The following is a 57,671-nucleotide window of genomic DNA, read 5'->3' as shown; positions in this document are numbered from 1 at the left end:
TACTCCTTTAAACTGAACAGCTGTTGCATAGTTGCCTCCGCATTGTCCATTCCATTCATTGTTTCAAAAAGCGGTACAATATCAAAGGTAATTTCCTTGTCTGCCCATCCGCACCATCTAAAAAGCGCATAAACGTACAACATACTAAACACATCTTCTGAATTACTAATAATGTACCTATTACAGCCTTGTTCTCCATTCTTTGCTTGAATATCGGCCAGTTGTGAAACGTTCTTTATAGTGTCTTTTACGATTTCCTCGTCGTAATCATTGGCATTAAGAACGATATTTTTATGCATCAGGATATCAATCAATTCGGCCTCGGATAACTCGTTCACATCAGCCTTGATAAAACCGTTCTTAAGCAAAACGGCGTTCATCACCTTGGTATGCATGCTATGGTCCTGACGGATATCAATCGTAGCAAAATGCGTTTTAAAGATTTTTACCTTATCGATATACAAATCTAGCTCCTTTAAATACAAGTTATGGTACTTATGGACCAAAGCCTCGCGTATTTGGTTTAAGGGGCCAATGATATCTTCGTACCCAACGTCTTTACTAGGATCAAACATGGCCATATATAGGTTACCACGTAATTTATTTATGGGTTCTTGCACCTCTCTAAACGTTAATTTATTCTGCAGCCCTTTTAAATCGTTATAGTAGCACTTCATAAGCGTAACGCGTAGCTCGTTCACCACATCTTTAGTAATATCTGCAGTTACGAACGGATTCCCGTCCCTATCGCCTCCGGGCCAAAAACCAAGTTTAACGATATCGTGATTCTCAAATTTCTGGTTACCAGCACTGCCTTTGATATAGGCATACATATCGCCGATAGCGTCATAATATACATGCCGTAAGGTGTAGATAATATTCTTGGCTTCGTCCAACGGAGTAGGCTTTTTGGCATTGACCAAAGAAGTAAGTCCCAATTGCTGTAATACCACGTCTATTTCGTCTATTCTGTCCTCCAGAATCAATGTTCTTAAATTCGTGATGATATCTAATACAGCTGGAGTATAGAATTGTGTTGGGTGTGCGGTTAGGACAATACGGGCACTAAAGCTATTGAGCTTATCCAAAATAGAATCCCAATCATTATTGTTATCTATCAATTGAAAATAGTCCTTTAAGGATAATGAACTACTGTGCTTGTGCAATTTAGGGAAAGCCGCATCTTCTACACTATCATATAAAACCACTTGCCGTTCTACATACTGTATAATACGAAACATAAAATCTATTCGCTCTTTCTCAGTTTCTATCTCCGCAAAATTCTCAAAAAAAGCTTCTAAGATTTCTTTGGGGTTTAGACCTGCCTTTAACCCTTTTTGGGATTGATCCATAAGCAAGGGAATAAGCATCCCCACGTTATCTATATTTCTATAGGGTAAATTAAGGAACAGGCTATTATAAACATTAAATTTATTGTTTACCGATTTCTTAAATTCTGCCAATCTTTCTAACTGCTGCATAGGGTACTATAGTTTACGATCCTAATTAATATGATACTATTTTGATAGAGTGTCATTCTGCCATAAATATCGCTATTCTATAAGAATCTTGCGGTTAATTTAAAGGTAAATAACAAAAATGAAGCGGCACACCACAAAAACAACAGCATTGACAACAATAACTATACAGGACCCTAAAGGAGTAATATATTTACTTTATAATTAGCTACATAATTTTTTTCATTTTCATATAGTGTTCTCGTAAAAGAGTCCAGTCCAAAAGGCTGGACTCTTTTTGGTTTTGAGGTTTTTCTACCTTCCCCATAACCAGGAACGCTTATCTCCCGGTATTTTTAGTTCGATTCTTTCTATTTGCTTTTGTATCTTGGAATACAAAATAGAAATATACCTACAGGCACGAATATTCCTCTTATTTGGAGTATCAACATACCAAGGTATATTTATACAAATGTTAACGGTTAATTTAGAAGTGTCTGCTCATGAATAAACAGAGACAAAATATGAATCAATTCCGTTCTTTTCACTGCCAAACGTTAAAGATGATAGGAGTAGGCAAAATAATAGAATGCGAATAAGAGGTAAGACCCTTCTACTATTTTTTTGTGATGGCAACTATATCATCAATTGCAGAATGAAAGCTTAAGCCCTATTATTGCGTACACAATATTTCAAATTAGATATTTAAAGAAAATTAAAACTATGAGAATACTGTTTTTAGTACTTACAGCTTTTCTTACTTTCTCGTGTGGAAATAAGTCATCGCAAAAACAAAATAAGAAAGAAAATGCAATCCAAATAAAAGTGGCTGCATATAATGTGGAATTTAGTAAAAATGCATCGGCCATCGAAATTGGTAAAGCATTGAAAGGCTATGATTTTGATGTTGTTTGTTTTTCGGAAGCACCTGGCGGTGGCTGGACAAAAGAAGTTGGTTCAGTTATGGGTCTGAATCATATTTTGATAGGTAAATATTCAACTGCCGGTCACAAAGACAAATATAAAACCATCGCCAGCCGCATACCTTTATACAATTATGAAGAGGTTTTAATGGCAGATACTCTTCATTCGGCAACCCGTGCAAAAATGAAGGTTAATCATACGGAGTTTGTAATTTATTCGGTTCATTTTCCTTTTGCTACAAGAGGTCAGGCCCATTTTGATGAAACAAATAACAAAATCCAGACCTTTGTAGATTATCTAAAAGAAAGACAAAACAAAGAGCTATCAGTTGTTGCGGGCGATTTTAATTTTATACCAACAAATACCAACGCCGTAAACCAGTATCATAAAATGTTTATAGATATTGGGCTAGATGTAAGCTGGACGGAGTTGGGTATTGATTGTACAAAACTAAATACACACAATGCTCTAAAACCTGAAGAAAATGGGAGTGGAAAAGTCATTGATCACATTATGTACAATACCGCTAAAATCAGAGCCATGGATGGTAATATCGTTGAAATGAAAAAAAACCTTTCCGATCATAAGCCGGTTTGGGCATTACTAGCGTTAAAATAAGGCATACGAGTATTAAACAGAAGGGGGGGGATATAACGAATCAAAATAAGCCTCTAATGGAAATAGATATAAAGTGTTCAGAAAAAAACCCGCTAACAATGTGTTTGATAACATACTAGCTTTCGCTTCTTATATTATAAAACACCTAAGGTTAGCTTCAATAAACGATTCAATAAAACTAGTTTTCTTTATGGTTTAACTAGCTCTCTTCTTACTTATATTCTCTACAATAGTTAAAAAGCCTTCTCTATAATCACTACGAATAGAAACCGCAACCCCATCTATGACCACGCCATATTTTTTTTACTGTTTGCACAAGTAGTAGTGCCGTAAAACAAGTGAAACAGTTTTGTGTTTTGCGAATGCAATGAGCATTCAAAACTTCGAAGGACTTGCTGATTATGGACATGCTGATATGACAGGTTTTTTAAGGTCAAAAGAAGGTGTAAATCAGCTAAAAAAAATGCGGGGTTATTAGAAAAAAGGGTCTGGAAAATTCAAATCTGATACTATTTATAAAACTGAAGGAGAAATAGGCAATAAGATGGTACATATTAGATTTCATTTTGAGAAAAACGACATGGGATTAATCTTAGGAATTAACGCTAAGATTCAAATTCAAGGAATGTTTAAGGCTAATATCATTAGAATAAGCCCTATTCCGATAGTAAAATTAACACCTATAATTGAAAATGAATTTTTTATCAATGGACACCAAAATGACAGCATGCAGGAACTAAAACAACAATATGTAACGAAGGATTGATTTTAATAGACGGTAACATAAATTTTAAAGCAATAATTAAGCCTTCTTTTTAATCAAGAAAAAAGCCAACAGATAACACTGTATAACTGCAATAGCAGTTTGAACATTTACGCAAACCGTTTTTGTTTTACTTTGAGTATATTACTATCCTAAAAGGAATTGTATTTGAATAAGATACTACTTTTATACTAAACGTGATAAGTAATTAAAAAGAAGATACATGAAAATAAAAGTACTCCTTTGGTCGCTCCTATTTTCATTGCTCTTTATTGCTTGTGACGCTACAAAAAAAAATACAGTAGAAAAACCCAATATTTTATTTTTCCTAATTGATGACCAAAGAAATGATATGATGTCATGTGCAGGTCATCCGATTATACAAACTCCAACGATAGATAATCTCGCTAAAAACGGCATTCGATTTACAAATGCTTTTGTCACCACTTCCATTTGTGCCGCAAGTAGAGCCTCTATCCTTACAGGCTTATATGAAAGTAAGCATACGTATACATTTGGCAAGAATCCCATTAAGACTGAATTCATGGATAATTCCTATCCATTTTTGCTTAAAAAGTCAGGATACGAAACGGGTTTTATTGGAAAATTCGGTGTTTCAATTGAAGAAACGGATAGTATGCTTATACAAATGTTTGACATTTATAAACCTTCGCCAAAATCTGGGCCACATTTTGTGCAGCTTACGAATGGTAGTAAACGACACTCTACCGAGATTAAAGGAGATGAAGCAGTCCAATTTATTAAAAATCAATCCAAAGAAAAACCGTTTTGCCTATCAGTTAGCTTTAACGCTGTACATGCTGTAGATTCTAATTTAACCCCAGGTAGTAAAGGACACTATCCTTATCCGCAAGCAGTTTCTCATCTGTACGAGAATATTAAAATACCAAAGCCTGACTTGTTTGATTCTGCTATTTATGAAAATCATCCTGAATTTTTTAAAAATTCCCTTAATAGGGATCGGTTTTTTTGGCGTTGGGATACCGAAGAAAAATATCAAGAGAATATGCGAGCTTATTATCGCATGATTAGTGGGTATGACCATGTAATGAAGCGCGTAATAAATGCACTTAAAGAAAATGGACTTGATAAGAATACTATTATTATTTTTTCTGCTGATAATGGTTATTATATGGGAAATAGAGGTTTTGCTGGTAAATGGTCTCATTACGAAGAATCTCTCCGAATCCCTATGGTTATTTATGACCCAAGAGTGTCCTTAAATACTACCGAACGCACTAATGATGAAATTGCCCTAAATATTGATATTCCCGCAACTATCCTGGACCTAGCTGGAATCTTACAACCTAAACTTTACCAAGGAAAAAGTCTTGTGCCTTTTTTAAATAGTACACAAATTGAAACTTGGCGCACCAATTTTCTTTGTGAACATAGAATGGAACATGATAAAATTCCAAAGTATGTAGGCATTCGAGGACAGCGATATGTGTATGCAAACTATTATGAACAAAATCCGCCGTATGAGTATTTACACGATTTGCAAAAAGACCCAAAGCAATTGGAAAATCTAGTACATAATTCTGAATACAATGCAGTACTACAAGATATGAGAAACAAATGTGATAGCTTAGAAAATAAAATTACAAAATGAATAAGTCCTATACTTGTGCATAATCAATACGGGTTTTAGGTTATATCTAAAAATATTGCTGATACTGCATTACCCTAAAATCCAAGGTATTAAACTCAGGATTCTCGGCTTTCATTTGCTTATAGAAATCAAGCCTACCAACAGCCCTATTTGCAGCTCCTGAAGGAGCCGTTAAGGAAACTGTTTGTATGTTATCTCCTGTCTTTGGATGCACAAAGGTATGGATACGGGGAACTACATTGGAGACCACTTCAAAAGCTACCTTATTTTTCTTTAAATGTTTTCTAAAGAAATATTCAGGTCCGTTTTTGCTGTTACCACCCGTAAATAGTAGGGTGTCTACATTCCTATACCTAGCTAAATAACCCAGTACATTTCGCAATTGTATGTTCTGCATTCCCAGGTCCGAAGCGTCTATTTTTTCCCGTTCCGCAGATGCAACAATATCACAAATACCAATATTTCTACTTTTTAAGAATCCCTTACGTTCTAAGATAGCCTCTTCTGTGGTCTCAAACTTTAGGTTTAAGTCAAAGATTCGGTCTAAAATAGGCCAAAGCTGTCCGTCTCTACTCCCATAACTAAAGTGAACATCGCCCTCTTTTAAATCGCCTTGCGTAAATCTAGGCGGTGGTAACGTGCCTACTATAAGTTTTGTAGCTTCTTCAAATAAAAAAGGTTCGTACGGATGGCGATGTGAAAACAAACAATTGGGATATTGACAAGTACAATTAAAAAAGCGCTGGTACTTAATTTAAAATCTAATTTATTAACTTTAATTGAAACGATAAGAAATGTAGTGTAACTTCTAAATTATAAGTACTTATGGGTAAGGGAGATAAAAAATCAAAAAAAGGAAAAATATCTAATAATAGCTATGGAGCCAGAAGACCAAGGAAGATTAAAAAACGTCCCACAGTAGAGGAAAAAATAAAGGTGGGTAAAAAGAAGTAAGGCTTAGTCTATTTTAAAATTCAAATCGAGCTCATTGGCCTCATCCAGTGTCAATTCATAGGTGTAAAATCCTATTGGTAAAGAATCTGTAAAAACTGATTCAGGATTGTAGGTCAAGGTAGTAGAATCTGCTACTACTGTCAGGGCGATTTCTTGAAATGCTGCTGCATACTCCAAATATTTGGAATATTCCCCTGTTGCAATAGCCCTATAAACGGTATCCTTGCCTACCACACGAACTTCGGAAAAAAAAGTCTCGGTACTATTTTGGATTCGTATGTTTACCATAGTCACGTCATCGTCCCTATCGGTACAAGCTACTAAAACACCCACTGCCAAAATTATTAGAAAAAAATACCTTTTCATACCTATTCTTTATTACCGTTCTTACTAGGTATATAACGGTAATACCAAAAGAATATTTTACCGAATAAAGACCGGTTCGTTATCTTTCAAGGTATGCTCTTTGCTGAACTGATACTCATCCAAATTAAAACCTCTGATATCATCCAAGGTCTGTGCATCTGAATCTATGATGTAGCGCACCATAGAACCTCTTGCTTTTTTTGCGTAAAAGCTAATTATCTTTAGTTTGTCGTTTTTCCAATCCTTAAAAATTGGAGATATTACCGGTACTTTTAAAGTTTTTTTATCTACCGCGCTAAAATATTCGTTACTGGCCAAGTTAACGAACAACTCGTTTTCCTCTAGTTCAGAATTTAGATGCTCTGTGATACTTTTTTTCCAAAACTCATACAAGTTTTTAGTTTTACCAACAACTAAGGAAGTTCCCATTTCCAGTCGGTAAGGCTGCATAAGATCCAAAGGCCTAAGCACGCCATAAAGACCGGAAATAATTCGTAAGGTACCTTGAAGTTTGTCAAGCTTATCCTCCCCTATTGTGTAAGCATCCAATCCTCGGTACACATCTCCGTTAAATGCATAAACTGCTGGCCTGGCATTCTCCTTGGTAAACGGTACACTAAAATTTTGGTTACGCTCCCAGTTTAATTGTGCTAGATTATCCGAGATAGACATAAGGTTGGATAAATCCTCTGGTTTTTTCTTTACAAGTACCGTATTCAATTTCTTTGCAGACGCTACAAATAATGGCTCTGTGTATTTTGTAGTAGGCAAAGTTGTTTCATAATCCAAGGACTTCGCAGGGGATATTACAATCTTCATAGCATCGTTTTTTAATCAGATTATAAAAATAAAAAGGAATGAAGACATTACCTATATCTATAGGAAAAGAGTTTTGATACTACTATTGTCCTAACCTATGCTTGCGTACTGCTGTGGCTATAACTACGCCATTTTTCAATACATTGGTGCATATCCTCAGGAATTTCTGAATCAAAACGCATTGCTTTTCCAGTTACCGGATGTACAAATCCCAAAGTTTTGGCATGTAAGGCCTGTCTTGGTAAGACCTTAAACGCATTATCTACAAACTGTTTGTATTTGGTAAATGTAGTTCCTTTGAGGATACGCTCACCACCATAACGTTCATCATTGAACAAAGTATGCCCGATGTATTTCATATGTACCCGTATTTGATGTGTCCTCCCTGTTTCCAATTTGCAGGAAATTAAAGTAACATACCCTAATCGCTCTATCACTTTATAATGAGTAACCGCTTCTTTCCCGTCTTCCCCTTCAGGAAAAACGGTCATTTGAAGTCTATTCTTCGGATGCCTACCTACATTACCTGTTACGGTACCGGCATCATCTTCCATATTCCCCCAGGCCAAAGCAACATACTCACGCTCCGATGTTTTATCAAAAAACTGTTTGGACAAATGGGTCATGGCCGCTTCGGTCTTTGCAACAACCAAGAGTCCGGACGTATCCTTATCTATTCTATGCACCAGACCAGGGCGTTCATTGCTGTTAGCCGGCAGATTATCCGTGTGATGTATAAGCGCATTTATTAGGGTACCTGAGTAATTCCCGTGACCGGGATGCACTACCATTCCTGCTGGTTTGTTGACTACAAGCAGTACATCGTCCTCATAGACAATATCTAATGGTATATCTTCCGCGACCAATAAAAATTCGTGCGGCGGATGTTCAAACATAACCCGTATCTCATCGTCTGCCTTAACCTTATAGTTCGATTTCACAGTGGTACCATTCACCCAGACATGGCCGTTTTTAGCTGCTTGCTGTATTTTGTTACGTGTTGCATTTTCGATAAAATTCATAAGAAATTTATCTACCCGCAACGGTTCTTGACCCTTTGAGGCTATTACCCGGTGGTGTTCAAAAAGTTCATTGTCTTCCGGTTCCTGATCTGTATTCACTTGCATATTTATTCGGAATCTGCCTTAATTATAGCTCTACTGGTAATGGAACCGTTCCCGCAGATGAGCTCTACTTTAGAAGTCTTAGGTAGCTTATCGCCTGGTTTTACATATTTTCCCTTATACTTAATTTCGTATACCATGTCCTTACCTAACTCATCTATATAGGTTACACGCTGCACATCTAAACCGACAGCTTTTAGCATAGAAGTCGCATTTCGTTTAGTTACCTGCTTTATATTGGGCACAGTCACCTTTTTATAACCAGAAGGGTTAACCGTTAAGTATATTTTTCGATTCGTTTTGACTTTGGTCCCAGCAGCGGGATTTTGTTCTATTATTGAGAATCTAGGATAATCTGCATTGTAATTAGCAGAATCTAACACCTCGTATCTAAGGCCAGCGTCCTCTACCGATTTGCGCATGTCCATTACTGATTGCTTTGAAAAATCAGGAACTTCTACAAACTCACCATGATTGGTTAAACCTTTTAACCAAGACAGGGTAACAAAAACCAAAACAACGATTAAGACCAGGGCCAGACCCAACTGAATCAAAAAAGATTTACTTTTTAAAAAATTGAAAAAATTTCTCATGCCATTTATTAATGAGACAAAGATAATAAATGCGTGTGTACTAAAATGATTCCATTTTATTTCTTCTTACCACCCCACAAAACCCAATTACCCAGCTTTGATCATCTTAGCCCTTTTTTCTTTCTTCGGAATAGTACATCTTTGTACATGTATTAATCTCTTTAGTTTTTAAAATGAAAAAGAAGATAGCTATTGTCATGGGAGGCTATTCCAGTGAATACAAAATTTCTTTAAAGAGCGGGAACGTAGTGTATTCATATTTGAATAAAGCGAAGTTTGATTTGTTTCGCATTCATATTTTTAAAGATAAATGGGTTTACATAGACGACAACACTAGTGAGTTTCCAGTAAATCGGGGTGACTTCTCGATACTTCAAGACGGGGAGAAAATACATTTTGATTGTGTGTTTAACGCCATTCATGGTACCCCGGGAGAAGACGGGTTAATGCATGCGTATTTTGAACTGTTAAACATTCCACAAACATCTTGTGGCTTTTACCAAGCCGCACTCACCTTTAATAAAAGAGATTTATTAAGTGTTCTAAAACCGTATGGAATAAAATCTGCAGCGTCCTTTTACTTGAATAAAGGAGATGCTGTTAACGAGGATACTATTATAGAAAAAGTAAAGCTACCCTGTTTTGTAAAGGCCAATAAGTCTGGAAGCAGCTATGGTATAACCAAAGTCTACAAAAAGGAGGAATTAAAAAATGCCATTGAAGTAGCCTATAAGGAAGATGATGAAATTATTATAGAAGAATTCTTAGAAGGCACAGAAGTATCTGTAGGTGTACTGAAATATAAGGGAGAAACAACCGTATTACCAATTACAGAAATCGTAACCGAAAATGACTTTTTTGATTACGAGGCCAAGTACGAAGGAAAATCCCAGGAAATTACACCGGCCCGAATATCAAAAGTACAGGAAGAAAAAGTGACTTATGTGGCAAAAAATATCTACGATGTGCTAAAAATGACAGGGTTTTCTCGAAGTGAGTTCATCTTTATCGGCGAGGAACCTTTTTTATTGGAATTGAACACTTCACCCGGCCTAACAGCAGAAAGTATTTTACCGCAACAAGCTCAAGCGGCAGGTCTTGATTTATCCATGCTTTTTGAAAACGCTATCAATGAGGCATCGCGCTAAAATTACTTATCTTTAATCATAATACAATCGCTTATGAAACGTGCTATTTTCCCAGGATCTTTTGACCCATTAACCTTAGGGCATTATGATATTATAATGCGGGGAATTACAGTGTTCGATGAGCTCATCATCGCTATTGGTAAAAATGCAGATAAAAAGTATATGTTTTCTCTGGAAGAACGAATGCGTTTTATTTCGGAAGCATTCAAAGACCAAAAACAGATAAAGGTGCTCACCTATGAAGGTCTTACCGTTGATTTCTGCAAGAAAGTGGACGCCGCTTACATTTTGAGAGGACTGCGAAACCCAGGGGACTTTGAATTTGAAAAAGCCATTGCCCATACCAATCGTAAGTTATCAGAAATAGAGACTGTTTTTTTATTAACTTCATCAGGAAAATCCTACATTAGCTCCTCGATTGTTAGAGATGTGATACGTAACGGTGGTGATTATACCGGTTTGGTGCCAGATTCTGTAAGAGTATCAAAATAATTCTACTCCACTACTTTTATTTTATTAAACACTATATCTTCTAACTAATTTTAATTCTTATACTTTGTTATTTTTATCTGTATATTTCTGTAGGAAAATATCTGTGTTTAATTTTTAAGGATACAATATTTTCAGTTGCATATAAACAGCATATTAGTAAACAACTTTGAGATAAATGGCTGAAAATATCGATTTCATTGGAATTAGCTTGGTTTAACTGGAATTTAGTTGCTTAAGTGATATAGTATAAGGTCTCAACACTATTTTCGGAAACAGAAACCACAAGTAATCAAAGAAGAAATTAGCAAAAGCACTAAGGCAATCGAATACATATTTTTAATGAAATAGCTAACAAAAAAGAAGGTAACACGGGTAGTTACCACAACTATCAGATAGTTCACAACAAAAATTTACAATATTGAAAAATCCGAATAATATTGTAAGAAAATACAACATAATGCTGAAGGAAAAAAAAACTATATCAACTTCTTTTTTGGTAAAACAACTACCAACAGCTACGCTATTTGTAGATATGAAGCTTAATATAGTTTATGCATCTGATAAGTTAACATCTTTATTCTGCGACAACAGGATAAATTTTGTGGGGCAATCCTTGTTTACCCTTTTCCCACAACTAAATCTAAAATGGAAAGACGTTTTAATAGAATGCCTAAAAGGAACATCCAACTACATGGGCATTCAAGGTTTTAAAGATCTATCAGGTAATGAGAAATTCCATGAGTGGTCCAACGCTACTTGGTACGATTCTGAAGAAAACATTATAGGTGCAATTATTCAAATTAATGATGTCAGCTCTGCCATAGAAAGCGATATGGCGTTGGAAAAAGCCAACATATTATTGAAGCAGCAATCCGAACTTTCTAAAATAGGTGTTTGGGAATATGACTTGCAGAATAGCACTGTTAGTTGGTGTCCTATGACCAAAACAATACACGAAGTACCTCTAGATTACGAGCCAACTATAGATACTGCAATTCAGTATTACAAGGAAGGCCATAGCAGAAATACTATCTCCATGGCTGTTTTTGAAGCTACCGACAAAGGTATACCATGGAGTCTAAAACTACAGATTATCACAGCCAAAGGAAACGAAAAATGGATAATGGCAGCTGGGAAACCCATATTTGAAAAAGGAAAAATTGCTAGGGTAATGGGGACCTTTCAAGACATAAATGAGCAGGTTCTCTCGGAAACTAAAACAAAGGGGGACGCCAAACTCCTTAAAACTTTAATTGATAATTTACCTTTAAATGTTTTTATAAAGGATAGGGATTCTAAAAAAATACTGGTAAATAAATCAGAATGCGAGTATCTGGGAGTAACAGATGCTAATGAACTGTTAGACAAAACAGATTTTGACCTGTATCCTTTTGAAACGGCAAAACTATCAAGAGACGAAGATTTAAAGGTGATGGAAACTTTAAAACCAATCCTAGGCCAGGAAAGCATTAGTATTAAAAACGATGGTACGGAAACCGCTTTTTTAAGTTCAAAAATTCCGCTACTGGATGAAAACGGTTGTGCAACAGGTCTTGTTGGTATTAGCTTGGATATTACCAACTTAAAACAAAAAGAGCAAGAACTAAGAAGCCTAATCAACGTAACTTCCTTACAGAACAAAAAGCTCATAAATTTTGCACATATTGTTTCGCACAACCTCAGATCTCATAGCGCAAACTTTTCTATGCTTCTGGACTTTTTGGTCAATGAAAAAAATGAAAAAGAAAAAGACAAAATAGTAGACATGCTTACCCAAGCGTCGAATAATTTATTAAAAACCTTGGAAAATCTTAATGAAGTAGTAACCCTTAGCACCAATACTCAGGCTAAAAAAGAGAGTGTAAACCTCAGAAGTAAAATAGCAAGCATTCAAGAAAATTTATCTAATTTAATAGCTACTAATAAATTAAACATCATCAACGATGTTTCTAAAGACATACACATTCAAATAGTACCGGCCTACTTGGATAGTATCCTAATGAATTTTATAACCAATGGGGTAAAGTACAAACACCCAGATAGGGAACCGATACTTAAATTTAATACAGAAAAAAAAGGAGAGTATACCCTTTTAAATATAGAGGATAATGGACTAGGCATAGATTTGGAAAAATATGGCAGCAAGCTATTTGGAATGTATAAGACCTTTCATACCAATAAAGATTCTAGAGGCATGGGTTTGTACATCACCAAAAACCAAGTGGAAGCCATGCGTGGTAAGATTGAAGTAGAAAGTAAGCTTGGCGAAGGAACAAAATTTAAAGTATTCTTTAAATGAGAAAAATTAATTTCATCAGTATAGTAGATGATGACCCTATTATGGTATTCGGCATTAAGAAAATGTTGAATTCTACGGTGGAATGTAAGGTGGTAGAATCTTATAATAATGGAAACCTAGCTTTGGAAAATATCAAGCATAGCATCACAAAAAACAAGCCTCTCCCTGAAATTATTTTCCTAGATATAAATATGCCCATTATGGACGGTTGGCAATTCTTAACAGAATTTATCACTTTACCCATAAAAACAAAAGTGAAGGTAAACATAGTCACCTCTTCTATAGACCCGTATGACTTAACGCAGTGGGAATTTTTTAAGAATAGAACCCATCACATCATCACTTTTAACAACAAACCTATAAAAAAACAAAAGATGGATGATATTACGAAAATAGCATAGTAAACTGCCGGTATTCAGTTTTTAAAGTATTTTTACCCTTGATATGTATTGAACGAGCGAACATAAAAACCTTACCCATTCAACTACTTATACTACTGATTATTATCTGTTTTCTCATGTGACAACCAAACTGAAAATAGTCCATAGAATCTTAACACCTTTTGAAACCTCCAAGGGTATGTAAACAACTACGTATCAACTAGTAATAGCCTTCTATATAAAACTAGTAAAAGAATTCCCTGGGATTAATATACAGACCATAGGAAGCACCGATAGCCATAAACCATTACACATTGTAACCTATAATACGGATGGTGATTTCAATTTTAAAAATATCCAAAAAGACAAGACCATAATTCTTATAAATAATGGTATTCACCCAGGCGAAAGCGATGGTATTGATGCTACCATGCTACTTTACAGAGGCCTAGCAAGTGAGAAAATAAATTCGCCAAAAGATACCGTTCTAGTAACCATACCTATTTACAATATTGGTGGCTCCTTGAACAGAAATAAGGCCAGAAAGGCAAATCAAAATGGACCAGAATCTTATGGTTTTAGGGGAAATGTACGGAATTATGACTTGAATAGAGATTTTATAAAGTGTGATACTAAGAATGTGAGAACCTTTGCGGAAATCTATCATTTGGCACAACCAGACCTATTTATAAACAACCATGTAAGCAATGGAGCTCATTATCAATAAACGCCTACGCATTTATTTACCCGGCACAATACACTGGGAGGCGAACTAGGTAGCTACATTCATGAGGCTCTTATGACAGCGTTACAAGATTCACTTGCAACTGCCAATTGGTACATAACGCCCTATTTAAATGTATTTAATCGCAAACCAGCAAGAGGGTTTAAGTAATTTATGGATTATCCAAGATACTCTACCGGCTACACAACCTTTTGGAATACCCTTGGAATGATGGCAGAAACACACATGCTAAAACCATATAAAGACCGTGCAGAAGGCACCTATATGTTGATGAAAAAGATAATCAGCATTGCAGAAAAAGACGGAGAGCGTATTGCCGTACTCAGAAAAAATGCTCTAGAAAGACATTTAACGTGGAAGTACTATCCCATAGCCTGGCAAGTAGATACGACAAGAAGCTCCAACCTTAATTTCAAAGGATATAAACCAGAAACCACTACAAGCGAAATAACTGGTTTTAATAGGCTCCAGTACAATCGCAATATATCCTTCACCAAGAAGGTAGTGTATCAAGATTATTTTATTCCCTCAGATTCTGTTCAAATACCAGAAGCTTATATAATTGGAAAGCAGTGGACATAAGGAATAGATTTACTTTGTTTGAACAAAATCGATTTCAAACCGTTTAAAAAAGATACTATAATTTATGTAGAATTTTATAAAATAGATAGTTACGAAACTGTGAACACTCCTTATGAAGGTCATTATTTACATTACAATACGCAAACCAACACTACCATAAGCCAACAAAAAGTGTATGCGGGAAATATCTTAGTTCCAACGAACCAACCAGGTTTTAGATACCTCTTGGAAACGCTTGAGCTAAGGGCCGTGGACTCTTTTTTAACTGGAATTTCTTTGACACTATCTTACGACAGAAAGAGGGTTGTTCGCCATTTGTATTTGAGAATACTAGTTTAGCATTGTTACAAAACAACTCCGTTCTTAGAAATGAATTTAATACCAAAAAACAGGGTGAAAAGGAATTTTCGAAGAATTGGTATGCGCAACTGAATTGGTTATTCAAGGGCTCCCAACATTACGAGAAGGCTCACATGCAGTAACCCGTATTTCGAATACTTAAATCTAAATAATAGCTTAAACTAATCCCCCTCGAATAAAATTTTAATATTGGCATAGGAATTTTGAAGTGCTTTTTTAATTTTATTCGGGCCCTTCCACTTCACTTTTTCAATACCTTCCTTTTTTTCAGGCTTCAGTTTACCATTGTATTCGGTTTTCATCGCATACCAGTGTACCTGCTTTAATGTAGGTATCCCGTTATGATTAAAAATGTGATAGGTTGTTTTTAAAAAGTTTTCTATGCGCAATCCCTCTACTCCCGTTTCCTCCATAACCTCACGGATAGCGCAGTGTTCAACAGATTCTCCCTTATCGAGTTTTCCCTTTGGCAAATCCCACTTATCGTTTCTATAAATAAACAATACCTTACCCTCATTGTTGGTGACAACTCCGCCTGCGGCAACGATTAGAGGAATTTCTTTTGTAAATTTCTTAAGAATTTCCTCATGATTGGGATGATAAATGTACGCCTCAGTTAGTTTTTTTTTCTTTAAAGCCTTTATAGCACCGTGTATAGCCTCTTTGTTCAATGGGAAATACTCACCATTAGCCATTTCCGATAGCTTATTTGTTAAAATCAAGGGCAGTTCATTAACAAAAACTTTATACATTTGCGTTATGGTTTTAGACAAGAATACCGCAAAAAAAACAGCAGCGCTTCTGTTGCAAATTAATGCAATTAAATTGAAACCGGAAAATCCTTTTACATGGGCTTCTGGTTGGAAATCGCCTATTTATTGCGATAATAGAATCCTGTTATCCTATCCTCCGATACGAAATTTTATAAAGGACGAAATGGCAAGGCAAGTGGAGGTGTCTTATGGTAAACCTGATGTTATTGCCGGCGTGGCCACAGGAGCAATTGGTATTGGCGCATTGGTGGCGGACGTACTTGGGTTACCTTTTATTTATGTAAGGCCCGAACCAAAATCACATGGAAGAAAGAATCAAGTGGAAGGTCATCTGGAAAAAAACCAGACCGTCGTAGTCATAGAAGACTTAATAAGTACGGGCAAAAGCAGTCTTAATGCTGTGGATGCATTACGGCAAGAGGGAGCCAAGGTTGAGGGAATGCTGGCTGTTTTTACCTATGGATTTGAGACCGCAACACTTAATTTTAAAGAAAAACAGCTAAAACTGAATACCCTAAGTAGCTACGAATATCTAATAGAGCAAGCTTCTGAAACGGGCTACATTAAAGAAGAGCAACTGAGAACATTAAAGGAATGGAGGGTAGCACCTTCAAAATGGTTACAAGAATAAAGATATGTTTATAGAAACACCCAAGACTACTGTATCTAAAAGTGATAAAGAGACTTTTGAATTTTTAAATGAACTGGCCAATTTTGAACAACTGATGCCAGACAATATTGATAAATTTGAAGTACTTAGCGAAAATAGATTTCTTTTCGCTTTAAAAGGAATGCCTGAAATTGTTTTAGAGAAAAAGGAACAAACGCCACCGAATAAGTTAGTGCTAGGCGCAGCCAGTGAAAAACTACCCTTTATACTTACTGCAGATATTACTGCGATAAACGAAAACCAGAGTGAGGTATTGTTAAGTTTTTCTGGAGAATTCAACGCCATGATGGCCATGATGATAAAAAATCCTATTACAAACTTCATGAACACACTATCCACTAATTTAGCGAACATCTAATAATGTAGCTTAATTTCTTTTAAACTATACTCCTTAACACTTTCGTCTTGCAAGGAGACTTTTAGTTTGCCCTCTTTTGTGATTCCTCTGATGATACCGTTAAATAACGGGCCATGAGGTTCTTGGAAGGTTGCTGTACTATTTTTCTTAAAAAGTATATTTTCGTATTGACTTAATATACTATCCCATGTCGATAAACGTATATCGTTCAAATACCGTTGGAGGGTATCGAGTAAGGCTTGCAACAAATTATCTAAATTTATTTCTCTACCTAATAGCAATTTCAAAGATGATGCTTTAGCTTGATTTGAAAACAGAACCTGATTCACGTTTAAGCCAATTCCGATTACAGAAGTTTTAATCTCTTGGCCGGCAATACTATTTTCTATCAATATGCCACATATCTTAGATGTTCCTGACAGAATGTCGTTAGGCCATTTTACCCGAAGTCGAGGCAAACCGAGGTTCAAGAGCACTTCATAAACCGCACAGGACACGCACATACTAATCAAAAAATGATTATCCAAATACAAAGTATCATGCCGCTTTAAAACACTAAAAGTCAAGTTTTTACCCGGTTCAGATTCCCACGAAGCACTTACTTGCCCCCTACCCTTAGTTTGTGTGTGTGTTGTAACAACCGTAAAGTTGGGTGGACTTTTTAGGGTCATGAGCTCCTTTAAGTAGTCGTTTGTAGACTCCGTGGCACTAAGTTTGATTATTTTCATTTCTCTTTCATTTCTCTTTGCTTTTATCAATCTATAATGTATTGTTAAAAACTAGGGCTAAAAGAACAAAAAAATAATAACTTTGTAAAAATAAAATTTTGAATGCAGAATAGGAAAAATAATGCGGATGAGTTAATTGCATTAATTTTACAAGGAATAGAGGAGGTAAAAGGACAACACATAAATTTACTTGACCTTAGAGATATCGAAAACACTGTTTGTGACTACTTTATTGTATGCAACGGTACCTCTAACACGCATGTAAATGCAATCGTGGGTTCTATCCAAAAAATAGTTAGCAAAGCAATACAAGACAAACCTTGGCACATAGAGGGCGAAGCCAATGCCGAATGGGTACTGTTAGATTATATTAACGTCGTAGTTCATGTATTCCAGAAACAGATTCGGGAGTTCTACGACATAGAAGGCCTTTGGGGCGACGCGAAGTTTACAACAATAGAAAGTAGCATTAATAATTAAAAAAATAAAATGGCTAAAGAAAATAGTACGAATCCAAAAAAACCTAAATTCAGTACGTGGTGGATATACGGTTTGGTAGCAGTATTACTAATTGGTTTTCAATTTTTGAACAGTGATAATCTTGCTAGCACCGAAAAGACTACTACTTCCGAATTACAGGAATACTTGCGTAACGGTGATATAGAAAAAATACTTATTATTACCAATACGAATCAGGCAAAAGTATTCCTTACAAACGAGGCCCTTACCAAAGAAGTACATAAAAACGTTACTGAAAAACCCTTTTTACCATCAGCAGGTCAGATTCCTCAATATACATTAGACTATGGAGACCTTCAGATATTTCAGAATGAAATTACCGAAATTAAGAAAGAAAACAACTTAGATACAATTGTGGAATTTGGTAAGGAATCTACTGCTATGTTGGATTTTCTTTTATCGTTATTGCCATTTGTTTTAATCATCGGTATTTGGATTTATCTCATGCGACGAATGTCTGGCGGTGGTGCCGGTGGGGCAGGAGGTCAAATCTTTAATATTGGCAAGTCAAAGGCAAAACTTTTTGATGAAAAAACGGATACGAGAACATCTTTTAAAGATGTAGCCGGTCTAGAAGGTGCAAAAGAAGAGGTAGAGGAAATTGTAGATTTTTTAAGAAATCCAGACAAATACACTTCACTTGGTGGAAAAATACCAAAAGGAGCATTATTGGTAGGACCCCCTGGAACAGGTAAGACTCTTTTGGCAAAAGCAGTAGCCGGAGAGGCAAAAGTTCCATTCTTCTCGCTGTCAGGATCAGATTTTGTTGAAATGTTCGTGGGTGTAGGTGCATCAAGAGTTCGAGATCTTTTTAAACAAGCAAAAGACAAATCTCCAGCCATTATTTTTATAGATGAAATAGATGCAATAGGAAGAGCTAGAGGTAAAAATAACTTTACCGGTTCTAATGATGAAAGAGAAAACACGTTGAACCAATTATTGACCGAGATGGATGGTTTCGGAACCAATACTAACGTTATTGTACTAGCAGCCACAAACCGTGCGGATGTTCTAGATAAAGCTTTAATGCGAGCAGGAAGATTTGATAGACAGATTTATGTGGATTTACCGGATATAAGAGAACGGAAGGAAATTTTTGAAGTACATTTAAGGCCTATCAAAACAGCAGAAACACTTGATTTGGATTTCTTAGCCAGACAAACACCAGGGTTCTCAGGCGCTGATATTGCCAATGTTTGTAATGAAGCGGCATTAATTGCAGCAAGAAAAGAACAAAAAGCAGTAAAAAAACAAGATTTTTTAGATGCTGTTGATAGAATTGTTGGAGGACTTGAGAAGAAAAATAAAATTATTACACCAGGCGAAAAAGAAACCATCGCCTATCATGAAGCGGGTCATGCGACAACCAGTTGGATGTTAGAACACGCATCACCATTAGTGAAGGTTACTATTGTACCAAGAGGTCAGTCCTTAGGTGCTGCATGGTATCTTCCAGAAGAGCGTTTAATTGTAAGACCTGAACAGATGTTGGATGAAATGTGCGCTACTATGGGTGGTCGTGCAGCGGAAAAGGTGATTTTTAATAAAATTTCTACTGGGGCACTAAGCGACCTAGAAAAAGTAACCAAACAAGCTAGAGCTATGGTTACCATTTATGGTTTAAACGATAAAATAGGTAATATTACGTATTATGATTCCTCAGGTCAGGACTCTTACGGATTTTCAAAACCGTACAGTGAAGAAACGGCTAAGACTATTGACGAAGAGATTTCGAAAATCATAGAAGAACAATACCAACGTGCCATAAAAGTACTAACCGCTAATAAAGACAAACTCACTACCTTAGCAGAAAGGCTATTAGAAAAAGAAGTTATCTTTAAAGAAGATTTAGAAAAAATATTTGGCAAAAGACCCTTTGAAAAAGATATTTTAGCGGAAAAAGAGAGAAATGTTGAAGATTTGGCCAGAGTAGAAAAAGCTAGGGAGGATAAAAAAGAAAAAGCGAAAGAAGACAAAGCAAAGGAAGACAAAGCAAAGGAAGACAAAGCAGAGGAAGAAAAAGCAAAGGAAGACAAAGCAGAGGAAGAAAAAGCAAAGGAAGAAAAAGCAAAGGAAGCATAGGAAGATTAATAGCTTAAAATATACACGCACAGTATTTTAAAGGATTAAATGGGGCTCTTAGATATTTTATTTGGTGGTGGCAAAAAAAGGCTTTCGAAAGAAACTGCTGAAACGCGCGGCCAACATATGCCCGATTTGAATCTTCCGGTAGACGAAAAATTTACCATCCATTTTAAAAAGAATGGTGGTAAATTTCTTTATTGTATTTCCTTAAAAGAAGTATCGTTTGCAATTAAAAATATTGTAGCTGAAAATAGTTGGCAGGAGCATCCATTTTTTGTGATGGACAATAGATTAGCATCTAAATTTGAAAAAGAAAATATAATTTTCACGGATAAGTTAAAAAATAGTGACGTCTTTTTTACGACCTGTGAGCATCTTATAGCGCAGAATGGAAGTATTTTAGTTTGCTCAAATCAACTTAATGAAAGAAAGGTAAATGAACTACCTAGCAACGTTGTAGTTTTTGCTACAACTAGCCAATTAGTAGAATCTATAGGAGAAGGTTTAAAGACCATAAAGAAAAAATATGGTCCTAAAATACCTGCGAATATTACCACATTAAAACACTTTAAAGCAACCGAAGAAAACTCTGATGATTTCCTAACGTACGGCAGTAGCACTAAAAATCTGTATCTTTTACTTTTGGAAGATTTATAGTATGAGCGAAATTTTACGTAGGTCATTAACAGGAGCAGTATATATAATCTTGCTCTTGTCTGCTGTTTTTTTAAATTCAGACGCTTTTGATTTTCTCTTTATGACTTTTGGACTAGCCTGTCTCTATGAGTATAAAAAGCTAGTAAACCTTAAAGGCTATCACATCTTTGCTGCATATTTAGGGCTATGGTGGGCTTTTATATATTTAGTGAATGATCAAAGATTAATTAACTTATTGATGTTAATCACGATTACTGTTGACATTTACCTTCTTTTTTATCTTTTTTCTAAAAAACAAAAGACGTTCAATACTTTTCAAAAATTCATTGTAGGACTTTTTTACATAGGTGGAGGCTGCATATTTTTGACGATGATACCCTATAAGAACGATGCATTTGCAAAACTCCTAATCATGGGAATCTTTATATTGATATGGGTCAATGATTCCTTTGCCTATCTGGTAGGTAAAAGTATAGGTAGGACCAAACTTTTTCCTGCAGTATCCCCAAAAAAAACAATTGAAGGAACAGTTGGAGGTTTTATATTTGCCCTATTTGCAGCATATATTATGGGAACCCAAGAAAAATTGATAACACCTTGGCAATGGATGTTACTTGCTTGTGTCATCGTTGTAGCAGGAAGCCTTGGAGACCTTATAGAATCGAAACTAAAAAGAGCCGCAGGCGTTAAGGATAGCGGTGCTATTTTACCTGGTCATGGGGGAATGCTGGACCGACTAGATAGTTTGGTTTTTGCAGCTCCATTTACCTATTTAACCTTAAATTTATTTAGTTATGTTTCATAGAGAGGGTCAATCCATTATTTTGACAACCTTTTTCATCGTTGGAATAGGAGTGCTTTTAGCTCATTTTTTTATTGATATAATCTGGCTTAAGTGGTTTGTTCAGTTGTTTTTACTAGTGGTATTGATACTTATTCTCCAATTCTTTAGAAACCCTAAAAGAAGGGCGAATAAAAATTTTGACGAAATCCTTTCTCCTGTTGACGGAAAAGTTGTGGTCATAGAAGAGGTTATGGAGACTGAATACTTTAACGAAATGCGCAAACAGGTGTCTATTTTTATGTCCCCAATCAATGTACATGTTACGCGATATCCTGCTAGCGGTACTATCAAATATTCTAAATACCATCCTGGAAAATACCTCGTTGCATGGCATCCTAAATCTAGTGAAGAAAACGAAAGGACTTCGGTAGTAGTTCGAACGCCAAAGTTTGGCGATATCCTGTTCCGCCAAGTTGCAGGTGCATTGGCGCGCCGTATTATTAACTATGCCGAAAAAGGAGAAAGCGCACAACAAGGAGATGACTCCGGGTTTATTAAGTTTGGTTCCCGGGTAGACCTTTACCTACCTTTAGATTGCAAGATTAACGTTTCCTTAAACCAAAAAGTAAAGGGAGCCCATACCTGTATTGCCACTTTTGTGAATCCGAATGAAAAAGAAAAAGCTACATACTAATTTTAAAACTGCGGTGGCATTTGTAAATGCCTATAGCACTCCCATACCAGCTGATGTGCTTCTAAAACTATACGCGTACTACAAAATCGCCAACGAAAATTTTGATAACCCGGGTAGCAAAACCCCATTAATAAACGCCTTTAAGGCAAATGCTTTAATACAGGCTAAAAATATGAACGGTGAAGAAGCTATGAAATCATATATAAATCTCGTGAACTCCGAATTAAAATAAGTCCTCATTATTCATATAAATTATCAGTGTCGGCATTACAAAGTTCTATAAATAGTGAAGCCGCCTTATTGCAAATAGCATTAAAAAAACGTTCCCCTTTTTCTGCCGATGCGAATTCAGGATTACCTATTCAAGTATCTTTACTGACTTTAGACCACTGTCGTTCTGCCCACACCCATCCTTCTGAGAATGCTTTTATTTTAAACTTTTTAGCACCTCCACTACCCCACTACATTTTAGAAAGAATCAAATCAGATTTTAGATACAGCATTAAACTAGTTTCCATTACATCTGCATGGTCTCCCTCTTCCTTAAAAAATACTATCTTATCGAACATCTGAGGAAAAAAGCAAAAACTAATGAACATGTTAGGAAATTGCAACCCTAACTCTCTTACCAACGGTTTAAAGTTATTTCCACCATGACCATTAAAAATAAGTAGCTTATAAATACCTTGTGAGTTAAGTACGGTAACAATGTCCTTTAAAATAGCCAACTGTGTGCTAGGATTTAGGTTTATATCCAAATAAATATCTTTTTAACCCGTATTCACCCCCAAACAAAATTGTAGGCAGGACCACTACTTTACTTCCCTTCTCCCAAGCAATTTTCGCAGCCTCCATAGCCACTGCTTCTGCTTGAAAATTATCAGTAGCATAAGGCAAGTGATAGTTATGGACTTCAGTAGCTCCCCAAAGAAGTACCGCCAAATCAAAATTTTCAACTTTTAAATGCTTCCAGTTCGTTTCCGCTAGTATGTAAGGTCTTATCATTATATTGCTTTAAAAAGTATGTTGACTTTTTGTCTTTATAGGTTTCCTGAAATTAAAATAGCGCACTACGGCAAGTATAAATAAAAAATACAGAAAAATAGTTACGCTTCCCCATGCTATTAACTCTGTTGTTACAAGCCAATTATCACTAAGCAGCAGGAATAACATCCCAAAGACACTTCTAGTTAGTTCTATCCAAAAACCATAGGAAACACCATCCATAATATTGGTGTAGCCATAGATACCTAAAAAGATAAAACCTCCATATACCAAGGGTTCAAAAGTATCCATTGCACTAAAATTATAAAATAATAACAGTAACACGAATGTTGTACTTAACAACTGAAAAACTATATATACATTAAACAACCCCGATGTAGATGTTTCGTATTTCTTAAAGGAGTATACATCTTTTATAATACCAGAAATAGGATATCTAGCGACAACATCTGTTGGTCTCCAGCCGGTTGGCTTAAACCAAATTCGTAATTTATCCCAATAACTTTTAGTCCGCCACGCGTCTTTTAGTAATCTCCAAAAGTGCTGAAAATTAATATGAACCGGATTCCAAGTTTACGCAGGTTTTAAAACTCCGTATTGGGGTGGGACATCATCCAGCTCTTCTTGGAACCTACCAAACCATCTATCCCAAATACATAGTAGCTGACCCAAATTTTTATCAATATACTCTGGGTTTATAGCATGGTGAACCCTATGTTCAGAAAGGGTCACAATAATATGTTGCAACCATCCCATTTTACCGACATGCTGGGTATGGCACCAAAACTGTGCAAACAAATGAACAGGGGCCAAAACGGCTATTACTTCGTTAGGCACCCCTAGTAGTGCAGCCGGAAACAATAAAAAGGAAAAATAACCAAACAGATTAGAAATTAGATGCCGCAAAGCACAGGCTAAATTAAACTCCTCGCTACTGTGATGAATAACATGTTGGCTCCAAAAAATATTAACCTTATGGCTAAGTCTATGGTTCCAATAACCTGCAAAATCTATAGCTATAAAGGCAATCAGCCATATAACCCAAGTATTCTGTAGCTCAAATAATGCCAAATATTCCAATAGGAAAAGGTAGGAAACTAAAACCAAACCAATCCCAATCGAGTTCTTAATTATATTGGTAAGAACCGAACTAATACTGGAGATAGAATCTATAAGTTTATTTTTCTGATTTTTCACAATATACCCATAGGTCATCTCAAAAATCAAAAGCAACATAAAAAAAGGAATAGCATACAACAATGCCTTTGCATAGGTTTCCATAAACGATACCCTTTAATTGAAAGGCCCTACCATAATATGTGCCCTAAAAGTTCCAGGATCCATAAGCCATGGCATTCCTTTGGCATGTGGCTTAGCAGGAAGGCCAGTAGATTCGGTGGTAGCAAAAGGTGTATAAATCACATACCTAAACTGACCACCTGTCAATTCTCCAGTTTCTGTGTTATAGCCCTCATCGGTTCCGTAATAGATATAGGTCATACTTGGTTCTTTTGGCATTTCTAGTAAACCTTTGGCAACCTCCATACCTCGTATTTCCCGCTTTTCATTAAAATCCTTTCCTTCTTCACTCAATTCTCTACCTCTTTTCATAAAGGGTTCCAATTTCTTTGAATAACAGGAAACGCTAACCCCTTTTTTTGATGGATCATCTGCTAAACAAATCAGATTATTCTTACCCTCTCTTAATAAGACGAAATCACCTTGTTTATTATAACCATACACCTTAGCATCATCCTTCTCGGATTCAGGAACAGGCAATACTGCGGTACTTATTTGGACTGCCTCTGGTAGTATGATTACAGACATTTCTTGGGCATTACTTAAAACACCAAGAAATAATACGCTTAAAAAAAATAAGTTCTTCATCGCTTCTATTTTAATATGTACCATAAGTTATACAATTTATCGAGAAGGTAATATATATTTTAACAACAAGCTCTCTAACCAAGTGCATACCGTACCAAGGTAACATCAATTTAAACTCTTTATAATACGTAAAGAACTTTACGCATTAAGCAAACACCTAAAACGTGCAGAAATAGAAGAACAAGGCACTAATACTTCAATCACACCTAAAACTGCTAGCGTAAAATAGCAAATGCTGCGTTCAACAAAATAACCTCCTAAATTCAACAAAGGAATCTCGATTCAAATTAGCTAAGAATGAAATTCAAGCTTATACCAAGAGTAAAATAATAACCAGCGCCATACCTGCAGCAGAAAAATATAATCCTTTTTTAAAAATAGAAGTACCCGGCAAAAACATCCAAAACGAAGAAAGAACGAAGAACAATAATGCCAAGCCAAAGAATATATTTAATACATAAAGCGGGTCTGCAGATTTTGCTTTGTGCAGATGCGTCATTTTATCTAACACTAAAGGCAAGGCCTTGGTCGTATAAGTTACCTCACCTGTCTCCAAGTTGTAACTACCCTGATTAAAAGTTGCGATGGCACCATCCAAGGCCTGAAATTCAAGCTTTCTAATCTTAATTTCTTTTCCTACCGTTTCCGCATTTAGCCCCGGGTCAAGTTTTTTTTCGTGGCGTGTTTCTTTCTTTAAAAAATCTGTATCTCTAAAAATAAGAACAATACCGCTTATTGAATACATAGCCATGATACCAGCCAAAAAGAATCCTAAATACCTATGGTAGGTTCTCATTTTATTAGAAAATTCCCGCTGTTTTGTCATTATCTAGAATAATCTTAAATAAAGAAAAGTATACTTTTTAAAACCTACTAACCTCAACCTCATTTTTTCACCTTCATTACATCTATTTATTTCAAACTTGCCAAACTCTTTTCCAAGGTCTCAATTTTAGCTTCGGCATCTGCGGCTTTTTTCTTTTCTATGGCAACCACCTGTTCAGGTGCTTTGTTTACAAAGCGCTCATTGGAAAGCTTCTTTTGTACCGATATTAAGAATCCTTTTATGTACCCTAGTTCCTCTGTAATCTTTTGAATTTCTGCCACAATATCTATAGCGCCTGAGATAGGAACAAAATATTCGTTACTTTTTACTCTAAAGGTCAAAGCACCATCTAGAGGTGCATCCACATACGAAATTTCTGAAATATTGGTGAGCTTTGCTATAATAACATCCCATCTGGACGCTATCTTTTCTTTATTCAATAAGGAAAGTTCCAAAGCCTCTTTCATTGGGATGTTCTTTTCCTTTCGGATGGTACGCACTCCCGCAATAACTTCCGAAGCAAATTGGAATTCAGTGATGATGCACATATCCACATTACCAGCTTTAGGCCATTGCGAAACGACCAAGGCCTCTGTTGCATCTCGTTTAGAAATGTATTGCCAAACTTCCTCCGTTAAAAATGGCATAAAGGGATGAAGCAATTTCAAATTCTTCTCGAACAATTGAATTACAGCATCAAAAGTTGTTTTATCTATCGGCTGTTGGTAGGCTGGTTTTACAATTTCCAATAACCAAGAACTATAATCGTCCCAAACCAACTTATAGATACTCATAAGCGCATCTGAAATACGGTATTTACTAAAATGATCTTCAATTTCTAACAGGGTTTCATTAAATTTAGAATCATACCATTCCAATGCCAGTTTTGACGCTTCAGGCTGCGGTAAATCGGTCACTTCCCAACCCTCTAAAAGTCGAAAACCATTCCATATCTTGTTAGCAAAGTTTTTGCCCTGTTGGCATAAATCCTCATCAAACATTAAATCATTCCCTGCAGCAGAACTTAAAAGCAATCCTACACGAACACCATCCGCACCATAATCGGATATTAGTTTTAGGGCATCGGGCGAATTTCCAAGCGACTTAGACATTTTTCTACGCTGCTTGTCGCGCACCAATCCTGTAAAATAGACATTCTCAAAAGGTCGTTCCCCTCTAAACTCGTATCCAGCAACAATCATCCGAGCAACCCAAAAGAATAAAATATCCGGACCAGTAACTAGGTCATTGGTAGGGTAGTAATAATTTACCTCCTCATTTTCTGGTTCCAGAATACCGCCAAATACACTAATTGGCCATAACCAAGAAGAAAACCATGTATCCAATACATCTGCATCTTGTCTTAAATTTTCTGAAGTCAATGTGCGTTGCTCTCCATTAGTTAAACTAGCAGCCTGAGCTTTGATTAAAGCCTCTTCTTTTGTTTCGGCAACCACAAAATCATTCTCGCCATCGCCATAGTAAAAAGCAGGAATCTGTTGTCCCCACCATAGCTGGCGGGAAATATTCCAATCGCGTACATTTTCCATCCAATGCCTATATGTATTTTCAAACTTTTTAGGGTATAGTTTTACATCCCCGGTCTTCATAACAGCCTCTAAGGCGGGTTTTGCTAAATCCTCCATTTTAAGAAACCACTGATCAGACAACTTAGGCTCAATAACCGCTTTGGTGCGTTCGGAAGTTCCAACTTTATTAATATGCGTTTCGGTCTTTACCATAAAACCCTTTTTCTCTAGTTCTTTGGAAATCTCCTTGCGAACAACAAACCTATCCTTTCCTTGGTAATGCAGTCCAAAACTATTGAGGCTTGCATCATCATTAAAAATATCTATGGTTTCTAATTTATGTTTTTCTCCTAAAGCCTTATCGTTTATGTCATGGGCAGGAGTAACTTTTAGACAACCCGTTCCAAATTCCATATCTACATATGTATCTTCTATGATAGGGATGACCCTCCCACAGATAGGAACAATCACCTTCTTGCCTTTAAGGTGATGAAAACGGTCATCCTTTGGATTGATACAAATAGCAGTATCACCCAAAATTGTTTCTGGTCTGGTGGTGGCAATGGTTACTTTTTCTTCAGAACCTTCGATTTGATATGCGAGATAGTATAACAACCCTTGTTTTTCTTCATAAATCACCTCTTCGTCTGATAAAGTGGTTTTTGCCTCAGGGTCCCAATTTACCATTCGGTGACCCCTGTAAATAAGTCCTTTTTCAAAAAGATTTACAAAAACCTTTATCACGGAGGCTGACATATCGTCATCCATCGTAAATTTTGTACGATCCCAATCACATGAACAACCCAACTTCTTAAGCTGCTCTAAAATCACGCCACCATATTCGTCTGTCCAGTCCCAAGCATGTTTTAAGAACTCATCCCTACTTAAATCGGCCTTATTGATACCGTCAGCCTTTAGTTTGGCGACCACCTTTGCCTCTGTAGCGATAGAAGCGTGGTCCATACCAGGCACCCAACAAGCATTTTTTCCCATTAAACGTGCTCTTCGAATCAAAACGTCTTGTATGGTGTTATTGAGCATATGCCCCATATGCAATATCCCTGTAACATTTGGTGGTGGAATTACAATGGTATAAGGCTCTCTATTATCTGGTGTGGAATGAAAAAACTCATTTTTCATCCAGTAATCGTACCACTTGCCTTCTACGCTTTTTGGGTCATATTTAGACGGAATTTCCATAATTGGAACAGTTTTTGGTCTTGTTAGTTGATGGGATTAAAAAACAAAGCCGAAAAGATATGTTAAATCATCTAATCGAGCCTTTTTCTTCCCTATTATAAATACGAAACAAAAATAAGTAACGTTAGAGTATAACAAAAGGATTTTGAGGTTGTTCTGAAAAGAATAAGCCTTACTTTCCCTTAAATTTCAAAACGATGAAAAAACTAGTACTATTCTTATTTGTAGGATTATTAGGTTTTAGCCTTGCAGCACAGGATGTTGCGGCCAAGATAGAGTTTAAAACCGAAACGGTGGACTATGGAGAAATCACCAAAGGTTCAGATGGTATTCGTGTATTTGAATTCACCAATACAGGAAAGGCTCCACTCATAATTAGTGATGTGCGCTCTAGCTGCGGATGTACAATTCCTAAAAAGCCCAAAGATCCAATTATGCCTGGTAAAACAGGTGAGATTCAGGTGAAATATGATACCAACCGTGTTGGCCCTATTAGAAAGGCAATTACAGTAATATCAAACGCGGATACGCCAACAAAAGTCCTAAAGATTAAAGGAGAAGTTAAAGGAACAGGCACTAAATAAGATTACAACATATTAGAATTAAAAAAAGGCCCGATGTATCGGGTCTTTTTTTAATTAAATAAATCCTTTAAAATAAAACTAAAGAGCAAATCCCGATTAGACCTACTTACTAGAATTTTCACTCTCTTGTCTTTATCTTTATTGAGCATCTGTAGTATTTCTTGCAACTTGTATCTATGTATCCGCTTTCCGTTGACCGCCAAAATCACATCTCCCTCTTTTAACCCTGAAGAATACGCAGGACTCCCAGCCCTAATCCCAGAAACTATAATCTCAGGAACCAAACTTAATCTTGTTGCTCCTGCTAACATTATTTGCACATTACCGTACGTTGTCTTTTCTGTACTGTTTAAAATACGTTCCGAGACATAACGCACACCTGCATGTTGCAAGTTTATACCACTCGTATTATAATAAAAAGGCAACTTAAAATTACTATTCTTTTTTAATGAAATTTTTTTATTTTGATAATCAAAAACGATATTAAAACGTTTCAACAAAGCCCCTCCAAGAGTGCCGTTACGATCTCCTAAATCCGAAATAGCCCCAAAAACAGACATATTTGGAAAAGAAGCTTGTGCGTTGTTTAGTATAAAATCACCTATTTGAATATGAGATATCCTTGTGCGTTTCCCGTACACATCACCAGATAGCCCTTTTCCCAAAAAATCATCATAATGGTTTCGAGGCAACACAATACTGTCGTTCTCAAAAAGCCAAATAGCATCACTGCTTCCTGTATCCAAAAGCATTTTAACAGCAACCATTTTATCATTTTCCAAGCCTACTTTAGCATTCAAATAAGCCTTATTGCGAACCAAGGATATGTCAAATGATTCTCTTTTTGCTCTTTTCTTGCATTGATATGTTTTAGGGTCATGCAATTTAAGGAACTGTTTACTATAATTTATTTCCACAACAAAGTCCCGAAACAGATCGAAGCCTATAATACCGTGAACGGGAATTCCTAAACTTGGTGAAAAATTAATCGCTGCATTTATCACCACATATAGTTCTTGCGACAGATTTTTTATAGCTCCTAAGCTAAATTTATTACCATGAGACCTCAAGGCGTTGATAGCTTCGCCGTCCCCAAGCCCATTTATAATCACTTCAGAAACATTATTCAACTGGATAGAATCCTGATCAGCCAAATTAAAAAGAATAGGCTTGTTCACCCCAGAATCCAATACAAACGAAAGTGCCACTCCGTTAACTTCTAACGGAACTATAATCAAGTTATTTAGTAACTCAAATTTGATTTTCGCGACGTTCTTACCATCTGGCAATCGGTACGTCTGTCCATGCAAATAACCTTGCGAACAGAAACACATGAATAACATTAAAAGCACCACCCTTTTCAAACCACTCATAATTAATACCTTAAACCTTTTTAAGGTACTAATAATTTATCTTAAAATGATTATTTAACACCAATAAGGTATTGAAATAAAGGGGACTTCCTTTGTAATATCGGTTATGATTTATCACTTTTGTAAAAAAAAGATTGTATGCCATCAGTATCTAGAAAAGGGCTTTCCATGCCACAATCCCCAATAAGAAAACTAGTTCCTTTTGCAGAAAACGCAAAGAAAAAAGGTGCAAAGGTAATCCATCTTAATATTGGTCAACCAGACATAAAAACACCACAACTAGCTCTGGATGCTGTAAAGAACAACAACCTTACAGTGTTGGAATATAGCCGTACGGAAGGTTCAGAAGGCTTTAGGGAGAAAGTTGCTGGCTATTACGAAAAACACCAAATTCACGTTACTGCAAGCGACATCATCGTAACCACAGGTGGTTCAGAAGCACTAGCTTTCGCGATGAGCACCATTGCAGATAACGATGACGAAATCATAATACCAGAACCTTTTTACGCCAATTATAACGGTTTTGCCACTGCTTGCGGAGTAAAGGTAGTCCCTGTTATTTCTAAACTTGAGGATAACTTTGCACTACCTCCTATAGAAGATTTTGAAAAACTAATTACAGCTAAGACCAGAGCAATACTCATTTGTAACCCTGGAAATCCAACAGGTTATCTATACAGTAAAGAAGAAATTCAAAAATTAGCTGTGATTGTCAAAAAACACGACCTGTATCTAATTGCAGATGAAGTTTATAGGGAATTTACGTATAACGAGGAGGGACATTATTCTATTTTACAAGAGGAAGGTTTGGATGAGCATGCAATCATCATAGATTCGGTTTCTAAAAGATACAGTATGTGTGGAGCCAGAATTGGATTTTTGGTTTCCAAGAACAAAGAAGTTATTTCAACTGCCTTAAAATTTGGACAGGCACGCCTCTCCCCCCCTACCTATGCACAAATAGCAGCAGAAGCTGCACTGGATACCCCACAAAGCTATTTTGACGATGTAAAAACTGAATACCTCCAAAGAAGGAATCTACTTATTTCTGAACTTGAAAAAATTGAAGGTATAGAAGTAGCCAAACCCCAAGGAGCCTTTTACTGTATTGTAGAATTACCGATAACAGATGCGGATGACTTTGCACAATGGTTGTTAGAAGACTTTAGGGTAGACAATGAAACGGTGATGGTAGCTCCAGCAAGTGGATTCTACGCAACTCCGGGCCTAGGAAAAAACCAGATAAGAATTGCCTACGTACTAGACCAAACCAGCTTAAAACGAGCGGTCCATATTCTTGGAGAGGCACTTAAAAGCTATATAGGTTGATGAAAATCAAAAAAGATTTTTCCCTTAAAGCCTACAATACTTTCGGAATAGATGCGAAAGCCAAATTTTTCGTAGAGGTACAAACGGTAGATGAATTAAGGCAAATCTTAAAGCGGGATGAATTTCTACCCAAATTTATTTTAGGCGGTGGCAGTAATATGCTACTGACCAAAGATATTAATGGGGTGGTTATCCATATCGCAATCAAAGGAATTTCAGTTGTTTCAGAGGACAATAACTACGTGACCTTAACCGTAATGGCTGGAGAAAACTGGCACGAAACCGTATTATGGACCTTAACTCATGGGTATGGTGGCTTAGAAAACATGTCCCTTATCCCAGGAAACATGGGCACAGCACCCATACAAAATATTGGTGCATACGGGACAGAACTAAAAGATTGTTTCGTTAGTTGTGAGGCTATGGAGAGAACCACACATAAATTAGTGACCTTCTCCAAAGAGGATTGCAGGTTTGGATACCGGGAATCGTTTTTCAAAAACGAGGGTAAAGACCAGTATATTATTACCTCGGTAACGCTTAAACTAACAAGAAAAAACCATAATCTTAACACCAGCTACGGCGCCATAGAGGACGAATTAATAAATAATAATATCACAAGACCCAACATAAAAGAGGTTTCTAATGCTGTCATAAACATCAGAAACAGGAGGTTACCCGACCCAAAGGAGCTAGGAAACAGTGGTAGCTTCTTTAAGAATCCAGTTGTTGACCAAAACACGTTTGAACGGTTTAGCCAAGAAAACCCAGAGGCCCCATTTTATAAAATTTCCGATACACAGTTTAAAATACCAGCAGGATGGCTCATTGAACAATGTGGTTTTAAAGGAAAACGATTTGGGGACGCCGGCGTGCATAAAAACCAAGCCTTGGTCTTGGTGAATTATGGAAATGCCACAGGAAAAGAAATACTGAATCTAGCGGATACTATAATTAATGCCGTAGAAAAAAAGTTCCAAATTAAGATTACACCAGAAGTAAATCTAATAAAATAGCCCTCACAATTAATATTCCTAAGGCAATAACATGCTTACCAAAAAATAAATAGCAGTTACCAGCCGCATACTTAAAAAGTATATATATTTTCAGATAACACTGCTTTAACAATCAATTTTATAAATTAGCGTTTAAAGAATAAACGGATTAACCAGCTATTTAGATGTTTAAACCTAAAAAGTTCAGCACCTCTTTATGAGCACACTACTGGAAAAACATATTGTTGAATTATTACAGGAACGAAATGATAAAGCCATATCACTTTTGTATGACAATTATGGCGACACCCTACTTGGGGTGGCCAAGAAAGTGGTCCGTAGTGATGATCTTGCCCAAGATGTGCTGCAGGAAAGCTTTGTTAAAATCTGGAAGAAATCAGACACCTACGACCCCTCAAAAGCAAAATTATTTACCTGGCTCTTTCGAATTACAAGGAATACAGCTATTGATAAGCTAAGAAGTGTAAACGCAAAAACCGACAAGGAAATCCAAATAGACGTTTCTGACGTATATAACATAGGTGTAGAAAGTACCAAGCCTGAACTTATGGACATGCAGGAGCATTTGAATAAGATAGAGGACAAGTATCAAATCGTATTGGACGCCCTCTTTTTTCAAGGAATGACCCAACAAGAAGCTAGTGAAGAACTGGATATCCCTTTGGGAACCATCAAATCCAGACTTAAAATTGGCCTTCGTGAACTCCGTAAGATATATGGCCCGCCAACTGTAGCACTGTTGTTAAATTTATTATGATGGTAGAAAAAATAAAAACATTTTTAGAATCGGACATTTTGGAACGCTACCTCTTGGGTAACACCACCGAAATGGAAACCTTACAAGCAGAAAGATATATTGCCATGTACCCTGAAGTAAGAAAGGTGTACAACGAGCTTCAGGAAAATTTGGAGACCTACGCTAAACTTCATGCGGTACAGACACCTGACGGACTCAAAGAAAAAATAATAGCTAGAATCCGTTCCGAAAGAGCAGGAAGACGAAAGTTCTTTAGATATGCAATGGCCGCAAGCGTTGCAGCATGTATGTTCGCGAGTGCTTCTTATTTCTTCTGGAATCAGAATCAGAGTCTACAAGAAGAAAACAACATGGTAAGTAACAAGATAAAATTGTTGGAGCAGGATATGAAACAACAATTAGAGGATGTTAGAAACCAATTCATTGTACTCAATAATCCACAAACCAAAAAGTATAACGTAAGAGGAAATAACAATGCTAAGGAGCTAAAAGCCGTAGCATATATAAATCCAGTTAAAAAACTCTCCTACATAAATGTAAAAAAATTACCTCATCTTCCAGAAGATCAATGTTTTCAAATGTGGGCCGAAGTAAACGGAGAAATGTTAAATCTTGGTATTATAGAAGAAGCAACGAAAAGCGACAACCTTTTAGCCTTGCCTTATGCTAAGAATGCTGTTGGGTATATCACCATTGAGCCAAAGGGTGGTAATCAAAACCCTACGGTAGAAAATATAGTAGCCAATATTGCCTACTAAACTTCGCTATTAAAGTAATTGTAAAGCCCTGTATCGGGGCTTTATTTTTATATCTTTGTATCAGTTTAGAAGTGAATCCTATCAATATATCTTCGTACTGACTATTGCTAGTATCGGCTGCTATATCTAACATTATATTAACTGGTTTTTGAATTTATATACGGATGAAACTTCTATTTCTTACTATTGGACTTTTGGGACTTGCCTTCTTAGGCATCGCTATTAAAATATGGGCAAAAAAAGATGGCGAATTTGCAGGAACATGCGCCAGTCAAAGTCCGTTTCTTAATCAAGATGGCGAAGCATGTGGCATGTGTGGCAAACTACCAAGTGAACAAGATTGTGAAAACGACAGTATTGTTTAAGGCGTGAAATTTTTTAGTGTTGTCAGAATCATGATACAAAATGAACATTGAATAAAACTGAGGATATAGCAGAGACCATCAACAAAGCCAAAATGGGCAATCAGATTGCTTTTAGCAATTTATTGAATACGTTTTGGAACGATGTTTACGGTTTTCAACTGAAGCGTACGGAAAATGAAAATGATGCAGAAGACATTACGATTCAGACCTTCTCCAAAGCATTTGACAAAATAAACACATACAAAGATACCTACGTTTTTAAAACCTGGCTCATTACCATCTCCAAGAACATACACATAGACCTTGTTCGTAAAAGAAAAAGGAATATCCTGGATACCAGAGAAAATGGGGAGGCTATAAAAAAAATGTTGGACGACACACCTTCCATAGAAGACCGTTTGATTCAAGAACAGAACTTAACAAATTTACTTCGTGACATTAAAAAATTAAAACCACACTATCAAGAAGTCATCAACCTAAGATACATCAACGAACTTAGTTACGCAGGTATTGCAGAAAAACTGAATGAACCCATTAACAACATCAAGGTTAAACTACTCCGCGCAAAGAAACTGTTGGCTGAAATTATTTCTAGCAAAAACTAAGCTATAAACTATAATTTTCACTACAGATATTAGTAATCAAAAGCCAAGAATCAGTCCATAAATAAGTGATTTAGTTCGTATATTTGCATAAAAAAGAGGCATGTCTGTAGCAGTAAAAGAAAATGTAGCTCCTTCAAGAAGCAAACCAAAATGGTTGAGGGTAAAACTTCCGACAGGTAAAAAATACACCCAATTAAGAGGTCTGGTCGAAAAATATGACCTGCATACTATATGCACTAGTGGTAGCTGTCCCAATATGGGAGAATGTTGGGGAGAGGGTACTGCCACCTTTATGATTTTAGGAAATGTCTGTACCCGATCCTGCGGTTTTTGTGGTGTGAAGACCGGAAGACCGGAAGATGTGGACTGGGCCGAGCCTGAAAAAGTAGCACGTTCCATAAAGATAATGGGCATAAAACATGCGGTTGTCACATCAGTAGATCGCGACGACCTTAAGGATATGGGCTCCATTATCTGGGCAGAAACGGTGCAGGCCATCAGAAGAATGAACCCAGAAACGACCTTGGAGACCCTTTTACCTGATTTTCAAGGTATAGAAAAACACTTGGACCGTATTATAGAGGTTTCCCCTGAAGTGGTTTCCCACAATATGGAAACCGTTAAAAGGCTCACCCGTGAAGTCCGTATACAAGCAAAATACGAACGTAGTCTAGAAGTTTTAAGATATTTAAAAGCCAATGGCATAAACAGGACTAAATCTGGTATTATGCTAGGTCTTGGCGAGTTAGAGGAGGAAGTCATACAGACGCTAAAAGACTTACGAAATGTTAACGTGGATGTGGTTACTATTGGGCAGTATCTACAACCCTCTAAAAAACATTTACCAGTAAAAGAATTTATAACACCAGACCAGTTTAAAAAGTATGAGGAAATTGGACTGGAAATGGGCTTTAGACACGTAGAGAGTGGTGCTCTGGTAAGGTCATCTTATAAAGCGCATAAACATTTACTGTAGCCACTGAAAAAAATCCATTAGTGCCTAAACGCTAATGGATTCAAACAGCCTATAGCAACCAAATTTTGTAGTACTACTGGGTACCTAATGATTAGAAAAAAGGTAAATTATTTCCTATGAAGCAAATCAATGTAGGAATTAATGGGTTTGGGCGAATAGGGAGGACCTTTTTTAGATTGTCACAAGAATATCCCCAGATTAACATCGTTGCAATCAACGATTTGTCAGACACTAGAACCTTGTCCCATCTCTTGAAGTATGATAGTATTCACGGTATCCTATCTACCAAAATAGGGTTTGATGGCCAGCATATTATCGTTAACGACCACATGGTCAGGCTTACAAGTGAAGCTCATCCTGAGAACATAAACTGGAAAGAAAAAACTGTGGATGTAGTTGTGGAATGTACCGGTAAATTCAAAACCCGTGAGCAGCTCAGTCATCATTTAAAGAATGGAGCAAAGAAAGTAATCCTGTGCGTTCCGCCCGAGGAGGAAGACATTAAAATGATAGTTTTTGGCATAAACGAGGAAACCTTAACAAAAGAAGACAGCATTATCTCAAATGCCTCATGTACCACCAATAATGCGGCACCTATGATCAAGGTAATCAACAATCTTTGTGGCATTGAGCAGGCCTACATTACTACCATCCACTCCTACACAAGCGATCAGAGTTTACATGACCAACCTCACCGAGATTTAAGACGTGCACGAGCAGCGGCTCAATCCATTGTTCCCACAACCACCGGTGCTGCAAAAGCACTCACTAGTATTTTTCCGGAATTAGCAAATGTTATTGGCGGATGTGGCATTAGGGTTCCTGTTCCAAACGGCTCTTTAACGGATATTACCTTTAATGTTAAAACACAGACAAGTATTACAGAAATTAACGATACTTTTAAACGTGTTTCTGAAAACGAATTAAAAAACATACTATTTTACACCGAGGATCCTATTGTGTCCGTCGATATAAACAATAGTTATCATTCTTGTACGTTTGATTCACAGATGACCTCTGTAATAGGAAAAATGGTGAAGATTATTGGATGGTACGACAATGAAACGGGGTATAGCAGCAGAATTATAGACCTTATCAATTTTATGAACAAGAAACAATTTATTTGAATCCTCCATTTTTATATAAGAGGCTACATTACATTATGGTAATACTCCTAGCTTTAGGCTTTGGAATGTTTGCCGTTGCCCAAGAAACAACGCCCTATAAAGATGTTGCACCTTACCTAAACGAAGCGCGTAACCTTAGAAACCAAAACAAAATAGACCTTGCACTAGAAACATTAGACAAGGCGGCGGCAGAAGCCGAAAAAAACGAAGACGTAAAAGCACTCATAGATTCTTATCACGAACTAGCCATTCTTTATCTTAAATTAGACCGAGAAGGAGACACGCAGTTCTACTGGGATAGGGCCAGTGTTCTTTTAAAAGATACCGCCTACCCTTATGGCGATGCCATTCACAAATATATTGAGGCTATTTTGTTGTACAGGAGTGACCAGAATTTTCAAGCGCTAGCCATGTTGGAAAAAGCTAAGCAGTTGAATAACGACAGGAATTTTTTTAATAACATCCTATTGGCAGAAGCGAAGGTGTATCTGAATCTTGAAAAATACGAAAGTGCTACCAAAAACCTTAATTCCCTAATAGTAAATACGGACATCTACGAAAAAGATTTTTTAACCACTCAAGCTTACTTGGGGCTTGCAGAGCTCTATTTAAAAAAAGGAGACTTGAGCGAAAGTGCAAAAAATGGAGAATACGCGTTAAAAATGGCGAATACCAACGGCTTCTTTATGGAGTTGAAAAAGGCAAACCTTCTTCTTACGAATATCTATGAACAATTGGGCCGCTATGAAAATGCGTATACAAATAGCCAAAACCTACTTCAAATCAACGATTCCATTTTTAATGTTGAAAAACTTAAAGTAGAAGTCAAAACGGCGGACAAAATACGGGATGATATAAAAACCAATCAAATCGTTAGTTTGGAGACCAAGGTAGATGAGCTTACCGAATCCCAAAACAGATCGGAACTTACCGCCATTCTAGCATCGGCCTTTTTGATTATTATTTCTCTCTTAGCGGTTTCCCTTTTTAGAAATAATCAAATAAAAGTAAAAACAAATGACCTTCTGTACACCAAAAACAAGGAACTCCAACTAGCAAGGGATGGCGCAGTACAAGCCATGGAAGCAAAGACTAATTTCTTATCTACCGTGAGCCACGAGCTAAGGACCCCCTTATATGCCGTGACCGGACTCACCCATTTGCTGCTAGAAGAAGAGCCGGAAGAACATCAAAAGGAACATTTAAAGGCCTTAAAATTTTCAGGCGATTACCTCTTGAATTTTATCAATGATATTCTCCACATTAACAAAATAGATGCCAATAAATTGGAACCCTTGAATATGGATTTCAATTTAAAGAAAATCATAAATGAAGTCATGGAGTCGCTACAGCAAAGTGCAAAAGCGAATAATACCAAACTCATCTTGGAATTTGACGATAGTATTCCCGGTCATTTAATGAGCGACCCTTTAAAACTTTCTCAAGTGTTCATGAACCTGGTAGGAAATTCCATTAAATTCACCAAAGATGGCCAAGTTACTGTTGTCACTAAATTATTACATAAGTACAAAGAAGATGTGAAAATTTATTTTGAAGTAAGGGACAATGGTATCGGTATTTCTAAAGAAAAACAAAAAAGTATTTTTGAAGGTTTTGAACAAGGTTCAATTCAAATCAATAGAGAATACGGAGGAACAGGCCTTGGACTAACCATCGTTAAAAGCTTGCTAGGTCTTTTCGATAGTGAAATACACCTAGAGAGCGAACTTGACAAAGGAAGCGCCTTTTCCTTTGAAATAGACATGAAAAGTATAGACGACCTGTCGGAGGATATTACGTTTGAAATCACCCAACGTGATTATGACTTTAAAGGACTTCACCTGATGATAGTGGAAGACAACAAAATCAACCAAGTGATTACTAAAAAAATGCTAAGTAAAAAAGAGATTACCAGCGATATTGCCAGTAATGGAGAAGATGCTGTTATACTGGCAAAGGAAAACGTTTACGATGCCATTCTTATGGATATTCATATGCCAGGTATTAGTGGCGAGGAAGCTACTGTACAAATACGTAAATTTGACCAACGCACACCCATCATTGCCCTAACCGCAATTTCACTAGACGATAGTTTGGAAAGTTTTTATGCCGCCGGTTGTGATGACGTGGTTACCAAGCCTTTTAAACCAGAAATATTCTATCAAAAAATTGGAGAAAACATATTTGATAAAAAGCAGAAGATTAGCGATGCATGAGCGCCTCCAGCTCCTGTTCTAAAATCATCTTCCCATCCCCTAAAAATGAGTGTGCTACAGGAAGGTAGAATAGATTATCCAAATCATCTTTTAACCTAACATAGTCTTTTTCCGTAGTCAAAATACATTTCTTACGTTTGAGAACTTCCACTTCGTCTTTAGAAAAAAAGTGATGGTCTTTATATGCCAGATGCTCAAAGCCAATCCCTTTCGATTTTAGATAGGAAACCAAGGGCTTAGGATTCGCGATACCTGTTACCAAGCTCACCTCCTTGTCTATAAAATCGCTTAATGACAAGCTACGCTCTATTCCTATCACCTCATTCCCATACGACAAATAAGCAAACAAGACGGTTTGATGCTCCTTCGGGTTTATTCTTTTCTTTACCGCTTCTTGCTTGTTTTTATCCAGAAATTCAGGACACTTCGTTACCACAATACAATTAGCTCTTTCAGCGGCGTACTTCACATCTCTTAAATTTCCGGTAGGTAGATACCAATCATCAAAATAAAGGTTGTCATAAGTCGTTAACAGTATGGCATAATCTGGGCTTACCTTTCTGTGTTGAAAAGCATCGTCCAATAAAATAAGGTTTGGTTTTATTTCCTTTTGCAATTGCTCAATACCATTTTTTCTGTCTGCATCCACGGCAACAGTAATTTTCGGAAACTTAGAAAATAACTGAAAGGGTTCGTCCCCTATATCCGCAACTTGACTGGTTGCAGTAGCTAAAATATAGCCTGATGACTTTCTTCTGTACCCCCTACTAAGCACTGCTATTTTGTATCTTGGACTTAATGAGCGTACCAATAATTCGGTCATTGGGGTTTTTCCTGTACCACCAACGCTTAAATTTCCAATGCAAATAGTTTTTACAGAAAAAGTGGTCGAACCGAAAACATCCATATCATATAGGCGATTACGTACAAAAACAACCAAAGCATAGATTAGAGAAATGGGAAAAAGAAGTTTTCTTAACAGTTGCATTAGAACGAAATTATAATATTTTATCTTTGATAACCTTATATTTTTCGGAAAATGACAGTAAACGCAGTAGCTCGAGTTTTGGAGGAGTTAGCTCCATTAGATTACGCAGAGGATTTTGACAACGTAGGTTTGCTAGTAGGCGATGCTGGCATGGAGGTAAAAGGCATACTGGTAACCTTGGACACCCTAGAAAACGTGATAGAGGAAGCTATTGCTAAAGACTGTAACCTCATCGTCAGCTTCCACCCTATTATTTTCAGTGGACTTAAAAAAATCACTGGCAAAAATTACGTGGAAAGAACCGTAGTAAAAGCTATAAAGTACGACATCGCAATTTATGCGATACACACGGCACTCGATAATGCTATCTCAGGTGTTAACCATAAAATATGTGATATCCTAGGTCTCATAAATACAAGCATCTTAATTCCACAAAAAAAAACCATTAAAAAACTGGTTACCTATGTTCCTTTGGCAAACAGCAACAAGCTTAAAAGAGCGCTATTCGAGGCAGGAGCAGGTTCTATTGGTAATTACAGTGATTGTAGCTTTAGTACAGAAGGCACCGGAAGTTTTAAAGCTACCGAGAAGGCTAATCCTGTCATCGGTACCATTGGCTATCTACATTATGAAAAGGAAGCTCAAATCAGCGTTACTTTTCCAAAGGATTCAGAAAAAAGGGTGCTTGAGTCGCTATTTAAACATCACCCTTACGAAGAGGTGGCCTATGAAATTACGACTTTAGAAAACACCAACCAGCATATTGGTATGGGCATGGTAGGAGAGTTGGAACCGGCCATGGCTGAGACAGACTTCCTAATCTATCTAAAAAATAAAATGAACGCTTCTGTGGTACGCCACTCAGAACTTAGAAACAAGGATATAAAAAAAGTAGCTGTACTAGGGGGAAGTGGTTCTTTTGCTATTGAGGCAGCAAAAGCAGCAGGGGCAGATGTTTTTGTCACGGCAGATGTAAAATATCACGAGTTTTACCAAGCAGAAAAACAATTGATAATAGCTGATATTGGACACTTTGAAACTGAGCAGTTTACAAAAACCCTTTTAGTTGATTATCTTACGAAAAAAATTCCTAATTTTGCAATCCGTTTATCGGAAAGTATAACAAATCCTATCAAGTATTTTTAAATATGGCAAAAAAAGAAGATTCGTCCGTAGAAGCAAAGCTAAGAGCATTGTACGATTTGCAATTAATCGACTCTAGAGTTGACGAAATACGCAATGTCCGTGGCGAACTACCGTTGGAAGTTGAAGATTTGGCAGATGATGTCCTAGGCCTAAAAACTAGAATGGATAAGCTTAAAACTGATTTGGAAACCATAAATTTTGAAATTGGAGCTAAGAAAAATCTTATTGAAGAAGCTAAAGCCTTAATAAAAAAATACACAGAACAGCAAAAAAATGTTCGTAATAGTAGAGAATTCAACTCTATTACGAAAGAACTTGAATTTCAAGAGTTAGAGATACAATTAGCTGAGAAAAATATTAAAGAATTTAAAGCCAAAATTGATCAGAAAAAGACCGTAATTTCTGAGACTAAAGAGCGGCTTTCTGAACGTGACGCGCATTTAAAACACAAGAAAAGTGAATTAAATGCTATTTTAGCAGAAACCGAAAAAGAAGAAAAAGCATTATTAGAGGAATCCTTAAAATATCAAGGGAAAATAGAGGAACGCTTGGTAAAGGCCTACGCTAGAATCCGAAATAATGTAAAGAATGGGTTAGCGGTGGTGCCAATTGAAAGAGGTGCTTCCGGAGGCTCCTTCTTTACAATTCCACCTCAAGTACAGGTAGAAATCGCATCTAGGAAAAAAATTATTACAGATGAGCACAGTGGTAGGATTTTAGTTGACCCAGCACTAGCCGAAGAAGAGTCTGAAAAAATGCATAAAATGTTTGCTAAACTTTAAGTAATACCAAGGCACACGTGAAAGCCGTCTATCTCCGATAGATGGCTTTTTTTATGTAGTTTTAGCTATAAATGCGTTTATCAAAAATCATAAGCACCATTATTCTACTGACAATAGCTCCTATGCTGTATGGACAGAATATAACTGATTACCAATGGAAGAATCGGCTTGTATTTCTTGTGGATGACACTATAGAGACACCTGCCATGCGTTCCCAGTTAAAATCATTTTTAAAGCAAGCCGATGCGCTAGAAGATCGAGAAATCTTAATTATCCAATTAACACCTAAAGAGGTAGTTGTCTACAAAAGAGCGAAAAGTAAACTTTCACCTGACGCCACATACCACCACCTTTCAATTTCTAAGGGCTTTAAAGGCGTGCTGCTTGTCGGAAAAGATGGAGGGGTAAAACTAAATAGGACTTTTGATGTTCAACCGGAAGTTATTTTTAGTTTGATAGACGGGATGCCCATGCGCAAATCTGAACTAAAGAAAACAAAGGGAAATAAATGATGTGCCATAATGCTATTGGTATAGAATAAAACATTACCCCCTTGAGTTAATAGAAGGGGTCTAAACAAATTTATGAACGTTACATATAGTTTAGGATCACTTGTATCATTTCCGCTTTTGCCAATACTTGATATTCAAGTTAAAAAAATAAAAGTTGGTGTTCTAAGACTTCCTGAGGCGAAAAGAAATTATGGGCCAAATTCTGTTTCTTCCCAAAAGAACACTTAGAATAATTACTGTTGGGGAAAGTACCATCACAGGGGTTGGCGTGAACACGCATAAAGAAGGCTTTACTGCAACTTTGGCAACTGAATTGGCACGTAGATTAAATTTTAACATCAATTGGAAGGTGTATGTAAAAAATGGCTACACCGCAAAACGGATACAGGAAAAAATTATAAATGGTGTTCCAGAAAAACCAGTTGATTTTATTGTTATAGCCATAGGAGGCAATGATGCTTTTGAATTACGCTCTCCCAAAAAATGGAAAAAAGATGTTCGTGCACTTATTATAAGTATCTGACGGAAGTTTGAAACGGTTCCTATCCTATTCATTACTATACCTCCCATTAAGGAATTTCCTGCGTTTACTTTTACTACATTGGTAAAAATTTACAATTGGAAGCCTCGTGGATATTATTAGAAAGGAATTAAAAACAATAGTAACGGATTTTGAACAGGTCTATTACTATTCATAGGTAAATCGTTGTTCCTATTTTATTGAACGCTACACTCTAAAAATATCACCTACCTATCTTTTAGTGACGGTGTTCATCCCTCAAAAACGACATCCCAAATATGGGCTAAGAACGTTTCCAATTTTATACTACAGTCAACTGAAATTAAAAAGGACTTGCAGCTATAGCTAAAAAATAACCAGATAAGAGACAAAAAGATGAAACCTAAATTTACGATAATAGAAATTGTATTTCTTGCGATGGCCATTATTGGAGTTGGAGTAACCTGGTACTTTAATACACTCTTTTACATGCAGACAGATGATACCTCCATCACTAATTTTATGGCGCAAACAGCAACTACGCTTCCGGCAAAATCTGTAAGTGCAGATATTAGTGTGGTTGCCACAACCTTCCTTATTTGGATGGTTTATGAAGGGCGTAAACTTAAAATGAAGTATTGGTGGCTGTTTATTCCTTTTACCTTTTTGATTGCAATAGCCTTCACCTTTCCACTCTTTTTATTTTTCAGGGAACGGAAACTCAGAGCAAATAGCCTACTCACCTAGTAAGGAAAGCATCTTCTTTTCTACATGTTCACTATCCCAAAGTGCCTCTATATTTGGCAACTTCATTACTTGTTGCATCAATTCCTCTTGGGCATCGCCAATCGCCAAAGCTTCTGCATAGGGTCTGTTTGAGAAGGTAACTCTGCTATAGGCGGGAATCCACTTCTCAGGATATTTGGAGGCAAAGCGTTTTTCAATCTTTTTCTGAAGTAAAAAATTCGGATCTGCCGTTTTACTACTCATTTCCATAAAATTGCGATAGCTTAGCTCGGCAATGGCATCAGCATTGGGTTTTCTGGATAGTTGGTACTCGGAAAAAATGGTCTCCCAATCGTTTTTGTGCTGTTCAATTAGCTGGTTTAATACATAAATATCCTCAAAGCCTGTATTCATACCTTGTCCATAAAAGGGCACAACGGCATGGGCAGAATCACCAACCAAAGCGACTTTGTCCCAATAGGTCCAAGGATAGCATTTCATAGTTACCATAGCACTTGTAGGATTTCTAAAGAAATCATCCATTAAATCATCCATCACCTGCATAACATTAGGGAAATAGCTCGTGAAAAATGCTTTAGCTTGGGGCTTGGTCTTAATGTTATCAAAGGAAACTTCCCCTTCAAAAGGCATGAAAAGCGTACAGGTGAAACTTCCGTCCAAATTGGGCATCGCAATTAGCATAAATTTACCCCTTGGCCAAATATGAAAAGAGTATTTATCCAACTTATGGGTTCCATCAGCATTAGCGGGTATGGTAAGTTCTTTATACCCTACATCAATAAAATCCTGTGAGTAATCAAACCTACTGCGTCTTTGCATTTTATGGCGAACTCTTGAAAAAGCGCCATCGCAACCAAAAATAATATCATATTTATATTCGGTCCATTCGCCTTTTTCGGTTTCGCCTGTATATATTTTGGCATCGGGTAAATCAACATCCCATACTTTTTCGTCAAATCGAAAATTTACGCCTGCTTCCTCTGCTAGGTCAATCATTTTTTTATTTAAAACACCACGGGAAATCGACCAAATGGCCTCACCTTCTTTACCATACTTCTGATAATATTCTGGCTGTCCTACAACGTGCATAGCTCGTTTATCTAGAGGAATACCTATTTTCTTTATTTCCTCCTCAATACCCACAGCTCTCAAAGCAGTCCAACCTCTATTGCTCATTGCCAAATTAATGGAACGACCGGAGAATTTTATATTTCTAATATCTGGGCGTCTATCAAACACCGTAATATCATGCCCATATTTGCGCAGATAAATAGCAAGTAGGGAACCGACTAAACCGGATCCAATAATGGCAATATTCTTTTTAATTTGCGGCATGAGTTTAGGATTTAAATCCAAATTGCAATTAGTTTATAAAAATAACAAATATTAACGGACAACGGTTGCCAAAGAGCCTCGGGTATTCTCTAAAATTTGATATTGATTTACGCATATATTGTTTAGCTTTTATTTATTTTTGTTGAACAAAATAAATTCATTTGAAACACTTTAATATTTCTTCACTAAAAGAACTCCCCAACAGATATAGAGCCAATCTTATAAATAGCTGTACAGGTTATAAATCAAGTAATCTTTTGGGCACTATATCACCTTCAGGAAAAGCCAATTTGGCCATTTTTAACTCGGTAGTACATATTGGGAGTGCTCCTGCTATGTTAGGGTTTATACTAAGACCATTAACGGTAAGAAGAGATACCTATAACAATTTTAAATCTGCTGGGGCTTTTACTGTAAATCAAGTATCACAGAATATTATTAAACAAGCGCATCATACGTCTGCCAAATACGACGAGGGTATTTCTGAATTTAAAAAAAGTGGACTTACAGAAACTTATTTAGATGGGTTTGAAGCTCCATATGTAACCGAAAGCCCCATTAAAATAGGATGCCGTTATATCAACGAATATGAAATAAAAGAAAATGGATGCCTGTTGATTATCGGTGCTATTGAACATATCTACCTTCCTGAAGAAAGTATCGCTAAAGACGGTTGGGTGCATTTAGACAAAACAAATGCTATCAGTGCTGTTGGCATTGACGGTTATGCACTTCCTAAAATTGTAGAGCGCTTATCATATGCTACAGCTAATGAACCAAGTAAATCTATCTTAGATGGCGCATAAAAAGATAAACCTTCCCAGTAAAATCTGTGTAGTTTGTGGGTTGGCTTTTAATTGGCGCAAAAAATGGAAAAAAAATTGGGAGGATGTAAAGTACTGTAGTGAGAAATGTAGAAGGAATAAATAGAGCGTCACTTTGGTTGCGCATGATAAACCAGAATTAATAAAAGATAATTGGCATAATGAATAACTTAGTTTGGTTTAGAAATGACCTCAGGGTCCAAGACAATACATCACTTCTTAAAGCTTTAACTGGAGAAAAGGTGATAGGAGTCTACTGTTTTGATGATACTTATTTCAAAAAAGATGAATTTGGATTTAACAAAACAGAAAAATTTAGAGCCCAATTTCTGATAGAAACGATTACCCAATTAGAATCCAATCTTAAGGCATTAAACATTCCTTTGTTTATATACATAGGAGATTCTGGAACACATATTCCGCAGTTAATTAAAGAACATCAAATTACTAGGGTATACCTTCAAAAAGAGTGGACACGTGATGAAAATAATATTTTAGCTAATGTTAAAGCCCATATTCCTAGCAACATAGCATTTGAAGAAACGCTTGACCAATTTCTTTTTCACCCAAAAGACATCCCCTACCCTAACTTTAATACTATTCCAGAAGTTTTTACAAATTTTAGAAAAAAATGTGAAAAAGAAGTTTCGGTCAAGCCGTGTATCGTAAATGATAAAATACTATCTAAAGAAAATTTTTTAAAAACGAACACCTCAATACCAACATTGTCAGAATTAAACCTTGAGGAATTCAACACAGATTCAAGAAGTGCTTTTCCTTTTCACGGTGGCGAAAATGAAGCTCTAAAACGCATAGCTCATTATTTTTGGGAAACCAAAAAACTAGCCTATTATAAAAAAACAAGAAACGGATTAGTTGGTAGTGACTACAGCTCAAAATTATCTCCTTGGCTAGCTAATGGCAGTATTTCTGCAAGAACGATTTATTGGGAAGTAAGGAGATTTGAAAAGGAAGTCAAAAAAAACCAAGATACCTATTGGCTAATCTTTGAACTTATATGGCGAGATTACTTTAAATATGTTTCCCTTAAACATCAAAACAACATCTTCAAAATAGGTGGTATCCTTGAAAAAGAGTATGACTGGCATACGACTAAAATAGCTAAACAAGAATGGATTAGAGGCAACACTAACGAACCCTTCGTTAATGCAAATATGAAAGAATTGGCCATCACAGGATGGATGAGCAATCGAGGTCGTCAAAACGTTGCCAGTTTCTGGGCAAAAGAACTAAAACAAGACTGGCGTATAGGTGCAGCTTATTTTGAAAGTATGTTACTAGATTATGATGTGCATAGTAATTGGGGTAACTGGATGTACAATAGTGGGGTTGGTAATGACCCCCGCGACCGAAAATTCAATATTGCACGCCAAGCAGACATGTACGACGGACAAGGGAAATTTCAACGATTATGGGGACAGGATTCCTTATTTTAAGACTTTAAAAAGACCTCAGACAAAAAAATATCAAATAAATAAAGCCAAACCATAATTAAGCTTGTAAGACTAGTTTTGAATCTCGTTGTTCACTATAAATTTTTTACCCAAATTGACACATAATAAATGAAGACACTTAGACTCGTATTAGGAGATCAACTGAATCAAAAACATTCTTGGTTCCAAAAAGTAGATGAGAATATTGTCTATATCATGGCAGAAATGCGCCAGGAAACGGACTATGTAAAACATCATATTCAAAAAGTAGTAGCCTTCTTTTTGGGCATGCGTAGTTTTTCGGAGGACCTAAAGGCAAAAGGACATAATTTCATTTACCTAAACATCACCGATGAAAATAATCCGCAGGATTTAGAGCAGTTTATAAAAAAATACCTTCAAGAAACTAGCGCTAAAAAATTCGAATATCAGTTACCGGATGAGTACCGCCTAGACGAGCAACTAAAACGGATTTGCAACAATTTAGAAGTGGAATCACAAGCGGTTGATACCGAACATTTTTATACGGAACGCGACGAATTACAAAATTTCTTTAAAGGAAAAAAGCAATTGATCATGGAATCATTTTACCGTATGATGCGCAAGAAACATGACATCATGATGGTCAATGGCCAACCGGACGGTGGTAAATGGAACTATGATCAAAGTAATCGTAAAAAATGGAAAGGTCAAGCAGAAATACCTAGGGAACTTGGTTTTAAAAAGGATGTTTCTGTTGTTATAAAAGAACTGGAAGATTCTGGCGTAAAAACCTTTGGAGAAATAGAAGCCAAAAACTTTAGTTGGCCCACTAGCCGGTTAGAGTGCCTATCTGTTTTAACTTACTTCTGTGAAGAATTATTGGTACACTTTGGAGATTACCAAGATGCCATGCATACCCAACAGAAGTACTTGTTCCACTCCAGAGTTTCCTTTGCTATGAATTCTAAAATTCTTTCTCCAAAAGAGGTCATAGATACCGTATTAGAACATTATTACGAACACGCAAATCAAATACATATTTCGCAAGTGGAAGGTTTTATCCGCCAAATTCTTGGCTGGCGTGAGTATATGAGAGGTATTTACTGGAAAGAGATGCCAGAATACGCAAACCTAAACAAGTTAGAAAACCATAATCCCCTGCCCAACTTTTTCTGGACAGGTAAAACGAAGATGAATTGCTTAAGCCACGCCATTGGTCAAAGCCTAACGGATGCCTACGCTCATCACATCCAACGGTTAATGATTATTGGCAACTATGCCTTATTAACACAAGTAAACCCAGATGAAGTTGATAATTGGTACCTAGGGGTGTACATAGATGCCATAGAATGGGTAGAGATTACGAATACTCGAGGTATGAGTCAGTTTGCAGATGGCGGCATTGTAGCCACAAAGCCTTATGTAAGCAGCGGTAACTACATCAATAAAATGAGTAATTACTGTGGTGATTGCTCTTACAAACACACAGAAAAACTAGGCGAAAATGCTTGCCCCTTTAATGCACTTTATTGGAACTTTTTGGACGAGAAAAAAGAGCATTTTAAGAACAACAATCGCATGGCAATGATGATGAATCTGTTGAATAAAAAGGAAGAACGAGAATTAAGAGCCTTAAAAGAACGTGCGCAGCTTATTATCGCAGGTCCTGATGGTTTCTAAGATGCTATTAAGTTATTGGTCAACAGAATTTTCAATTTTCATCGTACATGATGTAAATTATTTCGCAAAGTCGTCTTTAACTTTTATTTACTTCTAGAAACTTAACCTAAGAATCAATACATTCTAAATCGAGGTTTAAAATATCTCCAAATTGTTTAGCTATGCAAAACTCCACTTTACAACTAATCCTTAACAAAAAACATACGTTTCTTTCGTGCCTATTTTTTGTTTTCACATTTTTCATTATCAGTATGGATATTAACGCACAGGGAATATCTTCCGGTGTTACCTTTAACTGGGCTGACAATCAAAGTAATCTTTCGGATGCGGCAACTTTGGATTTCGTTAAAATCGATGAGGCCATTTACAATACGTTCGTAGTTCTTTCCGCGCAAGAAATGCCTAGGGTTGGGCAAGGTGGGCACGGCGGTAAGCATATATGGCGAAATGGAACGCAAATTGTAGGTTCAAGTAATGCTGCCAATTGGAACAGTGAGGCTACCAAAGCATATCAATCCACAAATCTCCATCACTATTTTGAATCCAATAGTAATGGAGATGATTTTTGCGGAAATTTTGGTGCGGCTTCATCTACGACCTCACAAATACAAATATTACTTATAGTCCCGTGCTACGCGGGTTTATGTATATGAATGCGATAATCGATGTGTACAGTAGAAAAATACTGAACTATAGCGTTTCAAATTCGATGGATAAAGAGTGGTGTAAAGAACTACTGGAAGATACCATAGCCCGATACGTAGCTCCGGAAATACACAACTCCGATCAGGGATCTCAGTATACCCATACCCAATACATAGACGTACTGAAGAACCACGAAATTCAAATATCAATGGACGGCAAAGGAAGAGCTTTGGACAATATTTATATTGAACGCTTCCGGAAATCCATTACGTATGAAAAAATCTATCTAAACCCGCCCAATGGAGGTCTTGACCTATATCAGCTGGTCAATGAATATAGTGAGTTCTATAACACAAAAAGAAGGTACATTAAAATCGGAAAAGCACCACCAAATCAACTTTATGGGACGAACAAAATAGCATCAAAATAAACTAATTAATACATTTTAACTGACCTACAGATTGGGAGTATTGTACTATTATTATACAAATCGGTAGAGCTTAATAACTAATAAACATGAACAAAAATTTATTCTTTAATTTAACAACTACCCCGATAATATTATTATTTTCTTTTGAAAGTTATACCAGAGCTGATGCTAGGGTAAAACCATTTTCAGGTATTAGCACTACGACCAAATTTAGCGCAGTTAATTGTAGTCCTTCCCCTATTGTTGATGTTTTAGGAAGTGCAGGTAAATTTGTTCTTTTTACTAGCGTTGGAGCTGTATCAAATGCTGGTATATCTGAAATGGTTGGTGACATTGGGACAAATTTGGGGCTCATATCTGGTTTTTTACCTTCAACTCATAGGGACGGATATTTTTATAATGAAGATGCAGTTTCAGCAAAAGCAGCAATAGATTTAGATAACGGGTATACTGCACTTATGAATTTACCAAATACGGTAACTGGGCATACACCAGCTTTTGGAAGTGGAGAAACGCTAAATGCAGGGGTTTATTATATAGGGGCAGCAGGATCTTTAGTAGGAAATATCACCTTAGACGGTCAAAATGATGTCGACGCAATATTTATTTTTAAGTTTGCAGGGGCATTTTCAATAGCGGCACTATCAAAAATTAGTTTAATTAATGGAGCGAAGCGTTGTAATGTTTTTTGGATTGGCGGAGCCGGAGTCGCCACTGGTGCAATTAGTGTAGGTACTGGCGCAGATATAAAAGGAACATTTCTTTCCCATGGCGGAGCCATTAGCTCAGGAACAGGTACATCTCTAGAGGGCAGAAAACTTTCTACAAATGGAGCAATTACTATTTCTTCAGCTATGGTTTTTAATAATCGAGTTAGAACCGTCATTATGAATAGAAGTGCTACATACAGGGTGAAAATGAACTAAGAGATACTTTTTGCCTCATCATAAGGTGTACCTCCAAATCACAAATCATCCCTTGTCTATCAACGGCCTCAGGCATTAATCTATGCCTATCCTGTAAATAATCGCCTCGCGTCCGTTTTTTGTTGCAAGACCATTTGATGGTTAAGTGCTGAGGTAGGATACGCTATAAAAATAGAAGACTTCTCCGCTGAATCATTACACTATATATTTATCGGCTACATAAGTCGAGAAGCCAAGGTAACGACCGACAAATGGAGAGGGTACAGACCTATACAAAAACCTAAGATATAAAACAGATAGAAAGTAATAAAGGATCGAACTTCAAGGCGCTTCATACTATGATACATAAAGTTAAATCTTGGATAAGAACTACCTATTCTTGGGTTAGTAATCATGACCTAAATAGGTGCTTTAATGAATTCTGTTTTAGAATAAAGCGCTCACAAAGTAAATCAACAATTTTCAATAACCTGATCACTAGAATGGTAAGCAGTGATAAAATATAACAATGAAAAATAATAAATAACTAACTACTGACCTCTATAGAATTATTCTAAATTATCTTTTTAACCGATTGAAATTTACGTCTTAACGCTTTATTTGTCAACTATCGATGAAATACACTCTTAAACTAATTAACTGCTGATTACCAATACTTTATATTTTATTTGTGATTGTAAATTTAACCTAATTAAGAAACAAAACTTGAATCATACGCTAGCTTTTTTCCGCTAGAATTTCCCTAATTTAACCTTATGCAAAAATTCTACATGCTATTACTTAAAATCTAAAATGGCTGACCATGAACAGCCATTTTTTACAAACTTAAAAGTGTTAATTAGTCAATTTCAGCTTCCTCGATTCCTACAAACCCTGCACATAATGGAATACTACCACAAATATTGGGTGTTTCACAACTTTTCTTTTAATAGATAACTATAGTTTCTTTTTTTTGTAAATCATTATTTTCAGATTAAACCACTGAATAATACAAATTAAAACTAACACTAAATGTATATTTACATAGGTCAACCAGAAAAGACGTTCTCTTTTTCAGCTGCCATCCTCCTATTTGTTTTTATGAGTCTAGTTTTTAGGCCCGTAGATGCCGCAGCAAAAAGCTACAAAGGTGTACTTGAAAAATTGAACGTAGAAGAAGCTACGAACACCAATAACGCTCCTAACATATTCACTTCTGGAAAAACATCTTCTTATTCTAAAAAAGAAAATAAAGTGTTTCTTTCGGAGCTCTCTATTTCGGATTTCTCTATAAGTGAGGTAGGTGGAACCGCAACCTTTGATGTAACATTAACTACTGACCAAGTTGGTCTTGGAAATTTTTCTGTTACATATCAGGTATTTAATGGAACCGCTATTAACGGTAACGATTTTACCGCTACAACAACTAGCACTCTTAATTTTGCTGGAACCAACAATGAAGTACAATCCGTAACGATAACCATTATAGATGATGCGGTATTTGAAGGAAATGAAATCCTTTCAGCTAGAATTTCTAACAGCTCCAACCCGGCTGTAACCATCTTAGACAACGAAGGCACTGGAACTATCTTGGATAATGATGCTCCAGATAGAAGTATATTCATCTCTGATTTCTCCGCCACTGAGGCTTCTGGAACTGCTAACTTCGTAATTACATATTCTGGACCAACAATTCCAAATGCATTTGATGTACAATTTACTATAAACAATGGATCCGCTGTTGCCCCAGATGATTTCTCCGTAGCCAATGCAGGACCAATTACTTTTCCAGCCAATACCACAGGTGGAGATACGCAGGTAATTACGATTAATATTGTTGATGATGCCGTAATTGAATCTGCAGAATCGTTAACTGCAATTTTAACTAGCGTTTCTACACCAACAATATCCATAGTAGATGGCCTTGGTTCAGGTAGTATTACTGACAATGACACTCCGAGTCCAGATCAAGGGATTTCGGTTAGTGATTTCGTTGTTAACGAAGGAGTTGGTAACATTAACTTTAATGTGTCATTGAATGTAGATGTATCTGAGAGTTTCACTGTTATGTACAATATATCGGATGGTTCAGCAACTTCTGGTTCTGACTATACGGCTGTCCCGTTCGGTACGCTTTCTTTTTCAGGAAATAATGGAGAAGTACAGGCTGTATCTGTCAATATTATTGATGATATAGATTTAGAGGGATTTGAAATTCTTTCCATATCACTATTTAACTTATCTACTAATCAAATATCTATTATAGATGGTAACGCGTTTGGACAAATAGTAGATAATGATACCCCTAACACGAATGAAGGTGTTTCTGCCAGCAATTTCACAGTAGATGAAGCAGCTGGCACCACCAGCTTTGATATTTCTTTAAATGTAGATGTACCCGGCGGGTTCACCGTAGATTACACCATTACAGATGGAACCGCTACGGCTGGGAATGATTATTCCGCTCTGCTTACTGGAACGCTACCTTTTGTTGGTTTAAGTGGGGAAACAATTACCGTGCCAGTGAACATCATCGACGATGCTTTTCTTGAAGGGGCTGAGTTCCTTTCCATTGCACTTTCGAACCTGTCTACCAACAGCATATTTATTGTTGATGGAAATGCATTTGGAACAATAGCCGATAATGACCAACCTAGTCCAGGACAGGGAATTTCTGTTACTGGTTTTGAGGTAAATGAAGCTGCTGGAACGGCAGATTATACCGTAATTTATACCGGTCCTGATGTAGAAAATGCCTTTACGATAGATTATATTATCAATAACGTTACAGCATCAAGTCCGCAGGATTATATAGCCCTTACTCCAAGTTTTGTTACCTTCCCAGCTGGCACAGAAAGCGGAGAAACACAATTAGTGACCGTGAATATTATAGATGACAATGTAATAGAAAACACTGAAATATTAAGTATCTCACTCACCGGTATTTCCCAAAATGCTATTACTATTGTAGTTTCGGCTGCAATGGGTAGTATCAGTGACAACGATTCTACTGGCGCAGGAGAAGGTGTTTTTGTATCTGACTTTACTGTAAACGAGGATATTGGAACAACTGATTTTGTAATAAACTATCTAGGTCCCAACGTTCAAGAAGCGTTTAGCGTTGACTTTAACGTAACAGAAGGATCTGCAACAAACCCTGAGGATTATACTGTTGATACAGCCGGAAATTCTGTAACCTTTCCACCTGGCACCACTTCTGGTGCTACTCAAATAGTTACAATCAATATAATTAATGACGCTATAATAGAATCTGCTGAGAACTTAGATATCGCCTTGTCAAATGTTTCAAATGATGAGATAGGTATTTTGGACGGAAACGGTATTGGAACTATTACAGCCAACGACAGTGACCCAAGCCTTGGTATCTCGGTGGCTGACTTTACAGTAAATGAAGCTGCAGGAACCACTACATTTGATGTAAGCCTGAACGTAGCCGTGCAAGGAGGATTCTCTGTAGATTACGATATTTCAGATGGAACGGCTAATGTTGGAAGCGATTACACGGCAACAACGACCGAAGCTATAAACTTTGCTGGTACTTTAGGAGAAGTAGTTTCCATAACAGTAAACATCAACGACGACACTATTATTGAAACAGCTGAAACCTTAACTGTAGCATTATCAAACATTTCAAATTCCATGGTGGCCATAATAGATGGGAATGCTACCGGAACCATTACCGATAATGATAGTAGCCCAAGTTCCGGTATTTCAGTATCCGATTTTACGGTAGACGAGGGTTCAGGAACAGCGAACTTCATTATAACATCCAATATTGGTGTTCAGGGTGGGTTTTCTGTAGAATCTACAATCTTTGATGGTGGCGCTATTGCTGGAAGTGATTATACAGCAACAACGACCGCAACCATAAACTTTACCGGGAATGCCGGAGAAGAACAATTCGTGATAATAAATATAATTGATGACACCCTTGTTGAGCCGTCAGAAAACTTAACTATCCTATTAGATAATATTTCAAACCCTAGAGTGGCTATTGTTGACGATGCGGCAACGGGTATTATAACAGATAACGATAATGACCCAAGCTTGGGAATCTCCGTAACTGACTTTACGGTAGATGAGTCTGCAGGAACGGCTACGTTTAACGTAAGTTCGAACGTTGACGTGCAAGGAAGTTTCTCCTTGGACTATACAATTTCAGATGGTACTGCTAATTCTGGTGCCGACTATACTGCAACCGCTACTGGAACACTTAATTTTACGGGTACTGCCGGTCAAGTCCAGTCCTTGACCATAACTATAATTGATGACAATCTTCTAGAGGGTAGTGAAAATCTAGATATTGTATTGAGTAATATCTCCAATGTATTAGTTAATATCGTAGATGGAAACGCAGTTGGTACTATAACCGATAATGATATACCAGCCGTAGGCGATGGTATAACAGTATCAGACTTCAGCGTAAACGAAGATGCAGGTACTACAAATTATGTGTTTACCTATACAGGGTCAACTGTTCAGGATGCATTTACAGTTACTTACAACGTGAATGACGGATCGGCAAATAGGCCTTCTGATTATACGGTTACGACACCGGGTACCGCTAGCTTCCCCGCTGGAACAACTTCTGGTACGACCCAATCTGTAACCGTGAATATAATTGATGATAACATCATTGAGGTAACGGAGACCTTAACTCTTGAAATATTGAGTATCTCTAACCCTTTAATTATCATAGTTGACGGAGACGGAGACGGAACCATAACGGATAACGACAGTGATACAAACCTTGGTATCTCAGTATCAGATTTTACGGTAGACGAAGGTGCTGGAACGACTACATTCAATGTAACTTCCAATATTGGTGTGCAGGGAGGATTCACTGTAGATTATTCAATTTCTGACGGTACTGCTATCGCTGGAAGTGATTATACAGCAACTGCTGCTGGAACACTTAATTTTACAGGTACTGCCGGTGAAGTACAGTCCGTAACCATAACCATAATCGAAGATAACATTATAGAACCATCTGAAAATCTTACTATCTTATTAAGTAATATTTCAAACCCATTAGTAGCAATGGTTGATAATGCTGGTACAGGCGTTATAACCGATAATGATAGTGGTTCAACAAATGGTATCTCTGTAAATGATTTCACCGTGGATGAAGCCGCTGGTACTGTCACTTTTGATATCAGCTTAAATACCAATGTTACAGGAGGATTTTCAGTAGATTATACGATCACTGACGGATTTGCAAGTGTAGGTAATGATTACACTGCAACAATGTCCGGCACAGTCAATTTTGCTGGTAACAATGGAGAAATTGAATCTGTGAGCGTAACCATTATAGATGATGCGCTACTTGAAGCAAGCGAAGATCTGAACATTACACTTTCGAACATATCAAATGTCCTTGTAGCAATAGTAGATGCTAACGGTATCGGTACCATTACCGATAACGATGCAGCAGGTGCCGGTGACGGTATCGCGGTAAGCGACTTTACAGTGAACGAAGACGTGGGAACTACAGATTTCGTAGTGACCTATACGGGACCAACAGTATCAGGTGCATTTACGGTAGACTTCACAATAGCCGACGGGTCTGCACTATCTCCTGACGATTACACCGTGGCAAGTGCAACGGGTAACCTAACCTTCCCTGACGGTACAACGGACGGT

Annotated in this window: 60 protein-coding genes and 1 pseudogene (1 of these 61 running past the window's edge); 43 read left to right on the top strand and 18 right to left on the bottom strand. The window is 36.8% G+C overall.

What is annotated here, in order from left to right:
- Positions 1-1,481, bottom strand: the 5' portion of a protein-coding gene (locus tag Q360_RS0114680) for a phosphoenolpyruvate carboxylase (protein ID WP_027077757.1). The gene continues 1,066 nt to the left of window position 1, outside the view; only the first 1,481 of its 2,547 coding nucleotides appear in the window; it begins with the start codon at positions 1,479-1,481; the stop codon falls past the left edge of the window.
- 699 nt (positions 1,482-2,180) lie between these two features.
- On the opposite strand from Q360_RS0114680, the gene Q360_RS0114675 reads away from it, so the two are divergent.
- The 3 genes from Q360_RS0114675 (at position 2,181) to Q360_RS23485 (ending at position 5,395) form a co-directional block, all read left to right on the top strand.
- Positions 2,181-2,999, top strand: a complete 819-nt coding sequence (locus tag Q360_RS0114675; RefSeq protein WP_027077756.1) for an endonuclease/exonuclease/phosphatase family protein — start codon at positions 2,181-2,183, stop codon at positions 2,997-2,999.
- Positions 3,000-3,543: 544 nt separating this feature from the next.
- Positions 3,544-3,765 carry a hypothetical protein gene (locus Q360_RS0114665; protein WP_027077755.1) on the top strand — a complete coding sequence of 74 codons (222 nt, stop codon included), beginning with the start codon at positions 3,544-3,546 and terminating at the stop codon, positions 3,763-3,765.
- A 220-nt stretch (positions 3,766-3,985) separates the two neighbouring features.
- Positions 3,986-5,395 (top strand): sulfatase family protein, encoded by a 1,410-nt coding sequence (locus Q360_RS23485; RefSeq protein WP_036196076.1) that lies wholly within the window; start codon positions 3,986-3,988, stop codon positions 5,393-5,395.
- A gap of 46 nt (positions 5,396-5,441) precedes the next feature.
- On the opposite strand, the gene Q360_RS0114655 is transcribed toward Q360_RS23485, so the two are convergent.
- Positions 5,442-6,101, bottom strand: a complete 660-nt coding sequence (locus Q360_RS0114655) for a uracil-DNA glycosylase family protein (protein WP_027077754.1) — start codon at positions 6,099-6,101, stop codon at positions 5,442-5,444.
- A 119-nt stretch (positions 6,102-6,220) separates the two neighbouring features.
- On the opposite strand from Q360_RS0114655, the gene Q360_RS25355 reads away from it, so the two are divergent.
- The gene (locus Q360_RS25355) at positions 6,221-6,349 is read left to right on the top strand and encodes a 30S ribosomal protein THX (protein WP_084273462.1); all 129 of its coding nucleotides are present in this window, start codon (positions 6,221-6,223) and stop codon (positions 6,347-6,349) included.
- 3 nt (positions 6,350-6,352) lie between these two features.
- Here the strand turns inward: Q360_RS25355 and Q360_RS0114645 are convergent, their stop codons facing one another.
- From Q360_RS0114645 to Q360_RS0114630, 4 genes are all read right to left on the bottom strand, one after another.
- Entirely contained in the window at positions 6,353-6,715 is a 363-nt protein-coding gene (locus Q360_RS0114645; protein ID WP_027077753.1) for a hypothetical protein, read from the bottom strand.
- Positions 6,716-6,772: 57 nt separating this feature from the next.
- Positions 6,773-7,534, bottom strand: coding sequence for a peroxide stress protein YaaA (yaaA, locus tag Q360_RS0114640; protein ID WP_027077752.1), 762 nt, complete (start codon positions 7,532-7,534; stop codon positions 6,773-6,775).
- A 95-nt stretch (positions 7,535-7,629) separates the two neighbouring features.
- Positions 7,630-8,661, bottom strand: coding sequence for an RluA family pseudouridine synthase (locus tag Q360_RS0114635; protein ID WP_036196074.1), 1,032 nt, complete (start codon positions 8,659-8,661; stop codon positions 7,630-7,632).
- Between the two features lie 2 nt (positions 8,662-8,663).
- Positions 8,664-9,251, bottom strand: a complete 588-nt coding sequence (locus Q360_RS0114630) for a PASTA domain-containing protein (RefSeq protein WP_027077750.1) — start codon at positions 9,249-9,251, stop codon at positions 8,664-8,666.
- A gap of 173 nt (positions 9,252-9,424) precedes the next feature.
- Here Q360_RS0114630 and Q360_RS0114625 point away from each other — a divergent pair, with 173 nt between their 5' ends.
- The 7 genes from Q360_RS0114625 to Q360_RS26740 all read left to right on the top strand — a co-directional run bounded on the left by Q360_RS0114625 (position 9,425) and on the right by Q360_RS26740 (position 15,236).
- The gene (locus Q360_RS0114625) at positions 9,425-10,399 is read left to right on the top strand and encodes a D-alanine--D-alanine ligase (RefSeq protein WP_027077749.1); all 975 of its coding nucleotides are present in this window, start codon (positions 9,425-9,427) and stop codon (positions 10,397-10,399) included.
- A 33-nt stretch (positions 10,400-10,432) separates the two neighbouring features.
- A complete protein-coding gene (gene coaD, locus Q360_RS0114620; protein ID WP_027077748.1) occupies positions 10,433-10,891 on the top strand; it encodes a pantetheine-phosphate adenylyltransferase in 459 nt (152 codons plus the stop codon).
- 457 nt (positions 10,892-11,348) lie between these two features.
- On the top strand, positions 11,349-13,190 hold the full coding sequence (locus tag Q360_RS24795; protein WP_084273463.1) for a PAS domain-containing protein: 1,842 nt from the start codon (positions 11,349-11,351) through the stop codon (positions 13,188-13,190).
- Positions 13,187-13,591, top strand: coding sequence for a response regulator transcription factor (locus tag Q360_RS0114610; RefSeq protein WP_027077746.1), 405 nt, complete (start codon positions 13,187-13,189; stop codon positions 13,589-13,591). Before Q360_RS24795 ends, Q360_RS0114610 begins: the two co-directional genes overlap by 4 nt.
- A gap of 409 nt (positions 13,592-14,000) precedes the next feature.
- Entirely contained in the window at positions 14,001-14,297 is a 297-nt protein-coding gene (locus Q360_RS26750; RefSeq protein ID WP_027077745.1) for a M14 family metallopeptidase, read from the top strand.
- 171 nt (positions 14,298-14,468) lie between these two features.
- Positions 14,469-14,897 carry a hypothetical protein gene (locus Q360_RS26745; protein ID WP_027077744.1) on the top strand — a complete coding sequence of 143 codons (429 nt, stop codon included), beginning with the start codon at positions 14,469-14,471 and terminating at the stop codon, positions 14,895-14,897.
- An 18-nt stretch (positions 14,898-14,915) separates the two neighbouring features.
- A complete protein-coding gene (locus Q360_RS26740) occupies positions 14,916-15,236 on the top strand; it encodes a hypothetical protein (protein ID WP_027077743.1) in 321 nt (106 codons plus the stop codon).
- A 182-nt stretch (positions 15,237-15,418) separates the two neighbouring features.
- Here Q360_RS26740 and Q360_RS0114590 read toward each other — a convergent pair whose 3' ends face one another.
- Complete coding sequence (locus Q360_RS0114590) at positions 15,419-16,009, bottom strand: NUDIX hydrolase (RefSeq protein ID WP_027077742.1); 591 nt, start codon at positions 16,007-16,009, stop codon at positions 15,419-15,421.
- 7 nt (positions 16,010-16,016) lie between these two features.
- Here Q360_RS0114590 and pyrE point away from each other — a divergent pair, with 7 nt between their 5' ends.
- Together pyrE and Q360_RS0114580 are read left to right on the top strand one after the other, a co-directional pair.
- A complete protein-coding gene (pyrE, locus tag Q360_RS0114585) occupies positions 16,017-16,661 on the top strand; it encodes an orotate phosphoribosyltransferase (RefSeq protein WP_027077741.1) in 645 nt (214 codons plus the stop codon).
- A gap of 4 nt (positions 16,662-16,665) precedes the next feature.
- Positions 16,666-17,058, top strand: a complete 393-nt coding sequence (locus Q360_RS0114580; protein WP_027077740.1) for a hypothetical protein — start codon at positions 16,666-16,668, stop codon at positions 17,056-17,058.
- Here Q360_RS0114580 and Q360_RS0114575 read toward each other — a convergent pair.
- Positions 17,055-17,786: a biotin--[acetyl-CoA-carboxylase] ligase gene (locus Q360_RS0114575; protein WP_027077739.1), complete on the bottom strand. Its 732-nt coding sequence runs from the start codon at positions 17,784-17,786 to the stop codon at positions 17,055-17,057. The two genes, Q360_RS0114580 and Q360_RS0114575, sit on opposite strands and share 4 nt — an antisense overlap.
- Before the next feature lie 102 nt (positions 17,787-17,888).
- Between Q360_RS0114575 and rsfS the strand changes: the two genes are divergently transcribed.
- Genes rsfS through Q360_RS0114545 form a run of 6 tightly spaced genes read left to right on the top strand, consistent with a single transcriptional unit; the run spans position 17,889 to position 22,757 of the window.
- Positions 17,889-18,266, top strand: a complete 378-nt coding sequence (rsfS, locus tag Q360_RS0114570; RefSeq protein WP_027077738.1) for a ribosome silencing factor — start codon at positions 17,889-17,891, stop codon at positions 18,264-18,266.
- Positions 18,267-18,275: 9 nt separating this feature from the next.
- Positions 18,276-20,387 carry an ATP-dependent zinc metalloprotease FtsH gene (ftsH, locus tag Q360_RS23470; RefSeq protein ID WP_084273461.1) on the top strand — a complete coding sequence of 704 codons (2,112 nt, stop codon included), beginning with the start codon at positions 18,276-18,278 and terminating at the stop codon, positions 20,385-20,387.
- Between the two features lie 48 nt (positions 20,388-20,435).
- Positions 20,436-21,047 (top strand): LUD domain-containing protein, encoded by a 612-nt coding sequence (locus Q360_RS0114560; protein WP_027077737.1) that lies wholly within the window; start codon positions 20,436-20,438, stop codon positions 21,045-21,047.
- Position 21,048: 1 nt separating this feature from the next.
- A complete protein-coding gene (locus Q360_RS0114555) occupies positions 21,049-21,852 on the top strand; it encodes a phosphatidate cytidylyltransferase (protein WP_027077736.1) in 804 nt (267 codons plus the stop codon).
- Positions 21,842-22,525, top strand: coding sequence for a phosphatidylserine decarboxylase family protein (locus Q360_RS0114550; protein WP_027077735.1), 684 nt, complete (start codon positions 21,842-21,844; stop codon positions 22,523-22,525). Before Q360_RS0114555 ends, Q360_RS0114550 begins: the two co-directional genes overlap by 11 nt.
- On the top strand, positions 22,500-22,757 hold the full coding sequence (locus tag Q360_RS0114545; protein ID WP_027077734.1) for an acyl-CoA-binding protein: 258 nt from the start codon (positions 22,500-22,502) through the stop codon (positions 22,755-22,757). Before Q360_RS0114550 ends, Q360_RS0114545 begins: the two co-directional genes overlap by 26 nt.
- Positions 22,758-22,986: 229 nt before the next feature.
- Here the strand turns inward: Q360_RS0114545 and Q360_RS27010 are convergent, their stop codons facing one another.
- From Q360_RS27010 to Q360_RS0114520, 7 genes are all read right to left on the bottom strand, one after another.
- Positions 22,987-23,283: a creatininase family protein gene (locus tag Q360_RS27010; protein WP_262493230.1), complete on the bottom strand. Its 297-nt coding sequence runs from the start codon at positions 23,281-23,283 to the stop codon at positions 22,987-22,989.
- Positions 23,261-23,530, bottom strand: a complete 270-nt coding sequence (locus Q360_RS27005) for a creatininase family protein (RefSeq protein WP_262493229.1) — start codon at positions 23,528-23,530, stop codon at positions 23,261-23,263. The genes Q360_RS27010 and Q360_RS27005 overlap by 23 nt, the downstream gene beginning before the upstream one ends.
- Positions 23,531-23,539: 9 nt before the next feature.
- Positions 23,540-23,821 (bottom strand): hypothetical protein, encoded by a 282-nt coding sequence (locus tag Q360_RS27255; protein ID WP_316931534.1) that lies wholly within the window; start codon positions 23,819-23,821, stop codon positions 23,540-23,542.
- 282 nt (positions 23,822-24,103) lie between these two features.
- A complete protein-coding gene (locus Q360_RS27250; protein WP_316931533.1) occupies positions 24,104-24,811 on the bottom strand; it encodes a sterol desaturase family protein in 708 nt (235 codons plus the stop codon).
- 12 nt (positions 24,812-24,823) lie between these two features.
- Entirely contained in the window at positions 24,824-25,417 is a 594-nt protein-coding gene (locus Q360_RS0114530; protein ID WP_027077733.1) for a hypothetical protein, read from the bottom strand.
- Positions 25,418-25,727: 310 nt separating this feature from the next.
- Positions 25,728-26,213 (bottom strand): PepSY domain-containing protein, encoded by a 486-nt coding sequence (locus tag Q360_RS0114525; RefSeq protein ID WP_245603271.1) that lies wholly within the window; start codon positions 26,211-26,213, stop codon positions 25,728-25,730.
- Positions 26,214-26,329: 116 nt separating this feature from the next.
- Positions 26,330-28,972 carry a valine--tRNA ligase gene (locus Q360_RS0114520; protein WP_027077731.1) on the bottom strand — a complete coding sequence of 881 codons (2,643 nt, stop codon included), beginning with the start codon at positions 28,970-28,972 and terminating at the stop codon, positions 26,330-26,332.
- 197 nt (positions 28,973-29,169) lie between these two features.
- On the opposite strand from Q360_RS0114520, the gene Q360_RS0114515 reads away from it, so the two are divergent.
- Positions 29,170-29,556, top strand: a complete 387-nt coding sequence (locus tag Q360_RS0114515) for a DUF1573 domain-containing protein (protein ID WP_027077730.1) — start codon at positions 29,170-29,172, stop codon at positions 29,554-29,556.
- A 50-nt stretch (positions 29,557-29,606) separates the two neighbouring features.
- Here the strand turns inward: Q360_RS0114515 and Q360_RS0114510 are convergent, their stop codons facing one another.
- Complete coding sequence (locus tag Q360_RS0114510; RefSeq protein WP_036196071.1) at positions 29,607-30,929, bottom strand: aspartyl protease family protein; 1,323 nt, start codon at positions 30,927-30,929, stop codon at positions 29,607-29,609.
- A 138-nt stretch (positions 30,930-31,067) separates the two neighbouring features.
- Here Q360_RS0114510 and Q360_RS0114505 point away from each other — a divergent pair, with 138 nt between their 5' ends.
- The 9 genes from Q360_RS0114505 (at position 31,068) to Q360_RS0114465 (ending at position 40,078) form a co-directional block, all read left to right on the top strand.
- Positions 31,068-32,258, top strand: coding sequence for a pyridoxal phosphate-dependent aminotransferase (locus tag Q360_RS0114505; RefSeq protein WP_027077728.1), 1,191 nt, complete (start codon positions 31,068-31,070; stop codon positions 32,256-32,258).
- A complete protein-coding gene (murB, locus tag Q360_RS0114500) occupies positions 32,258-33,274 on the top strand; it encodes a UDP-N-acetylmuramate dehydrogenase (protein WP_027077727.1) in 1,017 nt (338 codons plus the stop codon). The genes Q360_RS0114505 and murB overlap by 1 nt, the downstream gene beginning before the upstream one ends.
- Positions 33,275-33,470: 196 nt before the next feature.
- Positions 33,471-34,031 (top strand): RNA polymerase sigma factor, encoded by a 561-nt coding sequence (locus tag Q360_RS0114495; RefSeq protein ID WP_027077726.1) that lies wholly within the window; start codon positions 33,471-33,473, stop codon positions 34,029-34,031.
- Positions 34,031-34,789 carry an anti-sigma factor gene (locus Q360_RS0114490; RefSeq protein ID WP_027077725.1) on the top strand — a complete coding sequence of 253 codons (759 nt, stop codon included), beginning with the start codon at positions 34,031-34,033 and terminating at the stop codon, positions 34,787-34,789. Before Q360_RS0114495 ends, Q360_RS0114490 begins: the two co-directional genes overlap by 1 nt.
- A gap of 164 nt (positions 34,790-34,953) precedes the next feature.
- Entirely contained in the window at positions 34,954-35,154 is a 201-nt protein-coding gene (locus tag Q360_RS0114485; protein ID WP_027077724.1) for a hypothetical protein, read from the top strand.
- Between the two features lie 47 nt (positions 35,155-35,201).
- A complete protein-coding gene (locus Q360_RS0114480) occupies positions 35,202-35,759 on the top strand; it encodes an RNA polymerase sigma factor (RefSeq protein WP_027077723.1) in 558 nt (185 codons plus the stop codon).
- 100 nt (positions 35,760-35,859) lie between these two features.
- Positions 35,860-36,735, top strand: a complete 876-nt coding sequence (gene lipA / locus Q360_RS0114475) for a lipoyl synthase (RefSeq protein WP_027077722.1) — start codon at positions 35,860-35,862, stop codon at positions 36,733-36,735.
- A 116-nt stretch (positions 36,736-36,851) separates the two neighbouring features.
- The gene (gene gap, locus Q360_RS0114470) at positions 36,852-37,862 is read left to right on the top strand and encodes a type I glyceraldehyde-3-phosphate dehydrogenase (RefSeq protein WP_027077721.1); all 1,011 of its coding nucleotides are present in this window, start codon (positions 36,852-36,854) and stop codon (positions 37,860-37,862) included.
- A 35-nt stretch (positions 37,863-37,897) separates the two neighbouring features.
- Entirely contained in the window at positions 37,898-40,078 is a 2,181-nt protein-coding gene (locus Q360_RS0114465; protein ID WP_036196068.1) for a tetratricopeptide repeat-containing hybrid sensor histidine kinase/response regulator, read from the top strand.
- On the opposite strand, the gene lpxK is transcribed toward Q360_RS0114465, so the two are convergent.
- Positions 40,065-41,066 carry a tetraacyldisaccharide 4'-kinase gene (gene lpxK, locus Q360_RS0114460; protein WP_036196067.1) on the bottom strand — a complete coding sequence of 334 codons (1,002 nt, stop codon included), beginning with the start codon at positions 41,064-41,066 and terminating at the stop codon, positions 40,065-40,067. The two genes, Q360_RS0114465 and lpxK, sit on opposite strands and share 14 nt — an antisense overlap.
- Positions 41,067-41,117: 51 nt before the next feature.
- On the opposite strand from lpxK, the gene Q360_RS0114455 reads away from it, so the two are divergent.
- The 5 genes from Q360_RS0114455 to Q360_RS0114435 all read left to right on the top strand — a co-directional run bounded on the left by Q360_RS0114455 (position 41,118) and on the right by Q360_RS0114435 (position 44,752).
- The gene (locus Q360_RS0114455) at positions 41,118-42,212 is read left to right on the top strand and encodes a Nif3-like dinuclear metal center hexameric protein (protein ID WP_027077718.1); all 1,095 of its coding nucleotides are present in this window, start codon (positions 41,118-41,120) and stop codon (positions 42,210-42,212) included.
- 2 nt (positions 42,213-42,214) lie between these two features.
- Positions 42,215-42,994, top strand: a complete 780-nt coding sequence (locus tag Q360_RS0114450) for a zinc ribbon domain-containing protein (protein ID WP_027077717.1) — start codon at positions 42,215-42,217, stop codon at positions 42,992-42,994.
- A gap of 71 nt (positions 42,995-43,065) precedes the next feature.
- The gene (locus Q360_RS0114445) at positions 43,066-43,506 is read left to right on the top strand and encodes a DUF4174 domain-containing protein (RefSeq protein WP_027077716.1); all 441 of its coding nucleotides are present in this window, start codon (positions 43,066-43,068) and stop codon (positions 43,504-43,506) included.
- A gap of 190 nt (positions 43,507-43,696) precedes the next feature.
- Positions 43,697-44,029 carry a GDSL-type esterase/lipase family protein gene (locus Q360_RS26735; RefSeq protein WP_245603270.1) on the top strand — a complete coding sequence of 111 codons (333 nt, stop codon included), beginning with the start codon at positions 43,697-43,699 and terminating at the stop codon, positions 44,027-44,029.
- Positions 44,030-44,401: 372 nt separating this feature from the next.
- Positions 44,402-44,752, top strand: a complete 351-nt coding sequence (locus Q360_RS0114435) for a DUF2834 domain-containing protein (RefSeq protein WP_027077715.1) — start codon at positions 44,402-44,404, stop codon at positions 44,750-44,752.
- Here the strand turns inward: Q360_RS0114435 and Q360_RS0114430 are convergent.
- Positions 44,741-46,087 carry an FAD-dependent oxidoreductase gene (locus Q360_RS0114430; protein WP_027077714.1) on the bottom strand — a complete coding sequence of 449 codons (1,347 nt, stop codon included), beginning with the start codon at positions 46,085-46,087 and terminating at the stop codon, positions 44,741-44,743. The genes Q360_RS0114435 and Q360_RS0114430 overlap by 12 nt on opposite strands.
- Before the next feature lie 161 nt (positions 46,088-46,248).
- Between Q360_RS0114430 and Q360_RS0114425 the strand changes: the two genes are divergently transcribed.
- The 9 genes and pseudogenes from Q360_RS0114425 to Q360_RS0114395 all read left to right on the top strand — a co-directional run.
- Complete coding sequence (locus tag Q360_RS0114425) at positions 46,249-46,893, top strand: flavin reductase family protein (protein ID WP_027077713.1); 645 nt, start codon at positions 46,249-46,251, stop codon at positions 46,891-46,893.
- Positions 46,883-47,017: a DUF2256 domain-containing protein gene (locus Q360_RS25350; protein WP_084273460.1), complete on the top strand. Its 135-nt coding sequence runs from the start codon at positions 46,883-46,885 to the stop codon at positions 47,015-47,017. Before Q360_RS0114425 ends, Q360_RS25350 begins: the two co-directional genes overlap by 11 nt.
- Positions 47,018-47,072: 55 nt before the next feature.
- A complete protein-coding gene (locus tag Q360_RS0114420; protein ID WP_027077712.1) occupies positions 47,073-48,368 on the top strand; it encodes a DASH family cryptochrome in 1,296 nt (431 codons plus the stop codon).
- Between the two features lie 126 nt (positions 48,369-48,494).
- Positions 48,495-50,027: a cryptochrome/photolyase family protein gene (locus tag Q360_RS0114415; RefSeq protein WP_027077711.1), complete on the top strand. Its 1,533-nt coding sequence runs from the start codon at positions 48,495-48,497 to the stop codon at positions 50,025-50,027.
- Between the two features lie 251 nt (positions 50,028-50,278).
- Complete coding sequence (locus Q360_RS25345; RefSeq protein WP_084273459.1) at positions 50,279-50,680, top strand: hypothetical protein; 402 nt, start codon at positions 50,279-50,281, stop codon at positions 50,678-50,680.
- A complete protein-coding gene (locus tag Q360_RS23450; RefSeq protein WP_169734658.1) occupies positions 50,677-51,102 on the top strand; it encodes a DDE-type integrase/transposase/recombinase in 426 nt (141 codons plus the stop codon). The genes Q360_RS25345 and Q360_RS23450 overlap by 4 nt, the downstream gene beginning before the upstream one ends.
- Positions 51,103-51,188: 86 nt before the next feature.
- The gene (locus Q360_RS24790; RefSeq protein ID WP_027077709.1) at positions 51,189-52,028 is read left to right on the top strand and encodes an ice-binding family protein; all 840 of its coding nucleotides are present in this window, start codon (positions 51,189-51,191) and stop codon (positions 52,026-52,028) included.
- Between the two features lie 159 nt (positions 52,029-52,187).
- Positions 52,188-52,534, top strand: a pseudogene (locus Q360_RS25340) (transposase); the annotation flags it as partial.
- A 505-nt stretch (positions 52,535-53,039) separates the two neighbouring features.
- Positions 53,040-57,671 (top strand): beta strand repeat-containing protein (locus Q360_RS0114395; protein ID WP_036196064.1); only part of this gene is annotated, 4,632 nt, incomplete at its 3' end.

This window comes from Maribacter antarcticus DSM 21422 (assembly GCF_000621125.1).
Taxonomy (GTDB): Bacteria; Bacteroidota; Bacteroidia; order Flavobacteriales; family Flavobacteriaceae; genus Maribacter; species Maribacter antarcticus.
Note: the sequence above shows the minus strand (reverse complement) of the source record. Positions and strands in the feature narration are given on the sequence as shown.

What these genes read in the sequence shown, in the direction of transcription:
- Q360_RS0114665 (WP_027077755.1), top strand. Translation starts at nt 3,544, where the DNA reads ATGGTACATATTAGATTTCATTTTGAGAAAAACGACATGGGATTAATC.
- ftsH (WP_084273461.1), top strand. Translation starts at nt 18,276, where the DNA reads ATGGCTAAAGAAAATAGTACGAATCCAAAAAAACCTAAATTCAGTACG.
- Q360_RS0114575 (WP_027077739.1), bottom strand. Translation starts at nt 17,786, where the DNA reads ATGAAAATAATCAAACTTAGTGCCACGGAGTCTACAAACGACTACTTA.
- Q360_RS0114510 (WP_036196071.1), bottom strand. Translation starts at nt 30,929, where the DNA reads ATGAGTGGTTTGAAAAGGGTGGTGCTTTTAATGTTATTCATGTGTTTC.
- Q360_RS25350 (WP_084273460.1), top strand. Translation starts at nt 46,883, where the DNA reads ATGGCGCATAAAAAGATAAACCTTCCCAGTAAAATCTGTGTAGTTTGT.
- pyrE (WP_027077741.1), top strand. Translation starts at nt 16,017, where the DNA reads ATGGTTTTAGACAAGAATACCGCAAAAAAAACAGCAGCGCTTCTGTTG.
- Q360_RS24795 (WP_084273463.1), top strand. Translation starts at nt 11,349, where the DNA reads ATGCTGAAGGAAAAAAAAACTATATCAACTTCTTTTTTGGTAAAACAA.
- Q360_RS0114675 (WP_027077756.1), top strand. Translation starts at nt 2,181, where the DNA reads ATGAGAATACTGTTTTTAGTACTTACAGCTTTTCTTACTTTCTCGTGT.
- Q360_RS27255 (WP_316931534.1), bottom strand. Translation starts at nt 23,821, where the DNA reads ATGGATACTTTTGAACCCTTGGTATATGGAGGTTTTATCTTTTTAGGT.
- Q360_RS26745 (WP_027077744.1), top strand. Translation starts at nt 14,469, where the DNA reads ATGGATTATCCAAGATACTCTACCGGCTACACAACCTTTTGGAATACC.
- Q360_RS0114560 (WP_027077737.1), top strand. Translation starts at nt 20,436, where the DNA reads ATGGGGCTCTTAGATATTTTATTTGGTGGTGGCAAAAAAAGGCTTTCG.
- Q360_RS23450 (WP_169734658.1), top strand. Translation starts at nt 50,677, where the DNA reads ATGAATGCGATAATCGATGTGTACAGTAGAAAAATACTGAACTATAGC.
- Q360_RS0114530 (WP_027077733.1), bottom strand. Translation starts at nt 25,417, where the DNA reads ATGAAGAACTTATTTTTTTTAAGCGTATTATTTCTTGGTGTTTTAAGT.
- lipA (WP_027077722.1), top strand. Translation starts at nt 35,860, where the DNA reads ATGTCTGTAGCAGTAAAAGAAAATGTAGCTCCTTCAAGAAGCAAACCA.
- Q360_RS0114625 (WP_027077749.1), top strand. Translation starts at nt 9,425, where the DNA reads ATGAAAAAGAAGATAGCTATTGTCATGGGAGGCTATTCCAGTGAATAC.
- Q360_RS0114420 (WP_027077712.1), top strand. Translation starts at nt 47,073, where the DNA reads ATGAATAACTTAGTTTGGTTTAGAAATGACCTCAGGGTCCAAGACAAT.
- Q360_RS27005 (WP_262493229.1), bottom strand. Translation starts at nt 23,530, where the DNA reads ATGATAAGACCTTACATACTAGCGGAAACGAACTGGAAGCATTTAAAA.
- Q360_RS0114430 (WP_027077714.1), bottom strand. Translation starts at nt 46,087, where the DNA reads ATGCCGCAAATTAAAAAGAATATTGCCATTATTGGATCCGGTTTAGTC.
- Q360_RS0114630 (WP_027077750.1), bottom strand. Translation starts at nt 9,251, where the DNA reads ATGAGAAATTTTTTCAATTTTTTAAAAAGTAAATCTTTTTTGATTCAG.
- Q360_RS0114465 (WP_036196068.1), top strand. Translation starts at nt 37,898, where the DNA reads ATGGTAATACTCCTAGCTTTAGGCTTTGGAATGTTTGCCGTTGCCCAA.
- Q360_RS0114515 (WP_027077730.1), top strand. Translation starts at nt 29,170, where the DNA reads ATGAAAAAACTAGTACTATTCTTATTTGTAGGATTATTAGGTTTTAGC.
- Q360_RS0114525 (WP_245603271.1), bottom strand. Translation starts at nt 26,213, where the DNA reads ATGAGAACCTACCATAGGTATTTAGGATTCTTTTTGGCTGGTATCATG.
- Q360_RS0114450 (WP_027077717.1), top strand. Translation starts at nt 42,215, where the DNA reads ATGGCAAAAAAAGAAGATTCGTCCGTAGAAGCAAAGCTAAGAGCATTG.
- Q360_RS0114590 (WP_027077742.1), bottom strand. Translation starts at nt 16,009, where the DNA reads ATGTATAAAGTTTTTGTTAATGAACTGCCCTTGATTTTAACAAATAAG.
- Q360_RS23485 (WP_036196076.1), top strand. Translation starts at nt 3,986, where the DNA reads ATGAAAATAAAAGTACTCCTTTGGTCGCTCCTATTTTCATTGCTCTTT.
- Q360_RS0114415 (WP_027077711.1), top strand. Translation starts at nt 48,495, where the DNA reads ATGAAGACACTTAGACTCGTATTAGGAGATCAACTGAATCAAAAACAT.
- Q360_RS0114610 (WP_027077746.1), top strand. Translation starts at nt 13,187, where the DNA reads ATGAGAAAAATTAATTTCATCAGTATAGTAGATGATGACCCTATTATG.
- Q360_RS25345 (WP_084273459.1), top strand. Translation starts at nt 50,279, where the DNA reads ATGGATATTAACGCACAGGGAATATCTTCCGGTGTTACCTTTAACTGG.
- Q360_RS0114455 (WP_027077718.1), top strand. Translation starts at nt 41,118, where the DNA reads ATGACAGTAAACGCAGTAGCTCGAGTTTTGGAGGAGTTAGCTCCATTA.
- Q360_RS26735 (WP_245603270.1), top strand. Translation starts at nt 43,697, where the DNA reads ATGGGCCAAATTCTGTTTCTTCCCAAAAGAACACTTAGAATAATTACT.
- murB (WP_027077727.1), top strand. Translation starts at nt 32,258, where the DNA reads ATGAAAATCAAAAAAGATTTTTCCCTTAAAGCCTACAATACTTTCGGA.
- Q360_RS0114635 (WP_036196074.1), bottom strand. Translation starts at nt 8,661, where the DNA reads ATGCAAGTGAATACAGATCAGGAACCGGAAGACAATGAACTTTTTGAA.
- Q360_RS0114645 (WP_027077753.1), bottom strand. Translation starts at nt 6,715, where the DNA reads ATGAAAAGGTATTTTTTTCTAATAATTTTGGCAGTGGGTGTTTTAGTA.
- Q360_RS0114485 (WP_027077724.1), top strand. Translation starts at nt 34,954, where the DNA reads ATGAAACTTCTATTTCTTACTATTGGACTTTTGGGACTTGCCTTCTTA.
- Q360_RS25355 (WP_084273462.1), top strand. Translation starts at nt 6,221, where the DNA reads ATGGGTAAGGGAGATAAAAAATCAAAAAAAGGAAAAATATCTAATAAT.
- Q360_RS0114435 (WP_027077715.1), top strand. Translation starts at nt 44,402, where the DNA reads ATGAAACCTAAATTTACGATAATAGAAATTGTATTTCTTGCGATGGCC.
- Q360_RS27250 (WP_316931533.1), bottom strand. Translation starts at nt 24,811, where the DNA reads ATGGAAACCTATGCAAAGGCATTGTTGTATGCTATTCCTTTTTTTATG.
- rsfS (WP_027077738.1), top strand. Translation starts at nt 17,889, where the DNA reads ATGCAGAATAGGAAAAATAATGCGGATGAGTTAATTGCATTAATTTTA.
- Q360_RS0114555 (WP_027077736.1), top strand. Translation starts at nt 21,049, where the DNA reads ATGAGCGAAATTTTACGTAGGTCATTAACAGGAGCAGTATATATAATC.
- Q360_RS0114495 (WP_027077726.1), top strand. Translation starts at nt 33,471, where the DNA reads ATGAGCACACTACTGGAAAAACATATTGTTGAATTATTACAGGAACGA.
- Q360_RS24790 (WP_027077709.1), top strand. Translation starts at nt 51,189, where the DNA reads ATGAACAAAAATTTATTCTTTAATTTAACAACTACCCCGATAATATTA.
- Q360_RS26750 (WP_027077745.1), top strand. Translation starts at nt 14,001, where the DNA reads ATGCTACTTTACAGAGGCCTAGCAAGTGAGAAAATAAATTCGCCAAAA.
- Q360_RS0114445 (WP_027077716.1), top strand. Translation starts at nt 43,066, where the DNA reads ATGCGTTTATCAAAAATCATAAGCACCATTATTCTACTGACAATAGCT.
- Q360_RS0114520 (WP_027077731.1), bottom strand. Translation starts at nt 28,972, where the DNA reads ATGGAAATTCCGTCTAAATATGACCCAAAAAGCGTAGAAGGCAAGTGG.
- Q360_RS0114550 (WP_027077735.1), top strand. Translation starts at nt 21,842, where the DNA reads ATGTTTCATAGAGAGGGTCAATCCATTATTTTGACAACCTTTTTCATC.
- gap (WP_027077721.1), top strand. Translation starts at nt 36,852, where the DNA reads ATGAAGCAAATCAATGTAGGAATTAATGGGTTTGGGCGAATAGGGAGG.
- Q360_RS0114580 (WP_027077740.1), top strand. Translation starts at nt 16,666, where the DNA reads ATGTTTATAGAAACACCCAAGACTACTGTATCTAAAAGTGATAAAGAG.
- Q360_RS0114490 (WP_027077725.1), top strand. Translation starts at nt 34,031, where the DNA reads ATGGTAGAAAAAATAAAAACATTTTTAGAATCGGACATTTTGGAACGC.
- Q360_RS0114545 (WP_027077734.1), top strand. Translation starts at nt 22,500, where the DNA reads ATGAAAAAGAAAAAGCTACATACTAATTTTAAAACTGCGGTGGCATTT.
- coaD (WP_027077748.1), top strand. Translation starts at nt 10,433, where the DNA reads ATGAAACGTGCTATTTTCCCAGGATCTTTTGACCCATTAACCTTAGGG.
- Q360_RS0114505 (WP_027077728.1), top strand. Translation starts at nt 31,068, where the DNA reads ATGCCATCAGTATCTAGAAAAGGGCTTTCCATGCCACAATCCCCAATA.
- lpxK (WP_036196067.1), bottom strand. Translation starts at nt 41,066, where the DNA reads ATGCAACTGTTAAGAAAACTTCTTTTTCCCATTTCTCTAATCTATGCT.
- yaaA (WP_027077752.1), bottom strand. Translation starts at nt 7,534, where the DNA reads ATGAAGATTGTAATATCCCCTGCGAAGTCCTTGGATTATGAAACAACT.